The sequence below is a fragment of the Methylobacterium sp. FW102-HT35C08 genome, from assembly GCF_058790235.1.
In genome coordinates this window covers 4,379,338-4,435,084 of the sequence record NZ_JBYTCL010000002.1, presented here as the reverse complement: position 1 = coordinate 4,435,084, position 55,747 = coordinate 4,379,338, and the positions used below count along the sequence as shown (strand labels likewise).

Sequence of the window (55,747 nt, the reverse complement as noted above, 5' to 3'; positions counted from 1 at the left end):
TAGCCGCTCGACACCCGCTCGAGGGCGAGCGCGGCTCCGGTCGGCTCGCTCCGCCGTGCTGCCTCAGCCATGGGCGCCTCCCGAATAGATGGTCCGGACCAGCTCCGAGCCGACGACGTCCTCGACCGTGCCGTCGAGGACGAGCCGCCCCTGGTGCAGCACGACGATGCGCGAGGAGATCTCGCGCACGAAGTCGAGGTCGTGCTCGACCAGCACGGCGGCGATCCCGCTCTCGGCCGTGAGCGCCCGGAGCACGGTCCCGATGGTGGTGCGCTCGCTCTTGGTCAGGCCGGCGGTGGGCTCGTCCAGCAGGATCAGCCGCGGCTCGAGCGCCACCACCATGGCGAGCTCCAGCGCCTGCTTCTGACCGTGGGACAGGAGGCGCGTCGGCTGCGTCAGCAGCTGATCGAGGCCGGTCATCCGCAGCACGTCGAGGGCGGCCTTGGGCAGGCCCAGCGTCGCGGCCTGCCCAACCGGGCTCAGGCCGTCATGCGGCGCCCGGGCGAGCCGCAGGCAATCGGCCACCGACAGGCTCTCGAACACGCTGGCGACCTGGAACTTGCGCCCGACGCCGAGCCCGACGACGCGGTTCGGCGTCAGCCCCTTGATCGGGGTTCCACCGATCGCGATCGATCCCGTGAACGGCTCGGTGCCGTCGCTGAGACAGCGCATCAGCGTGGTCTTGCCGGCGCCGTTAGGGCCGACAAGGCTGACGAGCTCGCCCGCCCGGATCTCCAGGTCGATGGCCTCCAGCACCGTCAGGCTGCCATAGGCCTTGGCAAGTCCCGCGACCTTGAGGATCGGGCCGTCCGCGGCGGCCGCGATTCCGGCCTGCCGCGCCACCAGGGCGGGGGCGACGCGGCCCGAACGGCCGAACGGCAGCGCCCGCCACAGGCGGCCGACCAGGTCGGCCAATCCGCCGGGCAGCAGGATGATGATGACCACGAAGGCCGTGCCCAGCAGGAGCTGCCACAGGAACGGCAGGTCGCCCGAGAGGTTCGCCGCGAGGTAGTCGATGGCGATCGTGCCCAGCACCGGGCCGAGCAGCGTGCCGCGGCCGCCGAGCGCCACCCAGATCACCAGCTCGGTCCCGAACAGGAAGCCGGCATTCTCTGGGGCGACGACCCCCGACGCGTTGGCGAACAGGAAGCCCGCGAGCCCCGCGACGGCGGCGAGCGCAGCGGTCAGCAGGATCTGCAGGCGCCGGGGGTTGAGGCCGAGATAGGCGCAGCGTGCCTCGTTGTCGCGCACGGCCACGAGGGCGCGGCCCCGATCCGAGCGCACCAGGATCCAGGCCGCCAGCGTGACGCCGATCAGGAACAGGGCCGCGAGACGGAAAAAGCCCTCGATCTCGAACGGCAGCACGTCGAAGCCGACGAGGCCGCTGCTGGAGCCGGTCCATTCGCCGCCCGAGTAGATGAGCTGCACCACCACGATCGGGACGACGAGCGAGATCACCGAGGCGTAGAGCGGCGTCGAGCGGTGGTAGAACGACAGCCACCCGACCGCGAGACCGAGCAGGGCCGGCGCGACGAGCGCGGCCGCGACCGCCGCGGCGATCCCGAGCGGCGTCGCCCCATAGGCGGTGAGGATCATCGCGGTGGCGTAGGCGCCGATGCCGAAGAACGCCGCCTGCCCGAAGGTCAGGATCCCGGCGAAGCCCCAGAGCAGATCGACCGTGACCGCCAGCACCGCGTAGATCACCGACCGGGTCAGGACGTTGACCGCGAAGGTGTCGAGGAAGAGCGGCGCGATCCAGAGGGCGAGCGCCGCCAGCGCCGCGACCACGAAGGGCGCGGCCCGCGCGAGGCGCGGCCGCCCGCGGGGAGGCGCGGCGACGCGCGCGGCGACGGGGACGGTCTCAAGCACGGGAGAAACCTTTCGGGCTGATCCGCAGCACGAGGGCGGCCAGCACCGCGATGGCGATGCTGCCCAGGATCGGGCTCACGAAGGTGCTGATCAGGACCTGCACGGCCCCGAAGACCAGGCAGGCCGCCGCGAGCGCCAGGTACGAGGCGTCGGCGACCATCACCAGCATGAAGGCGCCGATCAGCCAGGAGACGCCCATGTTCGGGTCGACGCTGGTGAGAGGCGTCAGCAGGACGCCCGCCAGCGCCGCCAGGCCGGCGCCGATCATGAACACCACGAGGCGCACGCGGCCCGTGTCGATGCCGAGGCTGCGCGCCAGGGTCTCGTTCATGATCACCGCCCGGGCCGAGAGCCCGAGCCGGGTTCGCTCGATGGTCAGCGCGAACAGCGCGCCGATGACCAGCGCGATGCCCAAAGCCACGAGCCGGTAGGCGGAGTAATCGACGCCGAGAAGCTCGACGGTGCCCGAGAGCAGGTTCGGGGTGAGCTGGACGTCGCGGCCGAAGCCCAGGGTGATGAGCTGCCCGACCACGATGCCGAGCCCCCAGGTGGCTAGGATCGCGTCGAGCGGCCTGCGGTAGAGCGGGCGGATGATGAAGTGCTCGGCCAGCCCGCCGAGCAGGGCGCCGACCACGAAGGCCAGCGGCAGCGCTGCCCAGGGATTGAGCCCGAGCTTGGCGGTGACCACCGCGCAATAGGCGCCGACCGTCAGCCACGCCCCGTGGGCGAAGTTGATGATCTTGAGCACGCCGAAGATCGCCAGCAGGCCGATCGAGACCACGAACAGGATCGCCGCGGTGGTCAGGATGTCGAGGGTGAGCAGCATCGGGGCTCCGATCGGGACGAGGGCGGGACGCGAGAGGCCTTCAGGATTGCGCGGCCGGCTCCTGCGACAGCCCGGTCATTCCGGGTCGCCGCAGGCGAGCCCGGACCCGGAGGGGCACGCCGAAGGCGAGCAATCCAGGGCCGCCCAGGTGGTCGGATCGACCTGCGGCACTCCGGTTACGGCCGTGGTTCTGGATTCCGGGCTCTCGCCTGCGGCGAGCCCCGGAATGACGCTCCTCACAGCGGAACCTGGAGCCGGAGGCCGCGCGCCTCCCCTTATTGCAGCTTCGGGCATTGCTCGCCGGGATCGACGTCCTTGAAGGTCCCGGCGACCTTCACCGACCCGTCCGCCTGGATCTGGCCGAGATACATGGTCAGCGGCGCGTGGTGCTGCTTGCTCATGCGGATCGTGCCCCGCGGCCCGGTGACGCTCACCGTCGGCAGCGCCTCCAGCACCTTGGCGGTCTCGGTGCCGCCCGCCTTCTCGACCGCGGCCTTGTACAGGTAGATCGCCTCGTATTCCGGCACCGAGAGGTCGTTCGGGGTGCGCAGCTCCGCGCCGAACTTCTTCTTCATCGCCGCCAGGAAGGTCTTGTTCTCCGAGCTGTCGATCCCGGTGACGTAGGAGGCCGAGAGGTAGACGCCCTCGGCATCGGCACCCATGCTCTTGGCGGTGCCCTCGTCCAGGGCGAGGTTGGCGAAGGGCAGCGTCACGCCCGCGCCGCGCAGCTGCTTGGTCAGCGTCACGTTCGGCGCGCCGCCGGCGGTCGAGGTGATCAGCGCGTCGGGCTTGGCCTCCTTCAGCTTGGAGATGATCGCCGTCCAGTCGCTGCCGTCCATCGGCAGGTATTCCTCGCCCAAAACCTTGCCGCCGGTCTTCTCGACGTAGCCCTTGGCGAAGCCCAGCATGCCGCGGCCGAAGGCGTAGTCGCTGCCGATCAGGAAGTAGGTCTTGGCGCCCTTCGCCTTGAAGGCGTCGACCACCGGCGGAACCTGCTGCTCCGGCACCCAGGCGTCCACGAACATGTTCTTGTTGCAGGAATGGCCCTCGTAGAACGAGGTGTAGATGTACGGCACCTTGCCCTTGGTGACGGCGGGCAGGCCGGCGTTGCGGGCCGCGCTCGTCTCCATCGAGATCAGGACGTCGACCTTCTTCTGGTAGATCAGGCTGTCGAAGGCCTTCTGGGCGCCGGCCGCGCCGGAGGCGTCGTCGGCCACCTCCAGGGCGAGCTTGCGGCCGAGCACGCCGCCCTGGGCGTTGATCTCCTCCACGGCGAGTTCGGCCGACTGCACCACCGACGGCGCGACGACGCTGTTGGCGCCCGACAGGCCGATCGGGATGCCGATGACGATCGGCTTGCCGTCTGCGGCCTGCGCGGCCGAGGCGGCGAGGGCGAGCGTCGCGGCGCCGACGAGGGACCATTTCACCATGAGCGGACTCCTTGGATAACGACGGGGCGAGGCGGGATCAGCCGTAGATGTCGGTGCGGCGGTCGCGCAGGAGGGAATTGAACGCGTTCAGATCCTTGCGGCCGGCCGCGTCGAGATCGACCAGCGCCGAGAGGGTCTCGGTCCGGTCGCGGCTCGCCGGGCCGGCGAGCGGCCAGCCCTTCGGTCCGATGATCAGGCTCTGGCCCTCGAAGGGCTGGCCGCGCTCGATTCCGACCCGGTCGGCGCAGGCGATGAAGAGGCCGTTCGTGTGGGCGGCGGCCCGATGCAGGGTGTTGGCCATGGCGGCCTCGCCCTCGGGCTGATCCGGCATCGGCACCCAGTTGGTCGGGATGCAGACGATCTCGGCGCCGCCGAGCGCCAGCTGGCGGAAGGTCTCGGGGAACCAGCCGTCGTAGCAGATCGCCACGCCGACCTTGCCGAGGGCGGTGTCGAAGACCGGGAAGCCGAGGTCGCCCCTGGCGAAGAACACGTTCTCCTGGTCCCAGAGATGGGCCTTGCGGTAGGTGCCGATGTAGCCCTCCGGCCCGACGATCACGGCGGCGTTGTAGAGGGTGTCGCCCGCGGATTCGGCGATCCCCGCCACGATGTGGACGCCGAGTTCCGCGGCGAGCGCCCCCCAGGCCCTGGTGGTCGGGCCGTCCGGCACCGGCTCGGCCAGCGCGGCAGCCTCCGCGGCGGATTCGAACACGTAGCCGGTGCTGGCGAGTTCGGGCAGCACGATCAGCCGGCTGCCCGCGGCGGCGGCCGCGCGGACGAGATCCGACGCGCGCGCCATGTTGTCGTCGATGGCGCCGAAGATCGGCTCGAACTGGATGCAGGACACCCGGATGGGCGGGCGCGCAGGATCGTTCGCTTGGATCATGAGAGCTCCAAAACGCAAAAAGCCCCTGGGCGCGGAAACAATCATCCGCGAACCAGAGGCTTCAAAGCCGAGATGTAGTGCAGCAATCCTGCTGCGGGGCAACCTTGCCCGATAAGACTACGATACGCGTCGCAAGAAGGACCGCAAGACCATAAATGCGGCAGGCTGCTGCGATCAGGTCTTTTCCGCCAACGCGATGCGCAGGCCGAGACCGCTCATCGCCTCGTGCGCCGCCACCACGCTCTCGGCGACGCTCGCCATCGGCACGCGGGAGGCGGTGGCCCGGTCCCGGAGCATCTTGTAGGCGGCGTCCTCGTCGATCCGGTTCAGGTCCACGAGCAGCCGGACCGCCTTCTCGACGGTGCGGCGGCCCTTCATGGTCTCCTCCAGACGGTTGATCTTGCTGATCAGCCGGCCCTCGTAGCCGCGCCGGTAGCGGGCCAGTGCGAACTGGGTGAGCACGCCGCGCGGATGGAGCGGCTTGTTGAGCACGCCGTGGGCGTTGACGTCGGCGATCGCCTTCAGGGAGGTCGGGCTCTCGTAGGCGACGATGGCGATGACGGCGGGTTCGATCTCCTCGATCGACGGCAGGAGGTGCATCACCTGCGCGTCGTCGAGCTGGATGAACAGCGTGTCGATGTCGGGCGGCAGCGCGGCGGGCGGCGGCCAGGCGAGCGAGACCGCGCAGCCGAGGCGGCGCAGCTGCTCGAGGAGCGCGGCGCCCTCCTCGTCCCGGGGGTGGATGACGAGGGCGCGGGCCCGCCGCAGGTCGTCCAGGATCTTGCGGGCGGGCGCGGTCACGCGGCCATCCCCTCGTCCAGCCAGTTCGTCTCGAAGCGGGACCACGCGAGGTAGGGATCGGGCCGCACCGGCCGGCGCGCCCGCCAGACGACGTCGAACTGCCCGTCGCTGCGGGCGACCCCGATGCCGGGGGTGAGCCAGATGTGCCGCGTCTCGCCGTCGAAGGCGAGCTCGCCCTCGGGCGCGGCGATCCGCTGCCGCAGGGCCGCCGCGCCGAGGCGCTCGGCGTCGAGGGTTCCGGCCTCCGTGAGCGCCCGGGCGAAGAGGTGGACCTGCGCGTAGGCCGTCTCCGACCACATGCTGGTCGGCCGCTCGGCCCCGAACCGGGCCTGGAAGGCATCCACGAAGCGCCGGTTGGCGTCGCCCGCGAGCGCCGAGAAGTAGGAGGCCGCGAGGACGTGGCCGCTGCAGAGTTCGGGGCCGATCGCGCGGATCTGCCCCTCCGCCAGGGTCAGGCTGGCGATCGGGCAGCGGGTCCGGTCGATTCCGGATCCGGCATAGGCGCGGTAGAGGCGCTCGGCGCCGCGCCCGACCACGGTCGAGAACACCGCGTCCGGCGCGGCGTGGCGGATCTCGGTGATCATCGCGGCGTGGGCGGCGGCGTCCGCGTCGAGGGGCGCGTAGAGCTCGCCGACGATGGCGCCGCCCTTGGCCTCGATGAGGTCGCGCATCACCCGGTTCGACTCGCGCGGGTAGATGTAGTCCGATCCGATCAGGAAGATCCGTGGGCCGTGCTCTTGGAGGAGGTAGTCGGCGAGGGCGAAGACGTTCTGGTTGAGGGTCGCGCCGGTGTAGACGATGTTCTCCGAGTACTCGAAGCCCTCGTAGATCGACGGGTACCAGAGCAGCCCGTTGTGCCGCTCCACGGTCGACAGCACCGACTTGCGGCTGGCCGAGAGCGAGCAGCCGAACACCACCTCGGCCCCATCCTCGGCGAGCATCCGGCGGGCGTAGGCGCGGTAGGCGTCGTTGTCGCCGGCCGGATCGTAGCAGATCGGCGCGATCGGGCGCCCGAGCACGCCGCCCGCCGTGTTGATCTCCTCGATCGCCAGGGCGGTGCCGAGGAAATGCTCGGTCTCGGTGATGCCGCTGACGCCGCTGCGGGAAAACAGGACGCCGACGCGCCAAGTCGCTTCGTCCCGGCCTGGCATGGCATCCTCGCGGTGCTGTGGCGGTCCGCCCAGCATTCCGCTGCGCGCAGCCCCGTCCTATCGCAGGCGCGGCGATCTTGGGAAGCAAGCCGCCTTGGCGGCAACGGTGGTGGCGTGCGGCCGGATCACGCCGGCTTCTGCCCGCCGTCAGGCGTCGCGCCACTCCGAGAACGTCGCGGCCTGGCCGACGATGACGCCGTCGCGGTCGAGCTGCCAGACCACCGCCCGCTCAATCCAGAACCGCCGTCCGTCCTTGGCGATGCGCAGGCCGCGATAGCCGCGGCTGAAGCCGTCCCGGGTGACCGCGTCGAGGAGCCGTTGCCGCTCGGCGCGCTCGGGCGCCTCCGCCGAGAGCCGTGACGGCAGGCCGACGAGTTCCGCCCGCGTGTAGCCGAAGCAGGCCTGGGCGGCCCGGTTGGCGTAGACGAAGCGCGGATCCGCGCCGCCATCGTGGGCGAGGACCACGAAGGGCGCCTGCCCGTAGAGCCACGCCGCGTCCGCCCCGTCCGGCACGAGGGCTTCACCGAGCCGCCGGGCGTAGCTGCCGGTGAGCACGGCGAAAAAATCGGGATCGTGCGAGAGGTCGCTCATGGCGGCCTTCTTGGCCGGAACCGCGCCGATTCGCATGTGCGGTAGCGCAAGGCTGCCGCACGGTCCCGCTCGGACCGCGGCCCGTCTCGGCCCCGGGCCGCGCGAGCCCCGCGTGCGGACTGCCGGATTCACGGTTCTATGCCGGAACAGGGGGCGGCCTGGGCCGCGTCTCTCCCACCCCGCAGAGAAGGGGAGGGCGCGCGCCGCATCGGAAGTGTCAATCCGGTCGAAGGCCACGAGGAGAGGCGGCCTCGGCCGGCGGTGCGTAAAGATCCTCGTTGCGCAAGCGGGCGCATCGGCCCGACCCACGATGTGTCAGGACACGATCGGCACGGCAGTGTTCGAAAAATTGAAATGACCTTTATTAGACAAATGCGCGCTGATAATAAAAACAGATTTACTCTAGCAGTCCGAAGGGTGTATCAAGCCTGAGTAGAACTTGAGTTATTGCAGACGCAAAATGCTCGTCCGGTCATCCGCCCTATTTCGGGTGCCGCAAGTCGCCGCTCTGCTGAGCGGGATCGAGTCCGAAAGGATTAGGCACTGGGTTCGGGTGTGCATGATCTCATCGTCATGATACCTGGGCTACGATCGCCAGTATGGGGATTGCGCACCATCGGGCTCCGGACAAGGAAGTCCCGGCCCGGCGCCGTTCCCGGCGATCCGAGCATGGCATCGGAGAGGTGGGACGCGCATGGATCCAGAAGGATCCGAACGGGAGCCGGATAGCGTGCCGGAGCAAGCGGGCCGACCGCTGCGGATTCTCGCCGTGGCGGTTCAGAAGGGCGGCACCGGCAAGACCACGCTGGCGGCGTCCTTGGCCATTGCCGCCGCGGAGGCCGGCGAGCACGTCACCGCCCTCGACCTCGATCCCCAGGGCTCGCTGGCCGGCTGGGGCGCCCTGAGGCGGGACGATTCCGTCGCGGTCGACCGGGTCCAGCCCTGGGAAATGGGCCAGCTCCCGGAGATCCTGGGCATCCTCGCCGAGCAGGGCACGACGCTCGCGGTGCTCGACACCGCCGGCAGCTCCGCCGGGCTCGCGCCCGCCCTGAAGGATGCCGACTTCGTGCTGATGCCGGTCCGTCCCTCCCGGCTCGACATCGTGGCCGCCCGGCCGACGCTCCAGGCGCTCGTCGGCCTCGGCCTGCGGGAGCGGCTGGCCCTGGTGCTGAACCAGTGCCCGCCGCCGCCCTCGCCGCGCACCGGCGCCTACGCGGCGCAGCTGCGGGCGCTGGGCGTGCTGGCCGAGCCCGGGATCATCCACCGGGTCGACCACCAGGACGCCCTGGCGACCGGGCTCGGCGTCACGGAATTCGCCCCTGGCAGCCCGGCCGCCGAGGAGGTCCGGGCCCTCTGGGCCTGGATCGACGGGAAGATGCGGGCGGCTCCCGCCCGCTGAGATCAGCCCTCCGCCGCGATCAGCCTTGGCCTAGGGCCGCGAGGATCCGCGCCCAGGAGCGCGTGCCCTTGTGGAAGCTCGTCAGGTCGTACTTCTCGTTGGGCGAGTGGATGCGGTCATCGTCGAGGCCGAAGCCGATCAGCAGGGTGTCGCGCCCGAGGATCCGCTTGAAGTCGCCGACGATCGGGATCGAGCCGCCGGCGCCGACGGTGACGGCCGGCACGCCCCACTCGTCCTGCAGCGCCGCCTTGGCGGCCTCAAGCTGCGGCATGTCGAAGGGCAGGCTGATCGCCCGCGAGCCCTTGTAGGTGATGACTTCGACCTGGCAGTCCGAAGGCACCCGCGCGCGCACGAAGGCCTCGAAGCTCTCGGCGAGCCGCTTCGGATCCTGGTCGTCCACGAGGCGGAACGAGACCTTGGCGGAGGCGGTGGAGGCGATCACCGTCTTGGTGCCCTCGCCGGTATAGCCGCCGATGATACCGTTGGCGTCGCAGGACGGGCGCGACTGCACCAGCTCGATCGGCATCCGGCCGCGCTCGCCCGCGGGCTCCTTGAGGCCGATCGGGCCGAGCAGCGTCTCCGGGGTCAGGCCGAGGCCGCGCCACTGCTCCAGCACCTCCGGCGGGCGCTCATGGACGCCCTCGTAGAAGCCCGGGATCGTGACCCGCCCGTCGGCGTCGTGCAGGTCGGCGATGATCTTCGACAGAACGTGGATCGGGTTGCGCGCCGCGCCCCCGAAGAAGCCGGAATGCAGGTCGCGGTCGGCGCAGGTGACCTTCACCTCGAAATAGGCGAGCCCGCGCAGCGACGACGTGATGGCCGGGGTCTTCCGGTCCCACATGCCGGTGTCGCAGACGAGCACCACGTCGCAGCCGAGCCTTTCGCGATTGGCCGCGACCCATTCGGGCAGGCCTTGTGATCCGCTCTCCTCGGCGCCCTCGATCAGGATCGTGACGCCGCAGGGCAGCTCGCCGTGCATGGCGATGTAGGCCCGGCAGGCTTCGACGAAGGTCATCACCTGACCCTTGTCGTCGGAGGCGCCGCGCCCGACGATCTTCTTGCCGCCCTGGCCGTCGTTGGCGATGTGCGGCTCGAAGGGCGGCGTCTTCCACAGGTCGAGGGGATCGACCGGCTGCACGTCGTAATGGCCGTAGAACAGGACGTGCGGTGCGCCGGGCTTCGGCTTGTGGGCCAGGACCACCGGGTGAAGCGAGGTCTCCTCCACGGAGGTGTCGAAGCCCAGCGCGGTCAGGTCCTGGGCGAGCCAGGCGGCGGCCTCGCGGCAATGCCCGGCATAGGCAGGATCGGTGGAGATCGACGGGATCCGCAGGAAGGCGAACAGCCGCTCCAGGGCGTTCTCCAGATCCGTGTCGATGTCGTTGAGGATCGCGTCGAGCGCGGCCATCGGGGGCTCCGGGGTGCGGCGTGGATTCTGCGGGGACGAGCGTTACCCGAGGCACAGCCGGCGCGGCAATGTCCGATCTTCGACGCCCGGTCCGCCGGAGGCCTGCGATGCGCGCCAAGCGGAACAGGGACAGATTGGAATGGTTATCGACGGAATGGCCGGCCGGCACGCGCGCCGCCCCCGTCGCCGCTCCCTCTGCTCCTCGCCCGGCCCCGGCCGGCTCAGACCGTGGACGACACCATGCGCCTCGAGACACAGCCGCCCGTGTCGGCGGACACGCCCATCGGCATCACGCTCACGATCAACGGGCAGCGGCGCGAGCTCCAGGTCGCCCCCTGGACCACGCTGCTCGACCTGCTGCGCGAGCGCCTCGACCTGACCGGCACCAAGAAGGGCTGCGACCACGGCCAGTGCGGCGCCTGCACGGTGCTGGTGAACGGCACCCGGGTGAATTCCTGCCTGACCCTCGCCGTGATGAAGGACGGCGCCGAGATCACCACGGTCGAGGGCCTGGCCAGCCTCGGCGACCGGGCGGGCAGCAACGCCCTCCACCCGATCCAGGAGGCGTTCATCGAGCACGACGCCTTCCAGTGCGGCTACTGCACGCCGGGCCAGCTCTGCTCGTCGGTCGGGCTGATGAACGAGGGCCACGCCCACACCCGCGACGAGATCCGCGAGGCGATGAGCGGCAACATCTGCCGCTGCGGCGCCTACACCAACATCGTCGACGCCATCGAGGACGTCATGCAGGGAGGCGCCCGATGAACCGCTTCGATTACGTCCGCGCCGGCACGGTGGCGGAGGCGGTGCAGGCTTTCGGGGCGGGTGCGCGCTTCATCGCCGGCGGCACCAACCTGATCGACCTGATGAAGTACGAGGTCGAGAAGCCCGGCCGGCTGATCGACATCACCCGCCTGCCCCTCGACCAGATCGAAGACCATGCGGGCGGCCTCCGGATCGGGGCGCTCGCGACCAACGCCAAGGTGGCCTACGACGAAAGGGTCACGGCGCGTTATCCGCTGCTGCGCAACGCCATCCTGGCCGGCGCCTCGGCCCAGCTGCGCAACGCCGCCTCGACCGGCGGCAACCTGCTCCAGCGGACCCGCTGCTACTATTTCTACGACGTGGCCACGCCCTGCAACAAGCGCGAGCCCGGCTCCGGCTGCTCGGCGATCGGCGGGATGACCCGCATCCACGCGATCTTCGGGACAAGCGAGCACTGCATCGCGACCCACCCCTCCGACATGTGCATTGCGCTCGCCGCCCTGGAGGCGACCGTGCAGGTGAGCGGGCCGCAGGGCGACCGGTCGATTCCGTTCTCGGAGTTCCACCGCCTGCCGGGCGACACGCCGGAAAAGGACACCAACCTCGCCCCCGGCGAGATCATCGTCTCGGTCGACCTGCCGGAGAGCCGCTTCCCGCAGCACTTCACCTATCTGAAGCTGCGCGACCGGCTGTCCTACGCCTTCGCGCTGGTTTCGGTGGCGGCGGCCCTGGAGTTCGACGGCGACACGGTGAAGACCGCGCGGCTGGCGCTCGGCGGCGTCGCCCACAAGCCCTGGCGCAACCGGGACGCCGAGGCCCTGCTGGAGGGCAAGCCCGCGAACCGCGAGAGCTTCCAGGCGGCGGCCGACCTGATCGTCGCCGAGGCGAAGCCCCAGGCGACCAACGGCTTCAAGATCGATCTCGCCCGGCGGGCCATCGTGCGCGGCCTCGAACAGGCCGCCGCCGGCACGCCTCAGTCGCTCAGCGACAAGCGCATCCAGTAGGTCCCGCCATGACCCAGACCTTCAGCTCCACCGGCCACGACACCTTCGTCGGCAGCCCGCGCAGCCGGATCGACGGCCCCGCCAAGGTGACCGGGCTCGCCAAATACGCGGGCGAGTTCGCGGCGCCCGACCTCGCCTACGGCGTCGTCGTATCGAGTGCGATCGCCAAGGGCCGGATCACGGCCATCGATTCCGCCGCGGCCGAGGCCGTGCCGGGCGTCCTCAAGGTCATCACGCACGAGAATCGGCCGCGCACCGCGTGGCGGGACAAGAACTTCCAGGATCAGGTGGCGCCCCCTGGCTCGCCGTTCCGCGCCCTCTACGACGACCTGATCGTGTTCAGCGGCCAGCCGGTCGCCCTGGTGGTGGCCGAGGATTTCGAGACCGCGCGCTACGCCGCCTCCCTGGTGCGGGTGAGCTACGAGACCCAGGAGCCCGGGACCGATCTGGGGGCCCTGCGTGGCACCGCCTACGAGCCGCCCTACAAGCGCACGGGCATCAAGCCGCCGCCGGAGCCCTGGGGCGACGCCGACCAGGCCTTCGGCAGCGCGCCGATCCGCGTCCAGGGCGCCTACAGCCTCGCCGACGAGCACCACAACCCGATGGAGCCGCACGCCTCCACGGTGGTGGTGGAACAGGACGGCACCTACACGGTCTACGACAAGATTCAGGGCGTCTCGAACAGCCACCAGTACTTGACCAACGTGTTCGGCCTGAAGCCCGATCACGTGCGGGTGCTCAACCCATATCTGGGCGGCGGCTTTGGCTCGGGCCTGCGCCCGCAATACCAGCTGTTCCTGGCGATGCTGGCCGCTCAGGAGCTGAAGCGTTCGGTCCGCGTGACCCTGACTCGCGACCAGCTGTGGAGCTTCACCTACCGGTCCGAGGCGCTGCAGACGATCGCGCTGGGCGCCGAGCCGGACGGCACGCTGACGGCGCTCCGGCACGACGCCGTCCAGGGCACCTCGCAATACGAGGATTACCAGGAGGTCGTCGTCAACTGGTCGGGCGTCCTCTACCGGTGCGACAACGTCGCCCTGGGCTACCGGCTGGTGAAGCTCGACACGCCGACCCCCGGCGACATGCGCGCCCCCGGCGCGGTCACCGGCGTCTTCGCCATCGAGACCGCGATGGACGAACTCGCCTACGCGACCGGGCTCGATCCGATCGCCCTGCGGCTGAAGAACTACGCCGAATCCGACGCCACCGCGAAGGGCAAGCCGTTCGGCTCGAAGGAGCTGCGCCGCTGCTTCGAACTCGGCGCCGAGCGCTTCGGCTGGGCCAAGCGCAACCCCGAGCCGCGCGCCACGCGCGAGGGGCGGGAGCTGGTCGGCTGGGGCGTGGCCACCGGCATCTGGGAATCGATGATGATGCAGTCGAACGCCATCGCGACACTGACGCCCGACGGCCGGCTGACGGTGGGCAATTCAACCGGCGATATCGGCACCGGCACCTACACGATCCTCACCCAGATCGCCGCCGACACCCTCGGCCTGCCGATGGATGCGGTCACCACCAAGCTCGGCGACACCCGTCTGCCGGAAGCCCCGGTCGCGGGCGGATCCTGGACCGCGGCCTCCTCGGGCACCGCCGTGATGAAGGCGTGCCGCAACGTCGGCGCGCAGGTGTTCAAGCTCGCCCGCGGCCTAGAGAACTCGCCGCTCGCCAACGTCGATTTCGACCGGGCGGTGTTCTCGGATGGGCGCATCTCGGTGGCGGGCGATCCGAGCCGCAGCGTCTCGCTGATTGAGGTGCTGCAGGCCGCGGGCGTCGACAAGGTCGAGGCCGTCGAGGAGGCCGGGCCCGACAAGGACTTCAATCAGAAATACGAGGCCTACACCCACTCGGCGATCTTCGTGGAGGTGAAGGTCGACGAGGAACTGGGGCAGGTTCGGGTCACCCGGGTCGTCTCGGCGATCGCGGCCGGCAAGGTGCTGAACCCGAAGACCGCGCGCAGCCAGATCCTCGGCGGCGTGGTGATGGGGATCGGCTCGGCGCTGGAGGAGGAGTCGATGCTCGACCACCGCATCGGCCGGTTCATGAACCACAATCTCGGGGAGTACCATGTGCCGGTGAATGCCGACATCTACGACATCGACGTCATCTTCGTGGACGAGGAGGACAAGGCGAACCCGTTGGGCGTGAAGGGGCTCGGCGAGATCGGCATCGTCGGCGTCGCGGCGGCGATCACCAACGCGGTGTTCCACGCGACCGGCAAGCGGGTGCGCCACCTGCCGATCACCCCCGACAAGCTCCTGTGAACGGTGAATGTTTCACGGGAAACATTTACGGTCCGGCAAGGAGTCGATTGAAGGAGAGCCGCTGCGCCGGGCGTGCGGCGGCTCTTCTGCCTGAGAGAGGATCTACCGGGCCGCACCGGGCCGCTCCGTCATCGCGAGCGTAGCGAAGCGACCCGGCGCCGCGCACGTTCCCTTACGCTCGGTACACGATAGGGCCCGATGAGGGTGGCTCCCACCTGCGACCTCATCCTGAGGTGCGGCGAAGCCGCCTCGAAGGAGGGCTCCAGCCAGATGCGCGATCCCTGGAGGGCTCCTTCAAGGCCTGCGCTGCGCTCCGGCGCCTCAGGATGAGGGCGCGGATTGGACGGCCAGTCTGAGCCTTCCAAGAATTGAGAGGCGATCTGAGACTTCCGTGAGCCATCTGCTGCAATCCTGGCGCTTCTGGGCGCTCGCCGCCGCTGGCTTCGCGGCGCTCACCGCGATTCTCGCCAAGGTCGGTGTCTCGGGCGTGCAGTCGGATGTCGCGACCCTGGTCCGCACCGCCGTGATCCTGGTCTTCGCCGGGGCGATCGTCGTCGGCTCCGGTCAGTCTGGGAGTCTCGCGCAGATCTCCGGCCGCAGCCTCGTCTTTCTGGTCCTGTCGGGCCTCGCCACCGGGGCGTCGTGGCTGTGCTACTTCCGGGCGCTGTCGCTCGGCGACGCCGCCCGGGTCGCGCCGCTCGACAAGCTCAGCGTCGTGCTGGTGGCGTTCCTCGGCGCCGGCCTGCTCGGCGAGACCCTGAGCCTCGCGGCTTGGGCGGGCGTCGCGCTGATCGCCGCCGGGGCCGCGCTCGTCGCCTCGGGCTGGTGAGGTGGCGCACCGATCCGTTAACCCGATCGGCGCATCCTAACGGTCCCTCGTATACAGGGGACCGCCATGGATTGGGTCTACCGCGGCTTCGAGACCTCGCTTCTCGGTCTCGCCCTCTGCCTCGGCTTCGCCGCCTGCCTGACGCTCGGGACCGAGCGGATGCCGCCCGGCACGCTCTCCGTCACCCTGCCGATGCTCACGGTGACCGCTCCCGCGCCCTGAGGCCGGGAGCGATCGGATCGCGCTGGCGCCGGCTCAGGCGGCGCTGCGCGTGGCGGGAAACATGATGCTCCGGGCCTCCGCATCCATCTCGGCCTTGAATGCGTGGCGGCCCTTCAGCGCCTCGGCGGCCTGGGCGGCGGGCCGGGCATTGATCGTGTCGAGCAGGCGCTTCACGTTCGGCAGCGCCGCGAAGGCGGTCTCGCCCAGCACGAACGGCACCATCCGGGCCCAGCCCCACACCGCCATGTCGACGATCGTGTAGGTGTCGCCGAGCACGTAGGTGCGGTCGGCGAGCCGCTGGTCGAGGATGCCCCAGTGCCGGCGCGCCTCGAAGGTGTAGCGCTCCGTGGCGTAGGCGCCGCCGTCCTGCGCGAAGTGGCGGAAATGGACGCATTGGCCGGAGAACGGCCCGATGCCGGTCGCCACGAACATCAGCCAGGACAGCATCTCGCCGCGCACCGGCTCGCCCTCGGGCAGGAACTGGCCGGTCTTCCCGGCGAGGTAGAGCAGGATCGCATTCGAATCGAACACCGTCACGTCGCCGTCGACGATCGCCGGCACCTTCCCGTTCGGGTTGATCGCCGTGTAGGCGGGGTCGAATTGCGCGCCCTGGCGGGTGTCCACCGGCACCGTCTCGTAGGGCAGGCCCATCTCCTCGAGACAGAGGGCGACCTTCATGGGGTTGGGGCTGAGATTGTAGTAGAATCGAATCACGGGGCTCTCCCTGAACGACCTCAGCAGGATCGCCGGGGCCACGCTCGGCACAAGCCGCGGCGGCGCAAGGCGGCTATTCCGCCACGATCTTGTAGCTGCGGCCCGGGACCAGCTGCGCCCCCCGCTCCAGGCCGTTGAGCACGAGGAACCGGTCGAGCGCCCGGTCCGGCACCGTCATGCGACGGGCGAGGTCCTCGGCGCTGGTCGAGGTCGCCTGCACCACCTGCAGCCGCAGCGGGCGCAGGACCATCTCGTCCGGCGACACGGCGACCAGGGTCGCAGTCCAGCGGCGGAAGGCCGGATCGGGATCGGTCGCGCCCTTGGCGGCCATGATCATCCGGTAGGTCGAATCGCCGATCCGGATGGCGGCGAGGCGGAAGGTCCAGTCCTTCCCGCGCGACAGCGCGAAGGCCGCCGGGTGGCCGGCAACCTCCCGGGTCTCGAAGCCGGCCGGGTCGAAGGCGTCGTTCCAGCTCGCCTTCAGCACCGCGTCGAGGGGCTGCCCCTCCTTCGCGTCGATCTGGTCGAACAGCAGGCGGCGGCTGCCGTCCGGGATCGTGCCGAGCACGGCCGAGCGCGTGTTCTCCAGGGTGAAGCCCTCCGGCACCTCGAAGGCGATGCCGAGGCCGGGATGGATGAAGCGGTGGCCGCGCACGGCGCCGTCGCGCGGATTGTCGCCGTAGGCGAGACCGTCCACGGCGGCGAGGTAGGACGCGCGGTCGTCGGTGCCGATGCCCGGCGCGCCGATGCGTCGGGCCGCCCGGGTGACCTGGGTGATGCGCTCGGCCGTCCCCGGATGAGTCGCCAGCATGTCGGGCTCGGTGGCGCTGCCCGCCTTCAGGCCGGTCGAGCGGTTGAGCGCGGTGAGGAACCGGCCGGCCGCGAACGGGTCGTAGCCGGCCTTGGCGAGGGTGCGCACGCCGGTGGCGTCCGCCTCCAGCTCCTGTTCGCGGGAGAAGCGCGCCAGCGCGAAGCGCGACTGGTGCTGCAGCTGGGCGCCGGTATCGGGGTCGTTCAGCACGTCGGCCACGACGCGGCTGACGAGGGCCGAGCGCAGCTCCAGCTCGCTCCGAGCCGTGGCGTGGCTGAGGGTCACGTGGGCCATCTCGTGCGCCAGCACGGCCGCCACCTCGGAAGTGTCGCTCGCCAGCGCCACCAGCCCGCGGGTCGCGTAGAGCCGCCCGTTCGGCAGCGCGAAGGCGTTGACCACCGGCGAATCGAGGAGCGTCACCACGTAGGCCTGGTCGGGACGGTCGCTCGCCTTTACGAGGCGATCGGTCACCTCGGTGAGCATCCGCGTCACGTTCGGGGCACGTGCCTCGCCGCCGAAGGAGGCCACCAGCTTGAGGTGGTCGGCATCCGCGACGCGCTCGCGGCCGGTGGTGCGCGGCGCCTCCGCGGGCACCCGCACGACGGCCGGCCGCACGGTCGCCTCCGTCTGATCGGCCACGCAGGCGCCGAGCAGCGTGGCCAGGGCACAGAGTGCCACAGCGCCGAGCGGGGCATGGCCCGCCCACCGAAATCGCTCCGTGATCCCGCCCATCGCGATCAGCGCCGCAGCCCCCGTTCCCCCTCCGGCCCGGCCTCCGGCCGGTCCGCCTCGTCCAGGACCTCGATGGCGTCGGCCGCGGCTTCCAGAATCGGACCGCGCCAGACCTCCAGAACGCCGCGCACGCGCACGGACCGGCCCTCGAGCGAGGCCGCACTCAAACCACGGGCGCGCACCATTCGCCAAGTGCGTTTCGATACGGTGACCGTCAACGCGTCCGCGCCGCGGGCGCCGAAATCGAGATACGTCCGGGCGCCGCGCTCGCCGACATGGCGCACGCGGCCTTCCACGACGGCGAAGCGCCCCGACGCGATTCGGAGCGCCGCGCCGTCGGTCGCCGACAGGACGGGCCCGCGCCACAGGCCGAGCCCGCGCGTCCGCGCGGAAGCTTCCAGCAGGCGCAACGCCGGACGGCAGAGCAGATCGGCCTCGTTCGCGTCCGCGAAGGCGAGGCCCGCCGCGATGAGGCCGCCGGCCAGGTCGTCGTCATCCCCGACCTGGATGTCGGCCCGCTCTCGACCCCAGCGGTCGGGCTCGCCGCGCGGGATGACGGTGAGACGCGCGCCCCGACGCGCGTCGAGCCAGACCTGCGCCTCCCCGGCGAGGTCGGACGCCTCGGGCCAGCGCAGGGAATCCAGGATCACGCGGGCGCCGGATGCCAGACGAATCTCCCCGCGCGGCCCGACCCCGTCCAGGACCTCCAGCCGCGCCGGCCCTGCCAGACACGCCGCGACCCCGGTTCGGCCGGCCGCCTGGGCCGGCGCGATCCCGAGCACCGCCATCACGAGCGCCGCTGCCGGCGCCGTCCGGTCCCACCGCTCCGCGAACCCCACTGTCCCGATCATCGAATCCCCGGGCGCATCATGCTCCGGGACTGCGTCCTGTCCACCGGGCGCGGTTGGCCTCAAGCGGGGAGGGTGCTATGGAAACCGCGGTTGTCTCCGTAGCTCAGCTGGACAGAGCACAGGTTTCCTAAACAGGTTGAATTGGGCGTCGCACCGGGAAACCGCGCGGCGGATCCGCTCAAAGTCGGGGAAAGCTTCAGGCACCTGCGCTTCGGCGTTCGGAGCCCTGCCGATCCCGAGCCAAGCCCGCGCGGCGCGCCTGCGTCCTTCGGGAAGGTGTAGAGACTAGACGGGCGGCACCTAACGGTCGGGCACAGGTCCGACCCATGGTGAAGGGATAGTCCAGGCCACGAACGCGACCCCCGGGCCGCGGCGGCGAAAGTCGAAGTGGTATGAAACCTGGGGTCGCAGGTTCGAGCCCTGCCGGGGACGCCAAGATTTTGCCCGCCTGCGTGGTGCGTCCTCTCGCGGCGCGCAAATCGTTCACTGTGTCGCGTGCCTCCCGGTGACAAGATCCTGGGGCCGCGCTAAGCTTTGCTGCCGGGAATCATGGCAGGGGGTGGACGAGCTCTTCATGGCGGGTCAGAAAACCGATCAGCGCGACGTCTATGTCGGGCAACGCATCGCCGAGCAGCGACGCAAGGCGTCCCTCACGCAACGTCGCGTCGCGCAGAGCTTCGGTATGTCTGCAGCTCAGCTCCAGAAGTACGAGAAGGGCACGAACCGAATCAGTGCCGTTCACCTCGACATCTTCTCCCGGATGACCGGCGTCCCGATGGATTACTTCTTCAAGGGCATGCCGCGGACCGACGACTTCATCGCGCCGGGCTTCGCCGAGCAGGAGCAATCCGCTTTGTCCGAAGGCGGGCTGAAGCGGCTGGCCGAGGTCGTGGGCCGGCACATCACCGAGAATTTTTCCGAGGAAGCCCGGCGCGACGTCGCCGATGCCATCCGGACGCTGGAGAGCAAGCTCGGCAGCTGATGATAACGGGCGCGCGGCGGACGGTTTGTAATCCGTATCGTCCGTTTTAGCGGATCCGTTCGTTCGGTCATCTTGACCATGCTCGGAGCCGGTGCGAGAACCCCGGTCCCATGAAGGGTCAAACGCCGCAATCGCAACGGCGTACCTCTCGAGCCGAGGCCGTCCGATGCCGCGTTCCAACTACCTGTTCACCAGCGAGTCCGTCTCCGAGGGGCACCCGGACAAGGTCTGCGACAGGATCTCGGACACCGTGGTCGATGCCTATCTTTCGGCGATGCCGGAGGCGCGGCTCGGCGTCGAGACGCTCGCCACCACCAACCGTATCGTCATCGCCGGTGAGGTGCGCGGCCCTGACTCGGTGACCTTCAAGGACCTCGAGGCCCTGACCCGCGAGGCCGTGAAGGACATCGGCTACGAGCAGTCCGGCTTCCACTGGAAGAACAACGACGTCGCCATCCACCTGCACGCCCAGTCGGCCGACATCGCCCAGGGCGTGGATGCCGCCGGCAACAAGGACGAAGGCGCGGGCGACCAGGGCATCATGTTCGGCTACGCGGCCGACGAGACCCCCGAACTGATGCCGGCGCCGATCTTCTACGCGCACAAGATCCTCAAGGACCTCGCCGACGCCCGCAAGGCGAAGCAGGGCGACGCCGCCAAGCTCGGTCCCGACGCCAAGAGCCAGGTCACGGTCCGCTACGAGAACGGCCGCCCGGTCGAGGTCACCCAGATCGTGCTCTCGACCCAGCACCTCGACGAGTCCCTGGACTCGGCCGACGTGCGCGCCATCGTCGAGCCGTACATCCGCAAGGCCCTGCCGCAGGGCTGGGTCAACGAAGGCACGGTCTGGCACGTCAACCCGACCGGCAAGTTCGTGATCGGCGGCCCGGACGGCGATGCCGGCCTCACCGGCCGCAAGATCATCGTCGACACCTACGGCGGTGCGGCCCCCCACGGCGGCGGCGCCTTCTCGGGCAAGGACCCGACCAAGGTCGACCGCTCGGCGGCCTATGCGGCGCGCTATCTCGCCAAGAACGTCGTCGCCGCGGGCTTGGCCCGTCGCGCCACGATCCAGCTCGCCTACGCGATCGGCGTGTCGAAGCCGCTGTCGATCTATGTCGACCTGCACGGCACCGGCACGGTGGACGAGGCCAAGCTCGAGAGCGTCCTGATGGACGCCATCGACCTGTCGCCCCGCGGCATCCGCACGGCGCTCAGCCTCAACAAGCCGATCTACGCGCGCACCTCCGCCTACGGCCATTTCGGCCGCGCGCCGGAGGCCGATGGCGGCTTCTCCTGGGAGCGGACCGACCTCGCCGACAAGCTGAAATCGGCCCTCGCCTGAGGGCAGCGCCGCGCTGCGTGACCCTGGACCTGCGCGGCAGGTCCGGGTCCTCGAAGAACGAAGCGCCGGCTCGCGGCCGGCGTGACGCAGGTTCAGCGTAGGCGGGGCGTCCCGTCTCCGGGCGACGCCAACAGCGCGGACAGCCACCCCGTCATCCCGGGGCCGCGCAGCGGAGCCCGGGATCCGGACGCGCCGATACGCCACGATCGGGCACAATCTGCGGGTCTGGCTTGCCCGCCTCCGGCGTGCCCCTCCGGGTCCGGGCTCGCCTGCGGCGGCCCCGGAACGACGGCGCGGGTTGCCGTCCCGTGCGGCGGAGACGCCCGCTTCCGGATCTGAGATCCCTTCGACGTAACACCGTGCCCATGTCAGACATCCCTGGACGCTCGCCCGACACGGCCGAGGAGCCGGAGCGCGCCTTCTTCGGGCGGCGCAAGGGCAAGCGCCTGCGCGGCCAGCAGGAGCGGCGGAGGGCGGAGCTGCTGCCGGCCCTGCGCATCGTCCTGCCGGAGAACGACGCGCCGCTCGATCCGCGCACGCTCTTCCCGGCCCTGCCGAGCCCGCCGGACGCGGTCTGGCTGGAGATCGGCTTCGGCGGCGGCGAACACCTCGCGGCCCAGGCCGCGGCGCATCCCGACATCGGCTTCATCGGGGCCGAGCCGTTCGTCAACGGCGTGGTGAAGCTGCTCGCCGCCATCGAGGAGCGGGGGCTGCGCAACGTCCGCATCCGCGACGAGGATGTCACCGCCCTGCTGGCGCGCCTGCCGGATGCCAGCCTGGAGCGGGTCTACCTGCTCTATCCTGATCCCTGGCCCAAGCGGCGCCAGCGCAAGCGCCGGTTCGTCTCGGACGCGTCGCTCGCCGAGATCGGCCGCGTCCTGAAGGATGGCGGCCTGTTCCGCTTCGCCAGCGACATCGACGACTACGCCGGCTGGACCCTGGCGCGAGCCGCGCGCTGCCCGGTCCTGACCTGGACCGCGCGGGGTGCGCCGGACTGGACGCAGCCCTTCCCGGGCTGGCTCGGGACGCGCTACGAGGCCAAGGCGCTGGAGGCGGGCCGGCGGCCGACCTACCTGGAATTTTCGCGGGTCCCGCGCTGAGTTCGTGCGGGCAGGTCGCCGCAGGCCTTGCGGGCGCGCCTTGCAACAGTCACGCTCGGACGCCATCCTGAGAAGCCGGTGTGGTCGACGATCGTGCCGGGGAGGGGGCGTATCGCTGACGGGACCGCGCCACGGCGCGTTCGAGGATCTATCCGCGTGAACGAGACGGTGGGGCAGGGCCCGGCGCCGGGCGACCCGTATCGCACCGGCTTCGACGAGGCCGCGATCGGCCTCATCGTGCTATCGGCGGATGAGACCCTGATCGTGGCTGCCAACCGGGCCTTGCACGATCTCCTCGGCTGGGCGCCGGGCACGTTGGCCGGGCACGCGACGGCCGAGCTTCTGAACGAAGGCCCCGGAGGCCTCCGCGACGGCCTTCAGTTCTGGAAGCGCGCGGACGGCAGCGCCCTCGACGTCCGCGTCCGGCGCACAGGCACGACGCTCGTGGTCGAGCCCGTCGACGTGGATGCGGCGGCGCATTCCGAGGCGAACCGCGAGGCCCTCGCGGCCGCCGGCCTCGGGGAGTGGCGCTGGGACCGGGCGACGGGCCTTCTCACCTTGTCGCGCCGCGCCGCGCGGATCCTGGGCCGTCCGCCGGGACGCTCCGTGTCGTGGGCGGAACTGAAGACTGGCCTGTCGCAGGCGGAGCTCGTGCGCCTGAGCACGGTCGCCGCGGCGGCCGGCAAGAGCGGCGAGCCCTACCAGTTCGACACGCCGACGACGGTCGCCGGGCGGACGGTGATCCTGCGGGTGCGGGGCCAGGCCGTGCCGGGTCCCGATGGCGAGCCGGTCAGCATGGTCGGCGTCATCCAGGACATCACGACCCGGGTCGAGGCGCGAGACGAGATCCTGTCCCGCGACCAGCGCCTGCGCGTGGCGACGACGATCGCCAAGCTCGGCATCTTCGAGTGGCACATGCTCGAGGACCAGGCGATCTGGGAGAACGAGCACATGTACGAGATCTTCGGGCACGCGCCCGAGGACGGCACGATCGGCAAGAACGAGTTCCTCAACGACATCCTCCACCCGGACGACCGCCCCGCGGTCCGTCGGGCGATCTCTCAGGCGCTGCGGGAGGATGGGGACCTGCACATCAGCGGGCGCATCCGGCGCAAGTCCGACGGGGCCTGGCGCCGGATCGACATGGCCGGCCGATTCGAGCGCGACGCGCCCGGCCGGCTGCCGCGCCGCCTGATCGGCGTGGTCGCGGATGTGACGGACCGGCGCCTCGCCGAGGAACGGCAGAGCCTCCTGATCCGCGAGTTGCACCACCGGGTGAAGAACACGCTGGCCACCGTGCAGGCGATCGTGGGCTCGACCGCGCGGACCGCGTCCAGCATCGAGAGCTTCTACGAGGCGTTCGTCGGGCGCATCAAATCCCTGGCCCACACCCATTCGGTCCTCACCGAGGCCACGTGGCAGACGGCCTCGCTCGAAAACCTCCTGCTCAACGAGCTGAAGCCCTATGCCGAGGTCGACTCGGACGGAGGCGCCGAGGGCCGCATCTCTCTGGAAGGGCCGGCCATCGATCTGCCGTCCGAGATCGCGGTGCCGATCGGGATGGCGATCCACGAACTCACCACCAACGCCGCGAAATACGGGGCGCTCTCCAACCGCACCGGGCGGGTCGCGGTGGCCTGGTCGCTCGAGCCCGGCGGGCCGGCCGGGATGCTGCGCTTCTCCTGGCGCGAGAGCGGCGGCCCCCCGGTCGAGCCGCCGAACCGCCAGGGCTTCGGATCGCGCCTGCTGCAGCGGGTCCTGATTGCGCAGGTCCAGGCCGAGGTGACGACCGACTACGCGCCCGGCGGCTTCTCCCTGACCATGCGGGCCCCGATCCCGCCGCGCAACGAAAGCCTCAACCCGCTGGTCTGAGGGGCCTGCGGCCGGCCGTCAGGCGGCGCCCCGGGCCCCGGATTCGCCGCCGCCGTCCACGAAGGCCTTCAGCTCGTCGAGCGACGCGAACGTGAAGCGTCCCCGCGGCGTCTCCGCCTCGATCGAGCCGTCCTCGAACATCACGTAGGTGTTGCCGCCCGAGGCATAGCGCCCGACGACGGTCCGCGTCTCCGGCTTCGGGTCCGGCTCCGGAACCGTGTCGAGGCTCGGGCGCAGGGACGGCGGCGCGTCCTTGGGCTCCGGCGGTTCCTCGGGGGCGGCGAACAGATCGTCCTCGGGGGCGATCACGCGCGCGGGTTGCGGCGCCTCCGGCCTGGGCTCGGGCTCGAGGGCCGGCTCATCGCGTGTGACGGGCGGAATCGGGAAAAGCGGGGTCGGCTCGGGCTCGACAGCCTTCGGCGGCTCGGCCGCGAGCGGTACGGACGCCGGTGCGGCGATCTCGTCCGCCCGGAGTTCCAGGCTCGGCTCGATGCGCGGCCGCTCGGGATCGAACGGCGGCTCGACCACCGACGGCACGATGAAGGTCGGGGCGGCGGGCAGGACGGGCGGGAGCCGGGTCCGGCTGTCGTCCGCGGACGCGGCTCCGGCCGCGTCCCGACCCGCGGAGGCCGGGACCCGCCCGATCGCCCGCTCGACCCGCCGGAAGGCGAGGGCGAGCACGCCGAGCCCGAGCAGCACCGCACCCGAGGACGCCGCCACCGAGCCCGCGATCACCATCGCGAGGCCGCTCTCCAGACGGACATACGGGAAGCCTTGGATCACGGCGGCGCAGCCCCCGATGATCATGGCGGCGGCGAGCGCGAACAGCGCAGCGATCATGATACTCTCTGGCACGGGCCGGCTCACCGCCGGCGCTCAAAGCATGGCGCACAGTAAGGCCTAGCCGTCATATTGCAAAATTAAGCGGCGAAATTGTTCGGGATACCGGACTATCTCGGTTGTCCGTGTGCGGCCGCGGCGCACCCCGTCCCGTCGCGCCGATATCATCCTCGCGTCATCCCCGGAACTTCGCGCGCCGTCGGGCCGGAACGGCGTTGCCGTCTTGCGGCCCTCGACTTACCTAGCGAACTCTCGACTCGGGAGCCCCGCCGGGGGCGAGACCGTCCCCAGCCAAGCGGAGAAGACGCGATGACCTTCACCCTGCCGGAACTGCCCTACGCGTACGATGCCCTCGGGCCGTACATGTCCAAGGAGACCCTCGAGTTTCACCACGACAAGCACCACAAGGCCTATGTCGATACGGGCAACAAGCTGCTCGAGGGCACGGATCTTCAGGGCAAGAGCGTCGAGGAGATCGTCAAGGCCGCCTACAACACCAATCAGCCGCTCTTCAACAACGCCGGCCAGCACTACAACCACATCCACTTCTGGCAGTGGATGAAGCCGAATGGCGGCGGCGCGATCCCGGGCGCGCTCGCCAAGAAGATCGACGAGGATCTCGGCGGCGCCGAGAAGTTCAAGGCGGACTTCATCCAGGCGGGCGTCGGCCAGTTCGGCTCGGGCTGGGCCTGGCTCGCCGTCAAGGACGGCAAGCTCGCGATCATGAAGACCCCCAACGGCGAGAACCCGCTGGTGCACGGCGCGAAGCCGATCCTCGGCGTCGACGTGTGGGAGCACTCCTACTACATCGACTACCGCAACCGGCGGCCCGACTACCTCAAGGCGTTCATCGAGAACCTCGTGAACTGGGAGCACGTGGAGAAGATGTACGCCGAGGCGACCCGCTGAGGCGTTTTCCCGGTGCCGCGGGCTTTGTGTCCGCGGCACCCTTGAGGTGGCGGCTGAAACCGGCTCTTGATGCGCCCGACGCCGGATGACCCGGTGCAAAGGGTCCGGCCATTTCCCTTCCAGCGACATCCGCGACATTCCCGAGGCGCGCCGCCCCGCCCCCGCGGTGGGAGACACCGTCCCGGCAGCGCGCGGAACCATGATCCGCTCCATCCTGTCCGTCGGCGGCTGGACGCTGGTCTCGCGCGTCACCGGCTTCGCCCGCGACGTGGTGATGGCCGCCGTGATGGGCGCCGGGCCCATGGCCGACGCCTTCGTGGTGGCGTTCCGGCTGCCGAACCATTTCCGCGCGATCTTCGGCGAGGGCGCGTTCAACACCGCCTTCGTGCCGGCCTATGCCGGCCTCGCCGAGGCGGGCGCCCCGGGGGACGCGCACCGGTTCGCCGACCGGGTCTTCACCCTGATGCTGATCGTGCAGCTCGTGCTGCTCAACCTCGCCCTGCCGGCGATGCCCTGGGTCGTCCATGCCCTGGCGCCGGGCTTCGCGGAGGATGGCGAGCGCTTCCAGCTCGCGGTGGCGCTGACCCGCATCACCTTCCCGTACCTGCTGTTCATGACGCTGGTGACGCTGCTGTCGGGCATCCTCAACGCCCACCGGCACTTCGCGGTGGCGGCGGGCGCCCCGATCCTGCTCAACCTCGCCATGCTGGCGGCCTTGGGCCTGAGCTTCCTGTTCCCGAACGCCGCCTACGCGGCCGCCTGGGGTGTCGCCGTCTCGGGGGTGCTGCAGTTCGGCCTGCTGTGGTGGGGCTGCCGCCGGGTCCGCGTGATGCCGGATCTCGCCGTGCCGCGGCTCGACCCAACGCTGAAACGCTTCTTCGCGGTGCTCGGGCCGGCCGTGATCGGCTCGGCCGGGTTCCAGATCGCGGCCTTCGCCGACACGATCATCGCGAGCTGGCTGCCGACCGGCGCGGTCTCGGCGCTCTACTACGCGGACCGGCTCTACCAGCTGCCCTTCGGCGTCATCGCCATCGCGGCCGGGACCGTGCTGCTGCCCGAGATGAGCCGCCGGATCGCCGCCGGCGACGTCGCCGGCGCCCATGCGGCGCAGAACCGGGCGGCGGGCTTCTCGCTCGCCCTGTCGGCGCCGTTCACCGTCGCGTTCCTGACCATCCCGGGCCTGATCATGGCGGCCCTGTTCCAGCGCGGGGCGTTCAGCGCCGAGGATTCGGCCCGGGCCGCCGCGGTGCTGGCGGCCTACGGGTTTGCGCTCCCGGCCGTGGTGCTGGTGCGCAGCGCCGTGGCGAGCTTTTATGCCCGCCAGGATACCAAGACCCCGCTTTGGGCCTCGCTCACGGCGATCGGCGTCAACGTCGCGCTCAAGCTCTGGCTCACGGGCCCCTACGGCGTCACCGGCCTGGCGCTCGCCACCGCGGTGAGCCAGTGGGTCAACCTGCTGCTGCTGCTCGTCCTGGCCAAGCGCCGGAACTGGACGGCGCCGGGACGCACCCTGGGCCTGACCGTCGCGGGTGTCCTGCTCGCCTGCCTGGGGCTCGCCGCTGTCGCCGTCTACGGCCAGGGGATCGCCGAGGCCCTGGTGCCGGACCTGCCGCACGGACGGGAGATCGTGGTGCTCGCGGTGCTCGGAATGGCCGGCGCAGCGGTCTATGGCGGCCTGCTGGCGGGCCTGCTGCACCTGTTCGGCCTGCGCCTGCGCCGGGCCTGAGAGGACCGGTCCGGGCTCGCCGCCGCGCATCCCGGCCCCAGATCGGGCGAACGCATCCAGTGAGGAACGCCATGACCGACGCAAGGGAACCGCTCGCGGGGGTGAAGGCCGCGGTGTTCGACGCCTACGGAACGCTGTTCGACGTGAATGCCGCGGTCCAGCGCTACGCGGAGGCGGTCGGGCCCGACGCGGTCCACCTCTCCGAGGTCTGGCGCAACAAGCAGCTGGAATACAGCTGGACCCTGTCGCTGATGGGCCGCTACGCCGCCTTCTGGGACCTCACCGTCCGGGCCCTCGATTACGCGCTGGCCGTCCACCCGCAGGTCGATCCCGGCCTGCGCGAGCGGCTGCTCGACGCCTACCGCGACCTCGACGCCTACCCGGAAGTCCCGGGCGTGCTGGCGGCCCTGCGCAAGCGCGGGATCCGCACCGCGGTGCTCACCAACGGCAACGCCGCCATGGTCGACCGGGCCGTGGCCTCGGCGGGCTTGGCCGACCACCTCGACGCGGTCCTGTCGGTGGATGACGCGCAGGTGTTCAAGACGCATCCCGATGCCTACCGGATCGCCCTGATCCGGCTCGCGGTCGGGGAGGGGGACGTGCTGTTCTGCTCCTCGAACCGGTGGGATGTGGCGGGCGCGGGCGCCTTCGGATTCCGGACCGCCTGGGTCAACCGCCGGGGGCTGCCGGACGAGTACGCGGACCTCGCGCCCACCAACGTGGTCACGTCTCTCGACGGGCTGCTCTGAGGGGGGGCGCAACCAAGTCCCCGGTCTCGGGGCAAGCTGCAAGGGGTCGGACCGTCTTTGCGAGCGCAGCGAAGCAATCCAGCTGCGCCACGCTCCGCGCTGTCGCGCTGCCCTGGTTCGCTTCGCTGCGCTCGCAAGGACGAGGCGGATAACGCCGCCGTCAGAGGTCGCGCCGCGGCTTATCTGGTACACAATCGAATTGGACCGCTTCGCGGATTTTTAATCCTCCCGGTGTTGGATCATCCTCAACACGAACGGGAGATGTTTCGCGTGTCCTTGAACGGTTCCTTCACGATGATCCGCGCCGGGGCCGCCGCCCTCGCCGCCACCCTGGTGCTCGGGGCCGTCGCTCCGGCCACCGCTCGCGACCAGACGGGTGCCATCGTCGGCGGCCTCGCGGCCGGCGTCGTCGGCGGCGTGGTGGGCAGCGCCCTCGTCAACGGCGCCAACCCGCCGCCGCCCCCGCCGGAGTACCGCCCGCGCCGCGTCGTGGTCGAGGAGCCCGAGACCGTCGTGGTGCGCGAGCGCCGCGGTCCGATCTGCCACTACGAGCGCCGCAAGGAGTGGCTCGGGGATGGCGAGTTCACCTATCGCCGCGTCGAGGTCTGCGAGTAAGTCTCCGCCCCGTTTGCGCGATCGGCGCCGCGTCCCCCGGGGGCGCGGCGTCTCTCATTTCACCACCAGCCAATCCTCGACCACGAGGGCGTCGAGGCCGGAGGTGTAGAACATCAGGATCGCGTCCTCCGCGCCGTGGAGGATCGGCTTGCCCATGACGTTGAAGCTGGTGTTGAGCAGGATCGGCACGCCCGTGATCGCCGCGAAGGCCCCGATCAGCGCCGCGTAGGCCGGGTTGCGTTCGGCCGTGACGCTCTGGAGCCGGCCGGTGCCGTCGGCGTGGACCACGGCCGGCACCCGGGCGCGGACCGCCTCTCGCCAGACCAGGGTCCGCTCCATGTAGGGGCTGTCAGCGTAATCCTCGAACCAGTCCGGCCCGGCCTCGGCCAGGATCGACGGCGCGAACGGCCGGAACGCCTCCCGGTACTTCACCTTGGCGTTGAGCGCGTCCTTGGCACCCTCCGGCCGTGGGTCGGCCAGGATCGAGCGGTTGCCGAGCGCGCGGGGCCCGAACTCGGCCCGGCCCTGCACCCAGCCGACGAGACCGCCCGCGCCCAGGATCCGCGCCGCCGCGCGGGTCGCCTCCGCGTGGCCGACGCGCTTGGCCCGCGGCTCCTGCTCGGCGAGCCGCTCCATCGGCGCCGTGGAGACCCGCGAGCCGAGATAGGGCGTGAGCGGCCGGGCGGCGGGCGGCGGACCGGCCCAGCCCGGATTGTCCTCCGCGTAGGCGAGCCACGCCGCGCCGACCGCGTTGCCGTCGTCGGCCGCGGCCGAGGGGACGTGCAGCCGGGTGAACCCGGACCGGCCGAGCACCCGGCCGTTATAGGACGAGTTCAGCCCACAGCCGCCAGCAATCACGAGATTCTCGGATGGCGCCAGGGCGTGTGCCTCGGCCACCAGCGCGTCCATCAAAGTCGCAAAAAGGTCCTGGCCGCAGCGGGCGAGGTCCGCCCATCCGTTCTCCAGGGCGTCGACGGGGCGGCGGGCGCGGATCTCCGCGGCCACCGCCCGGATCGTGTCCGCGTCGGCGAAGCGCAGGCGGTGCCCCTCGACCGTGCAGAGTCGGCCGAGCAGCGCGGCGAGGTCCGGATCGGGGCGGCCGTAGGGGGCGAGCCCCATGATCTTCCACTCTTCGCCCTTTACCTGGTCGAAGCCGGCGAGGTCGGTGATCAGCCCGTACAGGAAGCCCAGCGAGCCGCGCCCGCGGTGGCGGCGCAACTCGGTGATCCGGCCATCCTGCAACCGGTAGATCGCCGACGCGCCGGTCTCGCCCATGCCGTCGACCACCAGGGCGGTGGCGTCGTCGAACGGGCTGCCCCACAGGCCGTAGGCGGCGTGGCAGAGGTGGTGCGGGTAGCGCCGCTGCCCGGCGATCGTCGCGCGCGGCGCCGCGCCGGTGACCCGGGCCTCCTGGTTGAGGGCCAGCAGAGTGCCGTGGCCGGCTCGCTCCTGCGCGCCGTGAAGGTCGGCGATGAACACCCGCTCGGCCTGCTCGGGCACGAAGGAGCGGTTGAGCGCCGTGGTGTGGGCCGCGAGCGCCATCAGGTCGAACGCCCCGGCGCCGGCTTGGCCCCGCAGGAACTCGCTGAATTGCGGGCCCCAGGTCGAGGCGATGACGAGTTCGGAGCCTGGCGGGACGTGGTCCTTCAGCAGCGACGCCATCCGGATGGGGGCGTCCGGCTCGCAGTTCGGCGCCCGCTTGTACTGGAGGATGCGCTCGGCGGCCTCGGCGAAGAGCAGGGTGCCGTCGGGCCCGACCAGGGCGAGGGCAGGATCGTGGAAGGTGGTGGCGAGGCCGAGATAGAAGCGCATGCCGACGGGGCGTAGCGCATTTTTGCCCGCAGCGGACCCCGGAGCCGATCGACACCGGCATCGCGCGTGTCGGTGAAGCGACCCAGGGCAGCGCGCGATCTCTGGATGTGGTGAGTCCCTGGATTGCTTCGCTCCGCTCGCAAGGACGAGCGGCGCTTCAGGCCACGGGGAGCCGCGGCTTGGCCAGCAGCAGGATCGCCGCGCCGACGAGCCCCGAAAGGGCCGAGCCGGCGAGCACGCCGAGCTTCACGGCGGTCTCGTGCTGCGGATCCGCGAAGGCGAGGCCGCCAATGAACAGGCTCATGGTGAAGCCGATGCCGCACAAAACCGCGACGCCGTAGACCTGACCCCAGCCGGCCCCGGCCGGGCGCGTGGCCAGCCCAAGCGCGACGGCCAGCCGCAGGCTGGCGAACACCCCGGCCTGCTTGCCCAGGAACAGGCCCGCCGCGATGCCCAGGGTCACGGGCTGGAGCAGGGCGTCGGGCGTCAGACCGGCGAGGTCCACGCCCGCATTGGCGAAGCCGAAGATCGGCACCACCCCGTAGGTGATCCAGGGCGCGAGGGCGTGCTCCAGGCGATGGAGCGGCGAGTGCGCGTGCTCCGGCTTGCCGGGACTGACCCGGATGGGGATCGTGAGCGCCAGCAGCACCCCCGCGATCGTCGCATGGATTCCGGAGCGCAGCACGAGGACCCAGAGCACGAGGCCGAGGAGCCCGTAGGCCGGAAGCCAGGCGACGCCAGCCCGGTTCAGGCCGTAGAGGCCGGCGAGCACGAGGGCGGCGAGGCCCAGCATCGTGGCATCGAGCCCCGTGCTGTAGAACAGCGCGATCACCACCACGGCGCCGAGATCATCCACGATGGCGACCGCACTGAGGAAGATCTTCAGGGACACCGGCACGCGGGACCCGAGAAGCGCCAGGACACCCAGCGCGAAGGCGATGTCGGTCGCCGCCGGGATCGCCCAGCCCCGCAGGGTCGGGGCGCCGAGATTGGCCAGCGCGTAGAACCCGGCCGGCACCGCCATGCCGCCGAGCGCCGCGAAGCCCGGCAGGACCCGGTCGGGCCAGGTGCGCAGCCGCCCGTCGAGGGCCTCGCGCTTGATCTCCAGCCCGACCAGCAGGAAGAAGCCGGCCATCAGGCCGTCGTTGATCCAGTGCTGCACGCTCATCGGCCCGAGTTCGGCGTGGAGGGCGTGCGCGTAGGTCCCGGCGAAGGAGCCGTTGGCGACCACCAGCGCCAGGGCCGCCGCCGCCATCAGGATCAGGCCGCCCGCAGCCTCGCTGGCGAGCATCGTGCGGATGGCCGAGAGCGGGCGCGGGCGCCGCTTCGGGAGCGCGCGGCCGGAAGGCTGGGGCGATGTCATCGGCGGGGGCTTGCCGCGCATCCTGAGCTGGTACAAGCCCCCGGACCCGAAACCCTTACGACGTCCGCCCCAGGGCCGCGCGGATCAGCGCCAGCCCGTCCGGGCTCGACCACGCGGCCGGCCCCTTCATCACCCCAATGGTGCAGCCCTGGGCGTCGATCAGCATCGTGGTCGGCAGGCCGGGCGATTGGGTGTCACGCTGGATCGCCGGGAGGACCCGCCCTCCGGGATCGGCATAGAAAGCGAGGTCGCGGATGCCGGCCTGCTTGAGCCATTCCGGCGGCTTCTCGAGGTTGCGGGTGTCGACGTTGATCGCCACCACGGCGAAATCCGGTCCGCCAAGCTGCGCCTGAAGATGGTCGAGGGCCGGCATCTCGGCCTTGCACGGGGCGCACCACGTCGCCCAGAGATTCACGAGGAGCAGCCGGCCCTTCAGCTCGGCGAGCCCGGTCTCGGCGCCGTCCGGCCCCTTGAACCGGAGGTCGGGCGCAGGCCGGGCCTGGGGCAGGGCCTGCATGGCGGCGACCTCGCCCTTGGACGCCGCATCGACCCGGGCGAGCGCCGGCTTGGCGGCGGCGCAGGGCTGGAGGGCGCCGCCCGTGTTGCCGGGCACGAGACCGCTCCCGTATAGGGCGAGCCCGAGGACGGCGAGCGCGGCGACGCCCGCGCCGGCCAGGATGGGTGTGCGGCCGGGCATCAGCTTTGCCTGCCGGGGCGTTCAGGGCGCGGAAGGATCGACATGAGCAACCGGATGTGGGGTGGCCGCTTCGCGAGCGGCCCGGCGGAGATCATGGAGGAGATCAACGCCTCCATCGGATTCGACAAGCGCCTCGCGCCCCAGGATATCCGCGGCTCGCTGGCGCATGTGGCGATGCTCGGCCAAGCCGGCATCCTGCCGGCGGAGGATGTGGCCGCAATCGAGGCCGGGCTCAAGTCCGTGCGCGACGAGATCGAGGCCGGCACCTTCACGTTCAAGCGCGAGCTTGAGGACATCCACATGTCGGTGGAGAGCCGGCTGACCGAGATCGTCGGCGCGGCCGCCGGCCGCCTGCACACGGCGCGCTCGCGCAATGACCAGGTCGCCACCGACATGAAGCTCTGGGTGCGCGACACCCTCGATTCCCTCGACCAGCAGGCTGCCGACCTGCAGCGCGCCCTCAGCCAGACGGCGCTCAAGCATGCCGGCACCGTGATGCCGGGCTTCACCCATCTGCAATCGGCCCAGCCGGTGACCTTCGGCCACCATTGCCTGGCCTATGTCGAGATGCTGGCCCGCGACCGGGGCCGGTTCCGCGACGCGCGGGCGCGGCTCAACGAGTGCCCGCTCGGCGCCGCGGCGCTGGCTGGCACGTCCTTCCCGATCGACCGGCACGCCACCGCGGCGGCGCTCGGTTTCGACCGGCCGACCGCCAACTCGCTCGATTCGGTCGCCGACCGCGACTTCGCGCTGGAGGCGCTCGCGGCGGCCTCGATCTGCGCCGTGCACCTGTCGCGCTTCGCCGAGGAGCTGGTGGTCTGGACCTCGGCCCAGTTCAACTTCGTGCGGCTGTCGGACGGGTTCACCACCGGCTCGTCGATCATGCCGCAGAAGCGCAACCCCGACGCCGCCGAGCTGGTGCGGGCCAAGTCCGGCCGGATCATCGGCGCGCTGACCGGCCTGCTCATCGTCATGAAGGGCCTGCCGCTCGCCTATTCGAAGGACATGCAGGAGGACAAGGAAGGTACGTTCGACGCCCTCCAGGCCCTGTCCCTGTGCCTCGCCGCGCTGACCGGCATGGTGCAGGATCTGGAGCCCAACGCCGCGGTGCTCGCCCAGGCCGCCGGCTCCGGCTACGCCACCGCCACCGACCTCGCCGACTGGCTGGTGCGCGAGCTCGGCCTCCCGTTCCGGCAGGCGCATCACGTCACCGGCCGCCTCGTGGGCGCAGCCTCTGCCAAGGGCGTGGGGCTCGAAGAGCTGTCGCTGGCCGAGATGCAGGAGGCGGAGCCGCGCATCACCGACGCGGTCTACGCGGTGCTCGGCGTCGCGAACTCGGTGGCGAGCCGCACCAGCTACGGCGGCACCGCGCCCGAGAACGTTCGGGCGCAGGCGCAGGGCTGGATCGAGCGTCTGGCCTGACCGGATCCGGTCTTCGGCAACCGTCGGTCAGAGCGGCTGATCGGTGCGGAGGGCCCGGGATGATCGCCGGCCCGCCAGCTGCTCCATCGCGCCGAGCAGCGCCTCGGCCGCTTCGAGAAGCCGGTGGGCCATGCTCGGGACGCTCTCGTCCTCCGCGCTGCCCGGCCCACGCGTGACCGGGATGCCGGGCACCGGCTCGCGATCCGCCGGCCGGGGCAGCGCGGCTTCACCCGCCGCCTCCCGCGGATCCGGCCTGTCCGCGCCGACATCGCCCTCCGCCGCGGTGGCCTGCGTCGCGTCGGACACCGCCGCCTCGGCCTCGCCGACCAGAGTCGCGGGCGCCGCGCCGCCTTCGGCGCTGGTCCGCGCGGCGGCCTTGGCCAGAGCCGGCGAGACGAAGTCCGGCGTGGCCTCCGCGACGGCGTAGTCCTGCGCGGCGTCGGCGATCTGGCGGGCCAGCACGACCAGCTCCCGGGCGATACGCTCGGCCGTCTTGCGGTCGCCCGCCGCCCGTGCAGCCTGAGCCTCCGCGCGGAGCCGCACCAGCTTCCGCTCCGCTTCCTGGAGCAGGCGGGCCGCCATGTCGCGGATGCCGGTCGGCGCCACGGCCAGGGACGCCAGCAGGCTCTCCATCTCGGCTCGCCTGGCGGAGCGTAACGGCTCCGACGCGGCGCTGGCCGGACCAGCCAGCGCCGCCGTCGCGCCCGCGACGGAAGCGTGGGCGGGCGCCTGAGTGCGCTGAATCAACGGAACCGGCAGAACGCCGTTCACGATTCCCACCATCGCGACCCTACCGCTTCGACGAGCGGCCTCCATGTCGATCGCCAGACTCACGAGGCGTCGAGCCAGAAATGTGATCTGGATCGCGCCTTGCGGCAAGCTTTATGTCCAGCCGTGAAAGATTTCATTTCGCGTTTTGGGGCGAATACATGGTCGAAATATCCGGACAGAACTTGCACGCGGAGATGCGCGACCAACTGATTTCTACTCGTCGGAAGTTAATTCTGATCTCCGCGGCGCGCCGTGAGATCGGCGATCAAGTCCATCCTGTGACGAGCCGACGGGCCCGCGCTCTTCCGCGCCCGGCCCCAGCCCGACCCACTTACCCACAGGGCATCACCGGAATTGTGCATCGCAACCATCGCCCGGTCCGCGCGTTCAGCCTCTGGCTAAGTCTGTTCAGCTAGAAGCTTCGCCGTTTGGATCGGAGTTCGCAGGATGCCTGTCGAGAGTTGGCTGAACCCGGAGGACGTGCCGGATTTCGCGGCGCATGCCACGGCCATGGTCGATGCCGCTTTGACGGGTTCGGGCCTGACGCGTGAGTCCTACTGGGCCGCCGTGCGCAAGGGCTACAACACCCCCTACAACGATCCGCCGCGCAAGGAGGCCGCGCCCACGCGTGCCGCCCCCGCGCAGCCAAACGCGATCCCCGGGCCCATTGCGGCCGCCGTGGAACCGGTGGCCGTGCCGGCTGCCGTGATCGCCGCCCGGGCCGCGGAAGCCCGCGCGCTCTGAACACCGGAAGACGCGTCGCCATCTTGCCGACGCTTTACGCAAGCTTCACTAATCCCGATCCCCGGTGCGGTTCCTGACGGAGCCGCCCGTCGTCAGGAAGTGAAGATGGTCCGCGTCTCCCGCTTGCTCCCGGTCGGAGCCCTCGCCCTGCTCGCATCTGGGTTCGCCGCCGGTCTCACCGGCGGGCTCGTCGGCGGCGCCGCCCTTTCGGTGACCGCCGCACAGGCTCAGGAGGCCGCGCCCGATGCGGCGGCCGGCGAGGCCACCTCCGGGCGGCGCGGGCGCCGACACGGCCGCGAGCGGCCGAAGCGGGCCGAGAAGTCCACGGCGACGCCGCCAGGGATGCAGCAGGCGACGCCGGTGGCGATCTTCGGCGACTGGAACGTGTTCGTGAACGGCGACGGCCGCAACAAGCTCTGCTACGCCATCGCCCAGCCCCAGACCCGCTCGCCCAAGACCTTGAAGCGCGACACCGCCTACCTGTTCGTGAGCGTGCGCAAGGGCGAGAACGTGCAGAACGAGGTGGCGGTGATGCTGGGCTTCCCGTCGAAGCCCGCGGCGTCCCAGGTCAGGCCCGGCTCGGCCGCCGCCCCCACCGACCCGAGCCTGAATCTCGGCGCCAGCCGCTACGGCCTGGTGGTGAAGGACGGGAACGCCTGGCTGCAGAACCCGGCCGAGGAGGCGCGAGTCGTCTCGGAGATGAGTGCCCGCAATCCGAAGCTCGTGATCAAGACCACCTCCATGCGGGGGAGCCCGACGAGCGACGAATACGCGCTCGGCGGGTTCTCGGAGGCGATGAAGCGCACCCGCGAGGAGTGCAGCAAGTAGCCGCCGCTCAGGCGTGCCGGAGACGCGGCTGATCCCGCCGCGCCGCCGTCCGCGACCGGGTGCTCACGCGCGCCCGGGCCGCGCGGGCGGCCTGCTCGGCGGTGCGGAACACGGTCCCGTCGAGACCGTCAAAATCGCGCGCGGACGAGAAGAACCGCACGCCGCGCCCCTCGGGGACGGCGATCCCGGCGGTGATCTCGCCGATCTCGATCACCCGGGCCGGCTCGGCGTCGAAACGGTCCTCGGGCTCCAGACGGTTTTCGGGCCTGAGGTCTGCGTGGAGACTTTGCATGGGGTGGACACTCCGTGGGCCGGCGTGACGCCTGGCCGGATCGCGATGCGGGCTGCGGATGGTCGGCGGTCTAGCGTCGACAGCGCCGGCGATCGGCGCGGGAGCCCTGCGCGTTCGGGAGCGGGTTACGAAGGGAACGAGGTCGGCTCGTCATCGGATGTCCTCCAGACTGAAGGACCGCGCGGCACGGGGCCGTCGCAGTGCTTTAGCGTTTGATGACGCGGCGCAAGCTACGCTTCTCAAATCACCGCGGCCGGAGCGGGAGCGGGCTCTCCTCCAGCACCCTCAAAGATGGAGGTGCGGCCGCGGGACGTCAACGGAACGGGTTTCCGATTTTGCGGTCGCGCTTGGCAGGAAGCCGGTGCTGTCTGTGTCCCCCGTAGGTGGGACCGTTCAGGGGCCACCGATCACCGCGGAGAGGTCGGAGAAATCCGAGAAGATGGGCGTGGCCCCGGCGCGCACGAGATCGGTGCCGGCCGGATCGTGCCCCCAATGGCCGCCGCCGGTGAAGCCCGCGACCCGCATGCCGGCGCTCCTCGCGGCCGTGACCCCGGGGACGCTGTCCTCGATCACGAGGCAGGCGGCGGGTTCGGCGCCCATGCGCTCGGCGGCGAACAGGAACAGGTCGGGGAACGGCTTGCCCCGCGCCACCTGCGCCGAGGAGAAGACGTGGTCGCCGAACAGCGGCAGCAATCCGGTCAGGCCCAGGGAGTGGCGCAGGCGGACCGGGTCGCTGCTCGACGCCACGCAGACCGGAAGGCCCAGGCCGGAAACCGCCGCGGCGACGCCGCGCATCGCCTTCAGCTCGGTGTCGAATAGGGCCAGCGTCTCGGTCTTGACCGCGTCGACGAAGCCCGGCGATGCCGTGATGCCGTAATCCGCCGCGATATGCGCCATGATCGAGGCCATGGAGGTGCCCGTGAAGCGCGCCCGCACGGTGGCGAGATCGATCGCCACGCCGATGCGGTTGAGGCCCGCCGTCAGGCAGGCCAGGCTCAGCGGCTCGCTGTCGACCAGAACGCCGTCGCAATCGAAGATCACGAGGCTGGGATTCGTCGCGCGCGTGTTCAATCCGGCCGTCCCCGCACGGCCTTCCGCCGCCGGCCGACCCTGTGGCACGCGCTCACCGGACCGGCAACCGCGCGGCCGCGGCGCTTGCACCGGGCGTCCGAGACCCATACTCCCGTGACGGGCGCCTTCCGGGGCGCGCAGGCAAAGCTCACCGGCAAGGCTCCGAAGGCCCCGCGATGTTCCGCTTCCTGGCCCGCGTCCTGGGCTTTCTTCTAATGGCCGGCGGCTTCGTCGCGTTGGTGTATGATGGCGCCCGCTCGATCGCCAATAACGGCCTGCGGGTGACGCCGCTCTCCGACGTGATCGCCACCCTGTTCAAGGACAAGGCCGGTGCCCTGCAGGGCAGCGTCGAGGGGGCGGCGCCCTGGCTCTGGCACATCCTCGGCCTGCCGCTCACCCTGGCGCCGGTCTCGCTGATCGGGCTCGGCCTCGGCGCGGTGCTGCTCTGGCTCGGCCAGCCGGGTCGGGAGCCGATCGGCTTCCTGACGAAGCCCTGAGCGCGCGCGGCGCCGGGTTCTAGCGCGCGGCGAGCTTCGCCCGGGCTTCCGCGAGTTCGCCCTCCAGCCGCTCGATCTCGGCGGTGAGCGCGTAATGCTCGCTGACGTCGAGTTGCGAGGCGAAGAAGTAGACGACCTTGCCGTCCGCATCCCGCACCGGCCCGACATACAGGGCATTGTGGAAGGTCGAGCCGTCCTTGCGGTAGTTGAGCAGGTCGACCCGGATGTCGACCTCCTGCCGGACCGCGTCGCGGATCCGGTCGATCGCCGCCGGATTGGTCTCCGGTCCCTGAAGAAAGCGGCAATTGCGGCCGAGCACCTCGAACCGCGTATAGCCGGTGAGCTTCAGGAAGGCGTTGTTCGCGAAGACGATCGGGTTGTCGTACTGACTCGGATCCGTGACGATCATCGGCATCCGGGTCGCGCGCACGGCCGCGGCGAACGGATCGCCCCGATGCGCGTCCGCCTTCAGCTCGTCCGGCACGTGGCTCGTGGCGGTTCCGCCCGTATCCATCCGGCTCAGCCCCTCTCAGCCCGATGCGCTTAGGCCCGCAGGCCGCGCTCTTGCCCCGCTACAAGCCGTAAATTGCAGACGCGGTCCAGTCCATCAGCCAGGTTTCGCGTCGACCAAGACGAGAAGCTCGCCCAACTGGGGCGATTTCGGCCACTTCTGATTGAAACCTGGCTCGGGCAGCGCGTCGGTGATCCTGCCCCTGCGGGCATCCGGGATGCCGGGCCCGCCGCCTGGCCTCACGGGCCCGTGGCGGGCCGCGGCTTCATGCCGGGTGCCGCGGGCGTGAGGAAGTTGCCCCCCAATTGGGGCGTGCTGTTGGGGCTGCGGAGCACGATCAGCACGCTGCCCAGCACGGAGAGGGCGACGGCGACGGCGAAGAGAAGGAAGAGCCAGCGGGGCATGCCTGGGCGTTAGCACATCACCACGGCGGATCGAACAGGGCGCGCGGCAGGCCGGCGCGGTTATCAGCCGCGCCGCTTTCGAAAGCGGGCCGATGGGCTGGCCGAAGAGCCGGTGCCGACCCGCATCGCCCCGAAGGTTCGGAAACACCGCGCGGCTCTGCGGTGCGTGGAGGAACGATCACTCGCGCAAAGCGATGCCCTACTGCGCATCACGCGCAAACGGAGCTGTCCGCATGTTCATGAAGCTCGATCGCCTGCAGGCCGAACTGCCCCAGCCGAAGAAGCCCGACCCCAACGCGGCGGCGGCGCTCCAGGAACTGCTCGGCGGCAAATACGGCGAGATGTCGACTTTGGGCAACTACATGTTCCAGAGCTTCAATTTCCGCAATAAATCGAAGCTCCGACCGTTCTACAGCTTGGTGTCCAGCATCTTCGCAGAAGAGCTCGGGCACGTCGAACTGGTTTCGACGGGCATCGCGATGCTCAACAACGGTCCGGGCGACGACACCGAGGAGGTCGATCTGTCCAAGGCGCCGTTCCACGACATGCAGGACATCCGGCTCGCCGGCAGCTTCCTCAGCAACGGCGGCGGCGCGACGCCCATCAACTCGAATGCCCAGTCGTGGAACGTCGACATGGTCACGACGACGGGCAACATCATCATCGACCTGCTGCACAACTTCCATCTGGAATGCGGCGCCCGCCTCCACAAGCTGCGCGTCTACGAGACCTTGAAGGACCCGACCGGTCGGGAAGTCTGCGGCTACCTGCTCGTGCGCGGATCGGTCCACGCGCACGCCTACGCGCTGGCGCTCAAGAAGCTCACCGGTGTCGAGATCGAGAAGATGCTTCCGACCCCGAACATCGTCCTCGACAAGATCCCCGAGTGCCAGAAGTACCTTCAGGAAGGCTCGCACCGGCGGCTCTACCGGTTCAGCCCGGACGACTACAAAGAGGCGGCGGGCGTCTGGTCGAACGACGAGGTGGCGCTGCCGGGCGATCCGCCCGGGAATCTGGAGGTTGTCGACGGATTGCCCGAAGGCGGCAAGATCCCGGAGCTCGACGGCAATTACGGCGCCTTCGCACCGAACTACGCGCCCGAGGAGATCTTCGAGATCGCGAGCAAGCTCTACAAGAAGGGGCGCTGACCGCCTTCGCCCAGGACGCCCACGGGAGCGAGCGCGGCGAGACGTGCCGCGCTCCGTCGCCTCGCCCCGGCGGCCTGCGCAGGCCGGGGCTGCCGCGTGACGCGGCCTACGGCGCCTTCAGCACCGTCCGGCAGGCGGCAGGCAGCGCCGCCATGGTCATGGCCGGCTTCGGCTTCGGCGGCACCTTCGGGGGCTTCGGGTGGAGCACCGCGTCCGAGAACCAGTAGCCGAGGTCGTCGCAGCCATCGCCGGCCGGGGGCGCGCCCTGCGGCTGGCAATCCTCCTGGCCGGCCGGGCAGGCGAGCCGGATATGGTAGTGGTAGTTGTGCCCGTACATCGGGCGGACCTTCGACATCCAGCGGCTGCCCGCGGCGTCGCGGCAGAGCGCCTTCTTGATCGCCGCGTTGACGAAGATGCGCTCCACCTCCGGCTGCTCGGCCGTCAGCTTGATCAACTGCAGGTGGGTAGGCGTCCAGACCTCCGGGTCGATGTCGAGGCGGTCGCGGCGGACCATGTCGGTGGCCGAGGTCTCCTCGCGCTCCGCCCGACTCATGCGGTGGTCGGGCATCGGCGTCAGCCAGACGTCGGCGTCGATGCCGATCTGGTGCGAGGCGTGGCCGGTGATCATCGGGCCGCCCCGGGGCTGGGCCATGTCGCCCACCAGCAGCCCCGGCCAGCCGACCCGAACGGCCTTCTGCGACAGCCGCTCGATGAAATCGACCAGGTAGGGCGTGCCCCACATCCGGTTGCGTGACGGGCGCATGACCTGCCAGTTCGGCCCGTCCATCGGCAGGGCCTCGCCCCCGGAGAAGCAGCCCTTGGCGTAGAAGCCGTAGATGCGGGCCGGTCCGGAGGACGCCTTGGTCACGCGCCCGAACAGGGCCTTGGCGGGAGTCGAGGGCGCGTCCGGGTGCTCCAGCGGCGGCAGCGGTTTCGGGTTGACGCTGCCGCGGTCCTGGGCGTGCGCGGCGGCCGGCAGGAGCAGGGCGGCGAGCGCGAGGCTCTGGGCGAAACGCGGCATCGGCATGCGGGGGCTGTTCGTCCGGCTTGAGTGGGAGGGCGCGCGTGCCCCACACCGATCGTCGCCCAGGGGCGGGGCGTTTTTCGGGCAGACCGCGCCGGTCAGGCAAATCAGTCGGGAGGCGGCCCTGCGTGCCACCCGGCCCGCACCTGCGGGAAGACCGGGCCCCGCGGTCCGGATCCGGCGCGGACGACCGCAAGAGGGCCCGTTTCGGCCTGCCGAATGGCCCAAGCTCGTTCCTGGCGGGAGTATCGGGCGCTGGATTTCTGTCCGCCTTCAGCATTCGTGCGACAGCACACAGGCAGCATCTGTCGATGACTCGCGCCGGGATGAAGGCTCGGCCTCCAGACCGTTAACAAACAGGATCTCCAGCTGCGGAGTCGCCCCATGCACCGCACATCGACAGAGGCTCACAAAGTCCAAAGCTCGCTCGCTGGCCGGCAGGCCGGGCAGCCCGTCCGGACATCAGATCTGGCGTGGGCTGTGATCGGCGTTGCTCTTCTTGGCGCTGTCTGCCTCTTGCTCGCGGCCAGCTTGGCCACGGAGGCCCAACGTCTCGTCGACCTGACTGGAACGGTGAGCTGAAGATCCCCAGTCTCGGCCGGACCGCGAGCAGAATCCGACACTTTCGGCGCAGGCTCACCTGGGCGCGGGCTGATGGACGATGCAGGCTTGGCCGGGCCGCACGCCGGCCGTCACGGCAGGGTGAGCGCCTGACCGGTTCGCGCTACCGCCGCTGTCGGTCCACGCGCACGGAGACCCCGCGTCGGAAAGGGCACGTAGTTCGTCGCGTCCATTCCACTGTCACGTCGGGACCAAACCTCTGGCCGCACGAGACTGCGGACGGCCGTGAGATGATCGTCTCGAAAGCCGGGCGGACCGGTCTGCCTTCGCTGCGCCGCTGCGCGGGTTCCGCCCCGCGGATCGAGACGCGGCTGTCGCATCTTCGCTCGGGGACGATCGCGTCTCCTGCGTCACGCTCGGCTTGGCGAGGCTGCCTTCCGCGCGCGCCCGCGTGCAGCGTCCGTCCGGACGCCGTGTGAGCCGACGGCACCTCCATGGACCCTGACTCCAGGGCTCATGTGTCTAAAATCATGAGTCCCGCCCCCCGTCCGCTTTCTGAGAGTCCCGATCTCGTGCCGCATGCGACCGAACTGATCGCCATCATCGCCCTCGGGCTGACGCTTGCCTTCATCTGCGGAATGGTCGCCCAACGTCTCAGGCTGCCGCCCCTGGTCGGCTATCTGCTCGCGGGGGTACTTGTGGGCCCCTACACACCGGGATTTGTCGGCGACAGCAATCTAACCGGTCAGCTGGCAGAGATTGGTGTGATCCTGCTGATGTTCGGGGTCGGTCTGCACTTCTCTTTCAAGGATCTGATGAGCGTGCGCGCCATCGCCTTGCCCGGAGCCGTGGTGCAGATCATTGCGGCCACCGCGATGGGCGTCGGCCTCGCTCTGGCGTGGGGGTGGAGCCTCGGCCAAGGACTGGTCTTCGGTCTGGCTCTATCCGTCGCGAGCACCGTGGTCCTGCTGCGAGCCCTGGAGGAGCGCGGTCTGCTCGACACCGACAATGGGCGCATCGCCGTGGGCTGGCTCATCGTCGAAGATCTGGCGATGGTGCTCGCGCTCGTCGTCCTGCCAGTCCTTGCCCCCTCCCTCGGGGGCGAGGCGGGAGGGGCCGCGCACGGCACAGTCCACGCGCTCACCGACTTCATCGGGCACTTCATCGGCCCTGACTATGCCGGCAGCCTGCTGCTCACCATCCTTCTGACCTTCGCCAAAGTCGCGATCTTCGCGAGCCTGATGCTGGTTGGCGGACGCCGCTTCGTACCCTGGTTGCTCGATCAGGCGGCGCGTACCGGCTCGCGGGAGCTTTTCACCCTCGCCGTCCTGGCGATGGCGCTGGGGATCGCCTTCGGCTCGGCGGAACTGTTCGGGGTTTCGTTCGCCCTCGGGGCCTTCTTCGCGGGCATGGTGCTCGCCGAGTCCGATCTCAGTCATCAGGCCGCCGCCGACTCCCTGCCCCTGCAGGATGCCTTCGCTGTGCTGTTCTTCGTCTCCATCGGGATGCTGTTCGATCCAAGCATCCTCCTCCGCGAGCCGCTCTCGTCCCTGGCGGTGCTCGGCGTGATCATGATCGGCAAATCGCTCGCCGCCGTGGCGATCGTGCTGGCATTCCGACACCCGATCGGCACGGCTCTGACGATCGCCGCGAGTCTGGCCCAGATCGGCGAGTTCTCCTTCATCCTGGTGACGCTGGGTCTGTCGCTGAAACTGCTGCCGGAAGAAGGGCGCAATCTGATCCTGGGCGGTGCGCTCCTTTCGATCACGCTGAACCCAGTTTTCTTCGCTCTCGTGACGCGGATCGAGCAGGCTCTCGCCACGCGTCCCGGCCTCGCGACGCGCTTCGCGCGCAGGCGCGTGCCCGATGTGGCGGAGACGGTCGGGCGGTCGCAGCGGCGCGACCACGTCGTGATCGTCGGCTACGGGCGCGTCGGCAGCAGTATCGGAACGACGCTGCAGGCGTGGGATCTGCCGTATGTGGTGGTCGAGCGGGACCGGCGTCGCGTGCTCGATCTGCGCGCAGCGGGCGTTCCGGCCGTCTTCGGGGACGCGACAGCGCCCGGCATTCTCGAAGCGGCGCGCATCGGCGCGGCGCGTCTGCTTGTGGTCGCCACGCCCGACCCGCACCAAGCGCGCCGGCTTGTCGAGGCGGCACGCGCGTCGAACCCGAAGATCGACACGGTGGTCCGTACCCACAGCGACGTCGAGCGGCGACACCTCGAAGAGGATCGGGTGGGACTCGTCTTGATGGCCGAGCGGGAACTGGCACTCGGCATGTCGCTCTACGCGCTGCGCAGCCTTGGCGTGCGAGAGGGTGAGGCACGCCTGTTCATCGACTCGGCCCGAACCGAGAGTCAGTTCGGATCGGACAAGACGGCGGGACCCGTCAAAGGAAGCCCCGAATTGCGACATCAGCACGATGCAGGGGCCGACGGGATTTCCTGACTCTTCCGTTCAACGCGCGACGGACGGGCAGCATTCCGAATGGGCGAACGGCCATCGGCACGGCTGGCGTGGGCCAGGATCGCAATGGCCGCTCGGAATGGTCCGGCTGGTCCGCTTCGGAGCGGCACGCGCGTCGAAGCGGACGTCACCGTCACGTGCGGCGATACCTCGAACCATGCCTCCGTTCACGCAAGCGCCCTGCAGCCTCACTCAACCTCTTCGTCGACGCGCGAGAGGAACGAGTCCGGAACCTGTATTCCAAGATTCTTTGCTTTCTGCATATTTACGGATAAATAGAAATGCGTATTGAGTTGAACCGGCAGTTTTCCGACCTGAGCGCCGTCTAATATCTTCCTGACATAGCCCGCGGCTTTTTTGTAAGCATCTGCTTCCTCAGGGCCATAAGCGACGAGCGCTTCGTCTTGCGTGGTTGCCTTGTTATAGGCGACGACCGGAACGCCATTCCTCTCCGAGACTGAGCTTATTGTTCGACGATGGATGAAATTGAAACTGTCGTTCATGAGAACGAGACCACATTTTTTGCTCGATAAAGCGCTTATTGCAGCCTCAATGTCCTTCTCGTCGGCAACGGGCAATAGCGCCGATGTCATATTCATTGATCGCGCTGTCTCCTCGAAGGGCGAGACGTAGTATTTATAGTATGGTGCGGTATTGGGGTTATACATCATCGAGACGCACGACATGCCTGGCACCAATTCCTTGAGGTATTGGACCCATTTCCCAGCAATGCTACCCTCTGAATTGATAAATCCGCTCACGTTTTTTCCCGGAGCGGCCAGATTCTCCACGAATCCACTGCCGACTGGATCGGCCACTGTCGCGAACACGATCGGTATCGTCTTCGTTTCCTGTAGAAGGGCGCGGACGACGGGGGTGGTGGCAGCAAAGATCGCATCGGGCTGGCTTGATACAATGCGCTTTGCGTGAGATTTGGCGGCATCAATGTTTCCGCCGGCCCAATAATAATCGTGCTGGAATGCGATATTTCTTGGCGTGCTCATCTCCAGAGTATCTGTGAAATTCTTAACGAGGCTATGAGCTGCGGCGTCAGTCTCCGAAAAATTTGTGATGATCGCAACTTTCTTCCGCGGTTGACTCTGCTCACCCACGGCGAGGGTCGAGCACATTGTGAGTGCCAGGCACGAAAGGGCAATTTTTTTAAGCATTGCTGTATCCGATCGTCCAGCGCCAATGCCGAATGTGATTGGTGTGAGGCTCGGATCTTAAGCCGAATGCAATGGTTTTGGGAAAGGTAAATCGTACAAACCAGATTATCAAGGGAGAGGCTGAAGCGGAGATCGGGCACTTACTCTCACCTTTGCCGTGATAGCCGAGGTTAAAGCACAAGGGCCGGGATCAGGATCTGACTTCGAAATTCGCTGCCGATAAAGCCGTACGTCGAGTCCGACGGCCGGGTGTAACCGCGGACCTTCTCGGGAAGCGCCGACGGCGGTCCGAGTGTCTGGGTTGGGTGGGGTGGCTTTCTGCCCGTCCGCTTCCGAGCCGTCGAAGCTTCCGAGCGGACGGCGCGGGCCCGCCCGCTGACGGCCGTGATAAGACAGCGCGGCCCAACATCTGGCGTAGCGAAAGCAGACGCGCTCTCAAGGCCTCGTTTTGATGCGGTCATGCGCCTGGTTGGCCGCATTGATCGCCGCACCGTTGTCGAGGGCCCACGCGCAGAGCGCCTCGAAGGGCTGGCGCAGCGAATGGCCAAGCGGGGTGATCGCATACTCGACGCCGATGGGGGCGGTCGGCAGCACGGTCCGGGTCACCAGACCGTTGCGCTCCAGCCGCTTCAGCGCGTCCGCCAGCGCCTTGTGCGTGATGCCATCAAGCCGCCGCTTGATCGCGTTGAACCGTGCCGGCCGCGGGCACAGCACCGTGAGGATCAGGATCGTCCACTTGTCGGCGATCTTGTCCAACACCGGGCGGACCCGCGCCATGTTGGCGAGCGCGCATGCGGAGGCGGCATCGAGATCGGTATCGTCGGCCATATCTAGGCTAACCTAAGTGCGTTCTTGATAGCAGATATACGATCTGTATCTGGTGGGCCATCGTGGATGAGGGGATGCCCTGATGGCTCGCATGATGGACAAGGTTGCTCTCGTGATCGGCGGGGCGAAGGGCATCGGCCTTGCTGTCGCCGAGCGGCTGGCGATCGAGGGCGCGTCGGTCGTCCTCACCGGGCGGCGCGCCGACGAGGTCGCGGCAGCCGCTGCGCAGATCGGCCGCGGGGCGCGGGGTCTCGTCGCGGACGCGGCCCGACAGGAGGATCTGCACTGGGTCGTGGCGACGGTGCGGGAGACGCATGGCCGGATCGACGCGCTGGTCCTCAACGCGGGTATCTCGGAGCCGGCGACCCTGCGCGACGGGACGCCCGAGCATTTCGACCGGCACTTCGCGGTCAACGTCCGTGGGGCCGTCTTCGGGTTGCAGGCGGCTCTGGGCGCGATGGGGCAGGGTGGAGCCGTGGTGCTGATGGGGTCGATCGCCGACGCCGCAGGCATCACGCCCTACGGGACCTATGCCGCCACGAAGGCGGCGCTCCGGTCCTACGCGCGCACATGGACGGCGGAACTCGCTCCGCAGGGTATCCGCGTGAACGTGGTGGCCCCCGGCCCGACCGACACCGCCATGATGGCGCGGGTGCCGGAGGAGGGGCGGGCCGCGCTGATCGCGCCCATCCCGCTCGGCCGCATGGCGCGTCCGGAGGAGGTGGCGGCCGCCACGCTGTTCCTGCTGAGCGACGAGGCGAGCTTCGTCGCGGGAGCCGAGCTGTGCGTCGATGGCGGGATGCGACAGGTCTAGCGTCACGATGACGGTTTCAGCGGGTCCGCCTCGGCCTCTTTATCATCCCCGAAGCGGCTCGCGCTCCGCCGCCGATCGCGCGCCGTCCGTCAGCATTCCGGAAGATTGACGGCGAGCCCGCCGGTCGAGGTTTCCTTGTACCGGACGCTCATGTCGCGCCCGGTCTGCTTCATCGCCTCGATGCAGTTGTCGAGCGGCATGATGTGGCTGCCGTCCCCGCGCAGCGCCAGGGACGCGGCCGCGACGGCCTTGATGGCGCCGAGGCCGTTGCGCTCGATGCACGGCACCTGGACCAGCCCGCGGATCGGGTCGCAGGTGAGGCCGAGATGGTGCTCGAGCGCGATCTCGGCGGCGTTCTCGACCTGCTCGTTGGTGCCGCCGAGCGCGGCGCAGAAGCCGGCGGCTGCCATCGCGGCGGCCGACCCGACCTCGCCCTGACAGCCGACCTCGGCACCGGAGATCGAGGCGTTGGTCTTGATCAGGCCGCCGATCGCCGCGGCCGTCAGCAGGAAATCGCGAACACCGGCGTGGTTCGCGCCAATGCAATGGTCGCGGTAGTATCGGATGACCGCCGGGACGACGCCGGCCGCCCCGTTCGTCGGTGCTGTGACGACGCGCCCGCCGCCGGCATTCTCTTCGTTGATCGCCATCGCATAGACGGACAGCCAATCGTTCGCGACGTGCGGCTGGACGCTGTTGCTGCCCCGCTCGGAGAGCAGCGCCTGATGGATGCGGCGGGCCCGGCGGCGGACGTTCAGGCCGCCCGGCAGCGTACCCTCGGTGGCGAGACCGCGATCGATGCACGCATCCATGACCGCCCAGATCCGATCGAGGCCGGCATCGAACTCCGCGTCTCCGCGGCCGACCGTCTCGTTGGCCCGCTTCATGGCCGCGATGCTGCGCCGCGACGCCGCGCCCATCACGAGCATCTCGGCGGCGCTCCCGAACGGATAGGGGCGTAGCACCGAGGCATCGACCGCCTTGATGTCGCCGCCGGCCAGTTCCTCCGCGGTCAGGACGAAGCCGCCGCCGATCGAGTAGTAGGTTTCCGTGAAGTACGGCGCGCCCTCGGCGTCGAAGGCGCGGAGGATCATCCCGTTGGCGTGGCCCGGCAACGGCGGCCCGTAGTCGAACACGATCCCGGTCTCGGCATCGAAGCGGATCCGCGGAAGGCCCGCGACGTCGATCCACGCGTTCGCGCGCAGCGCGGCCTCGCGGCGCACGGCCTCGTCCGGATCGAGCGTGTCGGGACGAAACCCGAGCAGGCCGAGAACCACCGCCCGGTCGGTGGCATGCCCCTGTCCGGTGAAGGCGAGACTTCCGCGCAGGACGGCCTCGATCCGCAGCGGCGCAGGCGCGTCGGGTGCGCGGGCCCAGCGCTCGCGGAGCGCGTCGAGGAAGCGCGCGGAGGCGAGCATCGGTCCCATGGTGTGCGAGCTGGACGGTCCGACGCCGATCTTGAAGATGTCGAAGATGCTCAAGAACATCGGGCTCTCCCATCCAGCCATCGCCCGGAGCTGCACGCACTGATCAACGCAGATGTATCCTCGTCGTGGCACCGGCGCTTGGCGAGCCCCGTCTTCCGGGGCTCACGGGCACGCGCGGCATGGATCGGCCGGCCTTACCTCGCGGAAAGCCGAAACCGTGCCACGAGCCGAATATCCGGCGCGGCGTGGTGCGTGTGGCGCGCATCGCCGCCGGATTCCAGCCTGGACGTCCTCTCAGGCTCGAATCGAGCGGCCGCGCTAGCGCTCCGATGTCAGATAATCGAGCGCGCCGCGCGTGAAGATCTCACCCAGCGCCATCAACTCCTCGACCTGCACGTACTCGTCATGCGCCCCCATGTTGTTGGGGGTGAGCCCGCAGATCACGGTCGGGATGCCTGCGCGCCGGCACAGACGCGCGTCGGAGGCGCCGACGCGCATATTCGCGACCGGTTCGACGCCCAGGACCTGCGTCGTGGCGCGCGAGAACGACTGGACCACCGGATCCTGGCGCGGCGTGAAGGTCGGCTCGTACGCGCGCAGCACCTCGAAGCTGACGCCTTGCATCCCGCCCAGGCGATCCGCGATGGCCGCGTGCAGCTCCGCCGTCGACAGGCCGAGAGGCAATCGCAGGTCGGCAGTCGCCTCGGCATGGTCCGCCACGAGGTTCGGGAGGCGCCCGCCCGACATCGTGCCGATGGTCACCGTCAGCTTGAGCAGGACCTCGCTCTCCCCCACGCCGGACAGGGGCTCGGAGCGCGGCGCGGCATTGCGCACGATGGCCTCGACCTCGGGAGGGACCCGGACATTCAGCGCGCGCAGCGCCGTGAGTCCGTTGAGCGCCTCAACCAGCTTCTCGATCGCGCTCTCGCCGCGATGGACATGGGCGGCGTGGCAGGATCGTCCCTTCGCGACGATCCGGATCCACATCAGTCCCTTCTCGCCGATCCGCAGCACCGAGGGCGACCCGACATCGCCGCAGATCACCGCATCCCCGCGTGCCGCCGGGACGGTGTCCAGCAGGTACTGGGTGCCGCGCGTTCCCATCGTCTCCTCATCGCCCGCGAAGGCGATGACGGCCTCGCCGCCCCAGGCGGATGGCTCCGCGGCGAGGTTCCTGAACGCGAACAGGCTCGCCGCCAGCCCGCCCTTCATGTCGGACACGCCGAGGCCGTAGAGGCGGTCGTCCCGCAATTCCCCCCTCGGATCCGCCGTCCAGGCGTCGCGATCGCCGAGGGGAAACGTGTCGAGGTGTCCGTTGAAGACCAGCCGCCGCCCCGGGGATTCGCCGGAGACGGTGGCGACCAGATTGTGGATGTGCGGCTCCGAGGGGTGGAGCGCGACCTGGACGTTCGGCAGGTCGCCGAGCTCGTCCAGGATGCGGGCGGCGATGGCGCGGGTATCGCCCGACGGATTGGGGCTGGGACAGGCCAGCAGGCGCAACGTCTGGTCGACCACCTCGTGGCGCCGTCGACGACCGTCCTGCAGCAGGCGTGCCGCCGCGGCTTCGTCGTAGTGTCGTTCAACACTCATGGTCGTCTCCGGCGGAGCGATCGCGATGGATCGATCGATGGAGACGAGTTCAGCACGGTCGCGTCCGGACGACCAATAAGCTAGCCTGACGGATCAATAAGCATCCCGAATGGGTGACGATGCAGATCAGGCAACTCGAGTGCTTCCGGACCTTGATGCTGGCCGGCACCATGACGAAGACCGCCGAACAGCTCGGGGTCAGCCAGCCCTCCGTCAGCAATACGATCGCGTCATTGGAGCAGAGCCTCGGGTTCGCCCTGTTCGTCCGGCACGCGGGCCGGCTCCACCCAACCCCCGAGGCGACGCTGTTCTTCACCGAGGTCACGCGCTCGCTGGCCGCCATCGAGAGCACCGAGCGTGCGGCGCGCGAGATCCGGCAGGGCAGCTACGGACGCCTGTCGATCGCGGCTTATCCGAGCATCTCGTTGGCTCTGCTGCCGCGCATCGTGTCCCTGTTCATCGAGGGGCGTCCCGACGTCCAGGTCCGCATCGTGTCGCACAGCTCGACGATCGTGAAGGATCTGATCGCATCGCAATCCTTCGATCTCGCCATCGCCGAACTGCCGTCGTCGCACCCGTCCGCCGAGATGGAGCGCTTCTCCTATCGCTGCGAGTTCATCGTGGCGGCAGACCATCCGCTCGCGCAGAAGGACGTCGTCACGCCGGCCGATCTCGACGGCGTGCCGTTCGTGACGCTGTTCAGGGATCACGCCACCCACCATCAGCTCGCATCCGCGTTCTCGGCGCATGGGGCGCGATGGAACGTGGTCGCGGAAGTCGAGTACTTTGCGACCGTGTGCGAGCTGGTTTCGGCCGGGTGCGGCGTCGGGCTGGTCGATCCGCTCGTCAGCATGCCCTTCACCGGCGGCATCGTTCGGCGGACCTTCGAGCCCGCGATCCACTACGAGATCGGGCTGCTCTATCCGGCGGCGATGGCCCGTTCGGTCATCGCGACGGAGTTCATCGCGCTGCTGAAGAGCCATCTCGCCCCATCCGCCCGCCTGGGTCGCGGATGAGGCGCCGTCGGTCGGCGACCGGAAGCCGGGCTCGCGGTCAGTCCGTTCCGATCGTCGAGGCCCGGAATGGATCGGGCGTCAGGGGCAGGCCGCTGAACCGCGTCAGCCGTGCCGCCCTGACGGTCCGATAGCGCAGGTAGCCAAGGCTCAGCAGCGCGAGCACGACCGTGGCGATGACGTAGTAAGCCGGGATGTATTTGCTGCCGGTCTGCTGGATCAGGAGCATGCAGATGAACGGCGCCATGCCCCCGAAGATGGTGAAGTTCAGATTGTGCACCAGGGCGAGCGACGTCGTCCGGATCGAGGTGCCGAACAGTTCGGAGAGGAAGGCCGGCATCGGCGCCTGGAAGACCATCACGAAGACGGCGAGCATCGAGATGCAGGTGAGGTAGACGCCGGGTTCGGGGCGACTGATCATCCAGACGAAGGCCGGGAAGGCGGACAATCCGACCAGAAGGACGCCGCTGGCGATGAACTTGAGCCGCCCGAAGCGATCCGAGAGGGCCCCGATGACCGGCGGCAGGAATGTTTGAATGAACGCGAAGGCGAAGGCGCCTCCGTAGGCAACGGTCGGGCTCAGGTGAAGCTCACGTTGCGCATAGGTCGGGATGTACACGGCCAGGAGATAATTGGTCGAAGCCGCCAGGGAGTACAGGCCGACCGCGTAGGCGATCTTGGCCTTCTGCGATGAAGCCACGGCCTTGAAGGGAAGTGTCGCCGACGGCGCCTGGGCGGCAAATTCGGGCGTCTCGTCGACGCCGCGGCGGATCAGGTATCCGAACGGGATGATCGTCAGGCCGAAGATGAACGGCAACCGCCAACCCCAATCGACGATCTGCTCGCTCGACAAGGAGAGATTCAGGCCGATGCCGGCGGCCGCGGAGAGGGCCGTCGCCAGGCCGATGCCGACGACCTGGAAGCTGGCGAAGAAGCCGCGCCTGCCGGGCGGCGCGTGCTCCGTGACGAAGGTCACCGACGTTCCGAACTCGCCACCCGCCGAGAATCCCTGCATCAGCTTGCCGCAGACGACGATTACGGGACCCAGCAGGCCGACCGCGGCGTAGCTCGGCGCGAAGGCGATCAGGACGGTGCCGAAGCCCATCGTCCAGATCGTCAGCATCATGCCGGCTTTCCGGCCATGCTTGTCCGCATAGGAGCCCAACACCACGGCTCCCAGCGGACGCATGACGTAGGACGCGCCGAACGTGCCGACCGTGATCAACAGTGAGACCACGTCGCTGTCGGCGGGGAAGAAGACCTTCGCGATGACAATCGCCAGGAAGCCGTAGATGAACAGATCATAGAATTCGAGGGCGTTCCCGATCATCGCGGCAGCGATGACACGGGGCGTCCCACCCGGGGACGCCGGTCTAGTGGTCCCAGTCATGGTCTTCCTCCCGAGGATCGAGTTCGAATCCGAGGCGGACCTTTGTGTCGGGCCTTCTCAGCTCGGACGACGCACGGCGAGGATGAGTTGCTATCTACAAGCTGGCCAATAACCGGGCGCCAGCTCTGTCATAAGGTTCGTTTATACGTCCGTTTCAGCTTAAAAAACATGCGAGCGATGCGCGTCTTGGCATCGATACGGCCGTTTCAAGAGCCCTGGGCGGCTCGGTGGCGGACCTGCTGGCCGAGGGCTGCGGCGGGACTTGCGCGCGGACAGGGGCGTGACCGTCAGCCACGACCGGAGCGCCGTCAGGGGCCGTGCTGCGGATCCGCACGTCCCGAGAAGTGAGCGTGCGCGAACGCGCATGCTTCGGCGCGGCTGACCCTGCGGTCGCGGGATCCGCGACAAGCGTCCGCACGGGACGACCGTCCCGTCCACCATCTCGCCGCGTTCAGGGTGTAGGCGATTGCGGATCGTCATCATTCGCCCCCGGCAACGGGTGCGGCACCGGTATCGCTCATGTTCAACACCGCACTGGCCGTCCTCGCCGTCCTGGCGGTCCTGCTCGCCCGGGCCGTCCTGAAGCTGGTTTTCCTGCCGCTTCGCATCCTGCGCGGGCTGGTGCGACGGCGTCCCAGGGCGGCCTGAGCCGCCCACGCCCGCCATCGAGGCTGGCCGCACGGTCCGAAAAGCTTGTCGATGCGGCCCCATCGCAGGCCGTGTGCTTTCGAGGGGAGGCTCGCTTCCCGACATCCGGGTACGACGCTCGGGAACGAAAGAGCCAAGCTTCGAGTTTAGGGAGCCGCCGATTCGGGGGTACCCTTGAGACCATCCATCCTCGCACTGCTCGGGCTCATGCTCGTGGCCTGCCCGCATTCAGCCCTGGCCCAGGGCGTCGGCGACGTGCCCGCCACGTCGGTCGAGGCCGACGAGCCGCGCCCCGGTCCGCCCCCGCCGCTGCCGGAGCTCTCGGATCCGAACGGGCGGGCCGGCGAGGCCCTGAACGAGCCCGGCGAGCGCTCCCGGATCCCGAAGGCGCTACGCTCCTCCGGCTCCAAGGCCGGCGGCCCGGCCAACGATCTGAACCCGGGCGGACGGGACGAGGCGCCGGCACCGCCGAAAGGTGACCTCGGCCGCGTCGTCGCCGGCCAGGAGTTGTTCCACGGGAATTACTGCGGCAAGGGCCAGCGTGGCGAGGGGCTTCCTCCGACGGACGCCCTCGATGCCGCCTGCATGCGCCACGACGCCTGCTACGAAGCGGCCGGGTACCATTCCTGCGCGTGCGACGCGTCGCTCAGGCGCGAGGCGTCCGCCGTGGCAGACGGGACGGGCGCCCCCTTGGAGGTCCGGCGCAGGGCCCTCAGCGTCGTGGAGGCGACCGCCGTCATGGAATGCCGCGCCCCGTAGCCACGCGCCCCTGACGGGATCTGACCGGCGGCCGGCTTGGAGCCGCGACCGTCGGTGTCGCGCCACGCTCCGGGAGCGCGGCGCACCGCGATGACCAGTCCATGTCCCATCCCTGCCCTCATCCTGAGGTGCGGCGGAGCCGCCTCGAAGGAGAGCTCCAGGGATCGCGCGGCCGGCCGGAGGGCTCCTTCGAGGCCTCCGCTACGCGCCGGCACCTCAGATGAGGGCAAGGATCGGAGGATCCAGCCCACCCCACACCACGACCCGTATCCTGCCGTCGCGCGTCTCGACGTGATCGGGAGCGGCTCTACTGCGCCTTCGGCTTGCGCAGGAGATAGACCTGCCAGGTCAGCATCATGCTCGAGGCCATCAGGATGGCGTTGAGCAGGTTGAGGAGCGCCTCGTCGTGCATCGTCTCGATCCTGCGGCGGTCGCGTCGCCGGGAAAGCGAGACCTCTGGCAACAACCGGGCCAAGGCCCGCGCCGGGTCGAGGCGCTGGCCACGGATTCCCGCAGGGCACTCGACAGGAACGATGTTCGCGGCGCCTCGCGCGCTCGGTCTGGTCGGGCCGCGCGGGTGCCTAAGCGGGGACCGGCTCGCGCGCCGTGAGGGCCTTGGCCGAGATCAGACGCGTCAGGGTCGCGAGCAGATCGGTCTGGGTGATGATCCCGAGGACGCGCCGATCGTCGTCCACGACGATCACCGCATGGGTGCGCCCGTCGGTCAGGGAGGACGCCAACGCAACGATCGGCGCGTCCGGCCGCGCCGTCCGCGCCTCAGACATCACCTGCGCGAGGCCGACTTCCCCATGCAGCGTCAGTTCGCGCAGGCCGAGCGTGCCCGCGAGCCGGCCCGCGCCGTCCACCACGGGCAGCGTCCGGACGTTGTGCGCGATCAGCAGTTCCCGTGCGCGCTCCGCGCTTGCGTCCATCCCGATGGTGACCACGTCGCGCGACATCACCTCACGACAGGTGAGGTCGCCTTGGGTCCGCACCAGGGCGTGGTGCTCGACTTGGCGCAGAAGCCGGTCGAGGTCGGAGCGGTCGATATCCAGGGTCTCGTGCAGCTCGACCAGGGCCGCGTCCACATCGTCCGACGTGAAGCCGACCCTGAGCGGCGGCGGCAGATCCGCCGTTCCGTGCGTGTTGATCGCCGCCGGCACCGGGACGTGCGGGTAGTTGCGGCGCGAGATCTTGTGGAACGCGATGCCGAGCGCAACCAGGATGACTGAGTTGAGGCAGACCGGGAACAGGGGGAACAGGAAGCCCGCGGAGGTGACCGCCGGGCCGCCGATCAGCGCCGTCAGGGCGGCAGCGCCGCCGGGCGGGTGAAGGCAGCGGGTGAGCGACATCGCCGCGATGGCCAGCGAGACCCCGACGCCGATGGCCATGACCGGATTGGGGATGAAGTGGGCCGCGAGCACGCCCATGAAGGCGGAGATCGTGTTGCCGCCGATGATCGACCAAGGCTGGGCAAGCGGGCTGGCCGGCACGGCGAACAGGAGCACGGCCGAGGCGCCCATCGGCGCCACGATGAGCGGGATGTGCGGTCCCTGGCCGAAGAACAGGCCGCAGATCAGGCCCGTGAGCGTGATGCCCGCGAGCGCGCCGAGGCAGGCGATGAGGCGCTCACGGAGGGTCGCGCCCGCCAGGATCGGTCGGAACAGCTGAAACCCCGCTGCCTTCCCGGATCGATGTTCCGGACGAACCGTCTCCGACATCCTCACGCATCCCTCGCTCACCCGGCCGCCGGACGTGCACGTTCGACGAGCACATGCACCGATCGCCCGGGCGTGTATCTGGTATACCAGAGACCT

Annotated in this window: 51 protein-coding genes (1 of these 51 cut by a window edge); 24 read left to right on the top strand and 27 right to left on the bottom strand. The window is 69.7% G+C overall.

Features of this window, described 5'->3' with window-relative positions; genetic code table 11:
* The 8 genes from AC3WSN_RS21065 to AC3WSN_RS21030 form a co-directional block, all read right to left on the bottom strand.
* Positions 1 to 71, bottom strand: partial view of an ABC transporter ATP-binding protein gene (locus AC3WSN_RS21065; protein ID WP_192710748.1) — the beginning only. The gene continues 661 nt to the left of window position 1, outside the view; only the first 71 of its 732 coding nucleotides appear in the window; it begins with the start codon at positions 69 to 71; the stop codon falls past the left edge of the window.
* The gene (locus AC3WSN_RS21060) at positions 64 to 1,869 is read right to left on the bottom strand and encodes a branched-chain amino acid ABC transporter ATP-binding protein/permease (protein WP_492540542.1); all 1,806 of its coding nucleotides are present in this window, start codon (positions 1,867 to 1,869) and stop codon (positions 64 to 66) included. Before AC3WSN_RS21060 ends, AC3WSN_RS21065 begins: the two co-directional genes overlap by 8 nt.
* On the bottom strand, positions 1,862 to 2,695 hold the full coding sequence (locus AC3WSN_RS21055) for a branched-chain amino acid ABC transporter permease (protein ID WP_492540540.1): 834 nt from the start codon (positions 2,693 to 2,695) through the stop codon (positions 1,862 to 1,864). The genes AC3WSN_RS21060 and AC3WSN_RS21055 overlap by 8 nt, the downstream gene beginning before the upstream one ends.
* A 275-nt stretch (positions 2,696 to 2,970) precedes the next feature.
* The gene (locus AC3WSN_RS21050; protein ID WP_492540538.1) at positions 2,971 to 4,125 is read right to left on the bottom strand and encodes a substrate-binding protein; all 1,155 of its coding nucleotides are present in this window, start codon (positions 4,123 to 4,125) and stop codon (positions 2,971 to 2,973) included.
* Between the two features lie 37 nt (positions 4,126 to 4,162).
* A complete protein-coding gene (locus AC3WSN_RS21045) occupies positions 4,163 to 5,008 on the bottom strand; it encodes a nitrilase family protein (RefSeq protein ID WP_492540536.1) in 846 nt (281 codons plus the stop codon).
* A 174-nt stretch (positions 5,009 to 5,182) separates the two neighbouring features.
* Positions 5,183 to 5,809, bottom strand: a complete 627-nt coding sequence (locus tag AC3WSN_RS21040) for an ANTAR domain-containing response regulator (protein WP_192710753.1) — start codon at positions 5,807 to 5,809, stop codon at positions 5,183 to 5,185.
* Positions 5,806 to 6,960: a transporter substrate-binding domain-containing protein gene (locus AC3WSN_RS21035; RefSeq protein ID WP_492540534.1), complete on the bottom strand. Its 1,155-nt coding sequence runs from the start codon at positions 6,958 to 6,960 to the stop codon at positions 5,806 to 5,808. Before AC3WSN_RS21035 ends, AC3WSN_RS21040 begins: the two co-directional genes overlap by 4 nt.
* Positions 6,961 to 7,107: 147 nt before the next feature.
* Positions 7,108 to 7,551: an MEKHLA domain-containing protein gene (locus AC3WSN_RS21030; protein ID WP_492540532.1), complete on the bottom strand. Its 444-nt coding sequence runs from the start codon at positions 7,549 to 7,551 to the stop codon at positions 7,108 to 7,110.
* Between the two features lie 694 nt (positions 7,552 to 8,245).
* Between AC3WSN_RS21030 and AC3WSN_RS21025 the strand changes: the two genes are divergently transcribed.
* Positions 8,246 to 8,950: a nucleotide-binding protein gene (locus AC3WSN_RS21025; protein WP_492540530.1), complete on the top strand. Its 705-nt coding sequence runs from the start codon at positions 8,246 to 8,248 to the stop codon at positions 8,948 to 8,950.
* A 19-nt stretch (positions 8,951 to 8,969) separates the two neighbouring features.
* On the opposite strand, the gene AC3WSN_RS21020 is transcribed toward AC3WSN_RS21025, so the two are convergent.
* Positions 8,970 to 10,355: a M20/M25/M40 family metallo-hydrolase gene (locus AC3WSN_RS21020; RefSeq protein WP_492540528.1), complete on the bottom strand. Its 1,386-nt coding sequence runs from the start codon at positions 10,353 to 10,355 to the stop codon at positions 8,970 to 8,972.
* Positions 10,356 to 10,595: 240 nt separating this feature from the next.
* On the opposite strand from AC3WSN_RS21020, the gene AC3WSN_RS21015 reads away from it, so the two are divergent.
* The 5 genes from AC3WSN_RS21015 to AC3WSN_RS20995 all read left to right on the top strand — a co-directional run bounded on the left by AC3WSN_RS21015 (position 10,596) and on the right by AC3WSN_RS20995 (position 15,436).
* Complete coding sequence (locus AC3WSN_RS21015; protein WP_192710758.1) at positions 10,596 to 11,120, top strand: (2Fe-2S)-binding protein; 525 nt, start codon at positions 10,596 to 10,598, stop codon at positions 11,118 to 11,120.
* Positions 11,117 to 12,124, top strand: coding sequence for an FAD binding domain-containing protein (locus AC3WSN_RS21010; protein WP_492540525.1), 1,008 nt, complete (start codon positions 11,117 to 11,119; stop codon positions 12,122 to 12,124). The genes AC3WSN_RS21015 and AC3WSN_RS21010 overlap by 4 nt, the downstream gene beginning before the upstream one ends.
* A gap of 8 nt (positions 12,125 to 12,132) precedes the next feature.
* Entirely contained in the window at positions 12,133 to 14,385 is a 2,253-nt protein-coding gene (locus AC3WSN_RS21005) for a xanthine dehydrogenase family protein molybdopterin-binding subunit (protein ID WP_492540523.1), read from the top strand.
* 391 nt (positions 14,386 to 14,776) lie between these two features.
* On the top strand, positions 14,777 to 15,214 hold the full coding sequence (locus AC3WSN_RS21000) for an EamA family transporter (protein ID WP_192710761.1): 438 nt from the start codon (positions 14,777 to 14,779) through the stop codon (positions 15,212 to 15,214).
* Between the two features lie 66 nt (positions 15,215 to 15,280).
* A complete protein-coding gene (locus AC3WSN_RS20995) occupies positions 15,281 to 15,436 on the top strand; it encodes a hypothetical protein (RefSeq protein ID WP_192710762.1) in 156 nt (51 codons plus the stop codon).
* 33 nt (positions 15,437 to 15,469) lie between these two features.
* On the opposite strand, the gene AC3WSN_RS20990 is transcribed toward AC3WSN_RS20995, so the two are convergent.
* The 3 genes from AC3WSN_RS20990 to AC3WSN_RS20980 all read right to left on the bottom strand — a co-directional run bounded on the left by AC3WSN_RS20990 (position 15,470) and on the right by AC3WSN_RS20980 (position 18,544).
* A complete protein-coding gene (locus AC3WSN_RS20990) occupies positions 15,470 to 16,150 on the bottom strand; it encodes a glutathione S-transferase family protein (RefSeq protein ID WP_492540521.1) in 681 nt (226 codons plus the stop codon).
* 73 nt (positions 16,151 to 16,223) lie between these two features.
* Positions 16,224 to 17,693: a M48 family metalloprotease gene (locus tag AC3WSN_RS20985; protein WP_492540519.1), complete on the bottom strand. Its 1,470-nt coding sequence runs from the start codon at positions 17,691 to 17,693 to the stop codon at positions 16,224 to 16,226.
* Positions 17,694 to 17,698: 5 nt separating this feature from the next.
* Positions 17,699 to 18,544: a thermonuclease family protein gene (locus tag AC3WSN_RS20980; protein ID WP_492540517.1), complete on the bottom strand. Its 846-nt coding sequence runs from the start codon at positions 18,542 to 18,544 to the stop codon at positions 17,699 to 17,701.
* 574 nt (positions 18,545 to 19,118) lie between these two features.
* Here AC3WSN_RS20980 and AC3WSN_RS20975 point away from each other — a divergent pair.
* The 4 genes from AC3WSN_RS20975 (at position 19,119) to AC3WSN_RS20960 (ending at position 23,843) form a co-directional block, all read left to right on the top strand.
* Positions 19,119 to 19,526, top strand: coding sequence for a helix-turn-helix domain-containing protein (locus AC3WSN_RS20975; protein ID WP_492540515.1), 408 nt, complete (start codon positions 19,119 to 19,121; stop codon positions 19,524 to 19,526).
* 166 nt (positions 19,527 to 19,692) lie between these two features.
* Positions 19,693 to 20,871, top strand: coding sequence for a methionine adenosyltransferase (gene metK / locus AC3WSN_RS20970; RefSeq protein WP_192710767.1), 1,179 nt, complete (start codon positions 19,693 to 19,695; stop codon positions 20,869 to 20,871).
* Positions 20,872 to 21,236: 365 nt separating this feature from the next.
* Positions 21,237 to 21,971, top strand: coding sequence for a tRNA (guanine(46)-N(7))-methyltransferase TrmB (gene trmB, locus AC3WSN_RS20965; protein WP_492540513.1), 735 nt, complete (start codon positions 21,237 to 21,239; stop codon positions 21,969 to 21,971).
* Between the two features lie 156 nt (positions 21,972 to 22,127).
* Complete coding sequence (locus AC3WSN_RS20960) at positions 22,128 to 23,843, top strand: sensor histidine kinase (RefSeq protein WP_192710769.1); 1,716 nt, start codon at positions 22,128 to 22,130, stop codon at positions 23,841 to 23,843.
* 18 nt (positions 23,844 to 23,861) lie between these two features.
* On the opposite strand, the gene AC3WSN_RS20955 is transcribed toward AC3WSN_RS20960, so the two are convergent.
* Positions 23,862 to 24,683, bottom strand: coding sequence for a hypothetical protein (locus AC3WSN_RS20955; RefSeq protein WP_492540510.1), 822 nt, complete (start codon positions 24,681 to 24,683; stop codon positions 23,862 to 23,864).
* Positions 24,684 to 24,992: 309 nt separating this feature from the next.
* Between AC3WSN_RS20955 and AC3WSN_RS20950 the strand changes: the two genes are divergently transcribed.
* The 4 genes from AC3WSN_RS20950 (at position 24,993) to AC3WSN_RS20935 (ending at position 28,682) form a co-directional block, all read left to right on the top strand.
* Positions 24,993 to 25,592 (top strand): superoxide dismutase, encoded by a 600-nt coding sequence (locus AC3WSN_RS20950; RefSeq protein ID WP_020091320.1) that lies wholly within the window; start codon positions 24,993 to 24,995, stop codon positions 25,590 to 25,592.
* Positions 25,593 to 25,791: 199 nt separating this feature from the next.
* The gene (gene murJ / locus AC3WSN_RS20945) at positions 25,792 to 27,318 is read left to right on the top strand and encodes a murein biosynthesis integral membrane protein MurJ (protein ID WP_492540508.1); all 1,527 of its coding nucleotides are present in this window, start codon (positions 25,792 to 25,794) and stop codon (positions 27,316 to 27,318) included.
* Positions 27,319 to 27,389: 71 nt separating this feature from the next.
* Positions 27,390 to 28,067, top strand: coding sequence for a haloacid dehalogenase type II (locus tag AC3WSN_RS20940; protein ID WP_192710772.1), 678 nt, complete (start codon positions 27,390 to 27,392; stop codon positions 28,065 to 28,067).
* A 261-nt stretch (positions 28,068 to 28,328) separates the two neighbouring features.
* Positions 28,329 to 28,682, top strand: coding sequence for a hypothetical protein (locus tag AC3WSN_RS20935; RefSeq protein WP_192710773.1), 354 nt, complete (start codon positions 28,329 to 28,331; stop codon positions 28,680 to 28,682).
* A gap of 54 nt (positions 28,683 to 28,736) precedes the next feature.
* Here the strand turns inward: AC3WSN_RS20935 and AC3WSN_RS20930 are convergent, their stop codons facing one another.
* From AC3WSN_RS20930 to tlpA, 3 genes are all read right to left on the bottom strand, one after another.
* Positions 28,737 to 30,494, bottom strand: coding sequence for a carbamoyltransferase family protein (locus AC3WSN_RS20930; RefSeq protein ID WP_492540505.1), 1,758 nt, complete (start codon positions 30,492 to 30,494; stop codon positions 28,737 to 28,739).
* 157 nt (positions 30,495 to 30,651) lie between these two features.
* The gene (gene nhaA / locus AC3WSN_RS20925; protein WP_492540503.1) at positions 30,652 to 31,857 is read right to left on the bottom strand and encodes a Na+/H+ antiporter NhaA; all 1,206 of its coding nucleotides are present in this window, start codon (positions 31,855 to 31,857) and stop codon (positions 30,652 to 30,654) included.
* Positions 31,858 to 31,912: 55 nt separating this feature from the next.
* Positions 31,913 to 32,554, bottom strand: coding sequence for a thiol:disulfide interchange protein TlpA (gene tlpA, locus AC3WSN_RS20920; protein ID WP_492540501.1), 642 nt, complete (start codon positions 32,552 to 32,554; stop codon positions 31,913 to 31,915).
* A gap of 42 nt (positions 32,555 to 32,596) precedes the next feature.
* On the opposite strand from tlpA, the gene argH reads away from it, so the two are divergent.
* A complete protein-coding gene (argH, locus tag AC3WSN_RS20915; protein ID WP_492540499.1) occupies positions 32,597 to 33,976 on the top strand; it encodes an argininosuccinate lyase in 1,380 nt (459 codons plus the stop codon).
* A 27-nt stretch (positions 33,977 to 34,003) separates the two neighbouring features.
* Here argH and AC3WSN_RS20910 read toward each other — a convergent pair whose 3' ends face one another.
* The gene (locus tag AC3WSN_RS20910; RefSeq protein ID WP_192710778.1) at positions 34,004 to 34,609 is read right to left on the bottom strand and encodes a hypothetical protein; all 606 of its coding nucleotides are present in this window, start codon (positions 34,607 to 34,609) and stop codon (positions 34,004 to 34,006) included.
* Positions 34,610 to 35,194: 585 nt separating this feature from the next.
* Between AC3WSN_RS20910 and AC3WSN_RS20905 the strand changes: the two genes are divergently transcribed.
* A complete protein-coding gene (locus tag AC3WSN_RS20905; protein WP_192710779.1) occupies positions 35,195 to 35,491 on the top strand; it encodes a hypothetical protein in 297 nt (98 codons plus the stop codon).
* Between the two features lie 105 nt (positions 35,492 to 35,596).
* Positions 35,597 to 36,319, top strand: a complete 723-nt coding sequence (locus AC3WSN_RS20900; RefSeq protein WP_492540497.1) for an invasion associated locus b family protein — start codon at positions 35,597 to 35,599, stop codon at positions 36,317 to 36,319.
* A 7-nt stretch (positions 36,320 to 36,326) separates the two neighbouring features.
* Here the strand turns inward: AC3WSN_RS20900 and AC3WSN_RS20895 are convergent, their stop codons facing one another.
* Complete coding sequence (locus AC3WSN_RS20895; RefSeq protein ID WP_192710781.1) at positions 36,327 to 36,611, bottom strand: hypothetical protein; 285 nt, start codon at positions 36,609 to 36,611, stop codon at positions 36,327 to 36,329.
* Positions 36,612 to 37,004: 393 nt separating this feature from the next.
* On the bottom strand, positions 37,005 to 37,682 hold the full coding sequence (locus tag AC3WSN_RS20890) for an HAD family hydrolase (RefSeq protein WP_492540494.1): 678 nt from the start codon (positions 37,680 to 37,682) through the stop codon (positions 37,005 to 37,007).
* A gap of 176 nt (positions 37,683 to 37,858) precedes the next feature.
* Between AC3WSN_RS20890 and AC3WSN_RS20885 the strand changes: the two genes are divergently transcribed.
* A complete protein-coding gene (locus AC3WSN_RS20885; protein ID WP_192710783.1) occupies positions 37,859 to 38,179 on the top strand; it encodes a PetM family of cytochrome b6f complex subunit 7 in 321 nt (106 codons plus the stop codon).
* 19 nt (positions 38,180 to 38,198) lie between these two features.
* On the opposite strand, the gene AC3WSN_RS20880 is transcribed toward AC3WSN_RS20885, so the two are convergent.
* The gene (locus AC3WSN_RS20880; RefSeq protein ID WP_492540492.1) at positions 38,199 to 38,693 is read right to left on the bottom strand and encodes a PAS domain-containing protein; all 495 of its coding nucleotides are present in this window, start codon (positions 38,691 to 38,693) and stop codon (positions 38,199 to 38,201) included.
* A gap of 634 nt (positions 38,694 to 39,327) precedes the next feature.
* On the opposite strand from AC3WSN_RS20880, the gene AC3WSN_RS20875 reads away from it, so the two are divergent.
* The gene (locus tag AC3WSN_RS20875; protein ID WP_192710785.1) at positions 39,328 to 40,242 is read left to right on the top strand and encodes a manganese catalase family protein; all 915 of its coding nucleotides are present in this window, start codon (positions 39,328 to 39,330) and stop codon (positions 40,240 to 40,242) included.
* A 106-nt stretch (positions 40,243 to 40,348) separates the two neighbouring features.
* On the opposite strand, the gene mepA is transcribed toward AC3WSN_RS20875, so the two are convergent.
* The gene (mepA, locus tag AC3WSN_RS20870) at positions 40,349 to 41,269 is read right to left on the bottom strand and encodes a penicillin-insensitive murein endopeptidase (RefSeq protein WP_192710786.1); all 921 of its coding nucleotides are present in this window, start codon (positions 41,267 to 41,269) and stop codon (positions 40,349 to 40,351) included.
* A gap of 1,130 nt (positions 41,270 to 42,399) precedes the next feature.
* Between mepA and AC3WSN_RS20865 the strand changes: the two genes are divergently transcribed.
* A complete protein-coding gene (locus tag AC3WSN_RS20865) occupies positions 42,400 to 44,274 on the top strand; it encodes a cation:proton antiporter domain-containing protein (RefSeq protein ID WP_492540489.1) in 1,875 nt (624 codons plus the stop codon).
* Between the two features lie 206 nt (positions 44,275 to 44,480).
* Here the strand turns inward: AC3WSN_RS20865 and AC3WSN_RS20860 are convergent, their stop codons facing one another.
* Together AC3WSN_RS20860 and AC3WSN_RS20855 are read right to left on the bottom strand one after the other, a co-directional pair.
* A complete protein-coding gene (locus tag AC3WSN_RS20860) occupies positions 44,481 to 45,404 on the bottom strand; it encodes an ABC transporter substrate-binding protein (RefSeq protein WP_492540487.1) in 924 nt (307 codons plus the stop codon).
* Positions 45,405 to 45,896: 492 nt separating this feature from the next.
* Positions 45,897 to 46,289 (bottom strand): winged helix-turn-helix transcriptional regulator, encoded by a 393-nt coding sequence (locus AC3WSN_RS20855; protein WP_492540485.1) that lies wholly within the window; start codon positions 46,287 to 46,289, stop codon positions 45,897 to 45,899.
* A gap of 82 nt (positions 46,290 to 46,371) precedes the next feature.
* Here AC3WSN_RS20855 and AC3WSN_RS20850 point away from each other — a divergent pair, with 82 nt between their 5' ends.
* Positions 46,372 to 47,103 carry an SDR family NAD(P)-dependent oxidoreductase gene (locus tag AC3WSN_RS20850; RefSeq protein ID WP_492540483.1) on the top strand — a complete coding sequence of 244 codons (732 nt, stop codon included), beginning with the start codon at positions 46,372 to 46,374 and terminating at the stop codon, positions 47,101 to 47,103.
* 89 nt (positions 47,104 to 47,192) lie between these two features.
* On the opposite strand, the gene AC3WSN_RS20845 is transcribed toward AC3WSN_RS20850, so the two are convergent.
* Positions 47,193 to 48,590 carry an L-serine ammonia-lyase gene (locus tag AC3WSN_RS20845; RefSeq protein ID WP_492540481.1) on the bottom strand — a complete coding sequence of 466 codons (1,398 nt, stop codon included), beginning with the start codon at positions 48,588 to 48,590 and terminating at the stop codon, positions 47,193 to 47,195.
* Positions 48,591 to 48,848: 258 nt separating this feature from the next.
* Positions 48,849 to 50,120: a M20/M25/M40 family metallo-hydrolase gene (locus tag AC3WSN_RS20840; RefSeq protein WP_492540479.1), complete on the bottom strand. Its 1,272-nt coding sequence runs from the start codon at positions 50,118 to 50,120 to the stop codon at positions 48,849 to 48,851.
* A gap of 119 nt (positions 50,121 to 50,239) precedes the next feature.
* On the opposite strand from AC3WSN_RS20840, the gene AC3WSN_RS20835 reads away from it, so the two are divergent.
* Positions 50,240 to 51,136, top strand: coding sequence for a LysR substrate-binding domain-containing protein (locus AC3WSN_RS20835; protein ID WP_492540478.1), 897 nt, complete (start codon positions 50,240 to 50,242; stop codon positions 51,134 to 51,136).
* A 37-nt stretch (positions 51,137 to 51,173) separates the two neighbouring features.
* On the opposite strand, the gene AC3WSN_RS20830 is transcribed toward AC3WSN_RS20835, so the two are convergent.
* Complete coding sequence (locus AC3WSN_RS20830) at positions 51,174 to 52,463, bottom strand: MFS transporter (RefSeq protein WP_492540476.1); 1,290 nt, start codon at positions 52,461 to 52,463, stop codon at positions 51,174 to 51,176.
* 579 nt (positions 52,464 to 53,042) lie between these two features.
* On the opposite strand from AC3WSN_RS20830, the gene AC3WSN_RS20825 reads away from it, so the two are divergent.
* Both AC3WSN_RS20825 and AC3WSN_RS20820 read left to right on the top strand, forming a co-directional pair.
* Complete coding sequence (locus tag AC3WSN_RS20825) at positions 53,043 to 53,171, top strand: hypothetical protein (RefSeq protein ID WP_283214866.1); 129 nt, start codon at positions 53,043 to 53,045, stop codon at positions 53,169 to 53,171.
* Positions 53,172 to 53,345: 174 nt separating this feature from the next.
* Positions 53,346 to 53,930 (top strand): phospholipase A2 family protein, encoded by a 585-nt coding sequence (locus AC3WSN_RS20820; protein ID WP_373622096.1) that lies wholly within the window; start codon positions 53,346 to 53,348, stop codon positions 53,928 to 53,930.
* Between the two features lie 581 nt (positions 53,931 to 54,511).
* On the opposite strand, the gene AC3WSN_RS20815 is transcribed toward AC3WSN_RS20820, so the two are convergent.
* Entirely contained in the window at positions 54,512 to 55,651 is a 1,140-nt protein-coding gene (locus AC3WSN_RS20815) for an HPP family protein (RefSeq protein ID WP_492540473.1), read from the bottom strand.
* Positions 55,652 to 55,747: the final 96 nt, after the last annotated feature.

Coding starts and splice junctions, on each gene's coding strand:
- AC3WSN_RS20905 (WP_192710779.1), top strand. CDS start 35,195: ATGCCTGTCGAGAGTTGGCTGAACCCGGAGGACGTGCCGGATTTCGCG.
- AC3WSN_RS20940 (WP_192710772.1), top strand. CDS start 27,390: ATGACCGACGCAAGGGAACCGCTCGCGGGGGTGAAGGCCGCGGTGTTC.
- AC3WSN_RS20980 (WP_492540517.1), bottom strand. CDS start 18,544: ATGATCGGGACAGTGGGGTTCGCGGAGCGGTGGGACCGGACGGCGCCG.
- AC3WSN_RS21035 (WP_492540534.1), bottom strand. CDS start 6,960: ATGCCAGGCCGGGACGAAGCGACTTGGCGCGTCGGCGTCCTGTTTTCC.
- AC3WSN_RS20875 (WP_192710785.1), top strand. CDS start 39,328: ATGTTCATGAAGCTCGATCGCCTGCAGGCCGAACTGCCCCAGCCGAAG.
- trmB (WP_492540513.1), top strand. CDS start 21,237: ATGTCAGACATCCCTGGACGCTCGCCCGACACGGCCGAGGAGCCGGAG.
- argH (WP_492540499.1), top strand. CDS start 32,597: ATGAGCAACCGGATGTGGGGTGGCCGCTTCGCGAGCGGCCCGGCGGAG.
- AC3WSN_RS21025 (WP_492540530.1), top strand. CDS start 8,246: ATGGATCCAGAAGGATCCGAACGGGAGCCGGATAGCGTGCCGGAGCAA.
- AC3WSN_RS21015 (WP_192710758.1), top strand. CDS start 10,596: ATGCGCCTCGAGACACAGCCGCCCGTGTCGGCGGACACGCCCATCGGC.
- AC3WSN_RS20880 (WP_492540492.1), bottom strand. CDS start 38,693: ATGGATACGGGCGGAACCGCCACGAGCCACGTGCCGGACGAGCTGAAG.
- AC3WSN_RS20850 (WP_492540483.1), top strand. CDS start 46,372: ATGGCTCGCATGATGGACAAGGTTGCTCTCGTGATCGGCGGGGCGAAG.
- AC3WSN_RS21020 (WP_492540528.1), bottom strand. CDS start 10,355: ATGGCCGCGCTCGACGCGATCCTCAACGACATCGACACGGATCTGGAG.
- AC3WSN_RS20995 (WP_192710762.1), top strand. CDS start 15,281: ATGGATTGGGTCTACCGCGGCTTCGAGACCTCGCTTCTCGGTCTCGCC.
- AC3WSN_RS20885 (WP_192710783.1), top strand. CDS start 37,859: ATGTTCCGCTTCCTGGCCCGCGTCCTGGGCTTTCTTCTAATGGCCGGC.
- AC3WSN_RS21030 (WP_492540532.1), bottom strand. CDS start 7,551: ATGAGCGACCTCTCGCACGATCCCGATTTTTTCGCCGTGCTCACCGGC.
- AC3WSN_RS20825 (WP_283214866.1), top strand. CDS start 53,043: ATGTTCAACACCGCACTGGCCGTCCTCGCCGTCCTGGCGGTCCTGCTC.
- AC3WSN_RS20845 (WP_492540481.1), bottom strand. CDS start 48,590: ATGTTCTTGAGCATCTTCGACATCTTCAAGATCGGCGTCGGACCGTCC.
- AC3WSN_RS20895 (WP_192710781.1), bottom strand. CDS start 36,611: ATGCAAAGTCTCCACGCAGACCTCAGGCCCGAAAACCGTCTGGAGCCC.
- AC3WSN_RS20840 (WP_492540479.1), bottom strand. CDS start 50,120: ATGAGTGTTGAACGACACTACGACGAAGCCGCGGCGGCACGCCTGCTG.
- AC3WSN_RS20930 (WP_492540505.1), bottom strand. CDS start 30,494: ATGCGCTTCTATCTCGGCCTCGCCACCACCTTCCACGATCCTGCCCTC.
- metK (WP_192710767.1), top strand. CDS start 19,693: ATGCCGCGTTCCAACTACCTGTTCACCAGCGAGTCCGTCTCCGAGGGG.
- nhaA (WP_492540503.1), bottom strand. CDS start 31,857: ATGACATCGCCCCAGCCTTCCGGCCGCGCGCTCCCGAAGCGGCGCCCG.
- AC3WSN_RS20900 (WP_492540497.1), top strand. CDS start 35,597: ATGGTCCGCGTCTCCCGCTTGCTCCCGGTCGGAGCCCTCGCCCTGCTC.
- mepA (WP_192710786.1), bottom strand. CDS start 41,269: ATGCCGATGCCGCGTTTCGCCCAGAGCCTCGCGCTCGCCGCCCTGCTC.
- AC3WSN_RS20985 (WP_492540519.1), bottom strand. CDS start 17,693: ATGGGCGGGATCACGGAGCGATTTCGGTGGGCGGGCCATGCCCCGCTC.
- AC3WSN_RS20855 (WP_492540485.1), bottom strand. CDS start 46,289: ATGGCCGACGATACCGATCTCGATGCCGCCTCCGCATGCGCGCTCGCC.
- AC3WSN_RS21045 (WP_492540536.1), bottom strand. CDS start 5,008: ATGATCCAAGCGAACGATCCTGCGCGCCCGCCCATCCGGGTGTCCTGC.
- AC3WSN_RS20910 (WP_192710778.1), bottom strand. CDS start 34,609: ATGGAGAGCCTGCTGGCGTCCCTGGCCGTGGCGCCGACCGGCATCCGC.
- AC3WSN_RS20815 (WP_492540473.1), bottom strand. CDS start 55,651: ATGTCGGAGACGGTTCGTCCGGAACATCGATCCGGGAAGGCAGCGGGG.
- AC3WSN_RS21055 (WP_492540540.1), bottom strand. CDS start 2,695: ATGCTGCTCACCCTCGACATCCTGACCACCGCGGCGATCCTGTTCGTG.
- tlpA (WP_492540501.1), bottom strand. CDS start 32,554: ATGCCCGGCCGCACACCCATCCTGGCCGGCGCGGGCGTCGCCGCGCTC.
- AC3WSN_RS21050 (WP_492540538.1), bottom strand. CDS start 4,125: ATGGTGAAATGGTCCCTCGTCGGCGCCGCGACGCTCGCCCTCGCCGCC.
- murJ (WP_492540508.1), top strand. CDS start 25,792: ATGATCCGCTCCATCCTGTCCGTCGGCGGCTGGACGCTGGTCTCGCGC.
- AC3WSN_RS21005 (WP_492540523.1), top strand. CDS start 12,133: ATGACCCAGACCTTCAGCTCCACCGGCCACGACACCTTCGTCGGCAGC.
- AC3WSN_RS20950 (WP_020091320.1), top strand. CDS start 24,993: ATGACCTTCACCCTGCCGGAACTGCCCTACGCGTACGATGCCCTCGGG.
- AC3WSN_RS20835 (WP_492540478.1), top strand. CDS start 50,240: ATGCAGATCAGGCAACTCGAGTGCTTCCGGACCTTGATGCTGGCCGGC.
- AC3WSN_RS20935 (WP_192710773.1), top strand. CDS start 28,329: ATGTTTCGCGTGTCCTTGAACGGTTCCTTCACGATGATCCGCGCCGGG.
- AC3WSN_RS21010 (WP_492540525.1), top strand. CDS start 11,117: ATGAACCGCTTCGATTACGTCCGCGCCGGCACGGTGGCGGAGGCGGTG.
- AC3WSN_RS20955 (WP_492540510.1), bottom strand. CDS start 24,683: ATGATCGCTGCGCTGTTCGCGCTCGCCGCCGCCATGATCATCGGGGGC.
- AC3WSN_RS20830 (WP_492540476.1), bottom strand. CDS start 52,463: ATGATCGGGAACGCCCTCGAATTCTATGATCTGTTCATCTACGGCTTC.
- AC3WSN_RS20975 (WP_492540515.1), top strand. CDS start 19,119: ATGGCGGGTCAGAAAACCGATCAGCGCGACGTCTATGTCGGGCAACGC.